This window comes from Natronoarchaeum philippinense, assembly GCF_900215575.1.
In the GTDB taxonomy this organism is placed as follows: domain Archaea; phylum Halobacteriota; class Halobacteria; order Halobacteriales; family Natronoarchaeaceae; genus Natronoarchaeum; species Natronoarchaeum philippinense.
The window spans coordinates 1-52,952 of sequence record NZ_OBEJ01000002.1; the positions used below are offsets into that span (position 1 = coordinate 1).

General features: G+C 66.0%; 68 protein-coding genes and 1 pseudogene (1 of these 69 running past the window's edge). 34 read left to right on the forward strand and 35 right to left on the reverse strand.

The window, feature by feature from the left end; translation table 11 throughout:
- Together rpl10e and CRO01_RS06615 are read left to right on the forward strand one after the other, a co-directional pair.
- Window positions 1-85: pseudogene (gene rpl10e / locus CRO01_RS17105) on the forward strand (50S ribosomal protein L16); the annotation flags it as partial.
- A 105-nt stretch (window positions 86-190) separates the two neighbouring features.
- Window positions 191-1,066: an ATP-grasp domain-containing protein gene (locus tag CRO01_RS06615; RefSeq protein ID WP_097008362.1), complete on the forward strand. Its 876-nt coding sequence runs from the start codon at window positions 191-193 to the stop codon at window positions 1,064-1,066.
- Between the two features lie 15 nt (window positions 1,067-1,081).
- Here the strand turns inward: CRO01_RS06615 and CRO01_RS06620 are convergent, their stop codons facing one another.
- Both CRO01_RS06620 and CRO01_RS06625 read right to left on the reverse strand, forming a co-directional pair.
- Window positions 1,082-1,471 (reverse strand): Hsp20/alpha crystallin family protein, encoded by a 390-nt coding sequence (locus CRO01_RS06620; RefSeq protein ID WP_097008363.1) that lies wholly within the window; start codon window positions 1,469-1,471, stop codon window positions 1,082-1,084.
- A gap of 106 nt (window positions 1,472-1,577) precedes the next feature.
- Entirely contained in the window at window positions 1,578-2,648 is a 1,071-nt protein-coding gene (locus CRO01_RS06625) for a type II glyceraldehyde-3-phosphate dehydrogenase (RefSeq protein ID WP_097008364.1), read from the reverse strand.
- Window positions 2,649-3,030: 382 nt separating this feature from the next.
- Here CRO01_RS06625 and gap point away from each other — a divergent pair, with 382 nt between their 5' ends.
- From gap to CRO01_RS06650, 5 genes are all read left to right on the forward strand, one after another.
- Entirely contained in the window at window positions 3,031-4,071 is a 1,041-nt protein-coding gene (gene gap / locus CRO01_RS06630; protein ID WP_097008365.1) for a type I glyceraldehyde-3-phosphate dehydrogenase, read from the forward strand.
- A 53-nt stretch (window positions 4,072-4,124) separates the two neighbouring features.
- Window positions 4,125-5,339: a phosphoglycerate kinase gene (locus tag CRO01_RS06635; RefSeq protein WP_097008366.1), complete on the forward strand. Its 1,215-nt coding sequence runs from the start codon at window positions 4,125-4,127 to the stop codon at window positions 5,337-5,339.
- A 78-nt stretch (window positions 5,340-5,417) separates the two neighbouring features.
- The gene (gene mntA / locus CRO01_RS06640; RefSeq protein WP_097008367.1) at window positions 5,418-5,846 is read left to right on the forward strand and encodes a type VII toxin-antitoxin system MntA family adenylyltransferase antitoxin; all 429 of its coding nucleotides are present in this window, start codon (window positions 5,418-5,420) and stop codon (window positions 5,844-5,846) included.
- 1 nt (window position 5,847) lies between these two features.
- A complete protein-coding gene (hepT, locus tag CRO01_RS06645) occupies window positions 5,848-6,249 on the forward strand; it encodes a type VII toxin-antitoxin system HepT family RNase toxin (protein ID WP_097008368.1) in 402 nt (133 codons plus the stop codon).
- Window positions 6,250-6,439: 190 nt separating this feature from the next.
- Window positions 6,440-8,716 (forward strand): PAS domain S-box protein, encoded by a 2,277-nt coding sequence (locus CRO01_RS06650; RefSeq protein ID WP_097008369.1) that lies wholly within the window; start codon window positions 6,440-6,442, stop codon window positions 8,714-8,716.
- Window positions 8,717-8,722: 6 nt separating this feature from the next.
- On the opposite strand, the gene CRO01_RS06655 is transcribed toward CRO01_RS06650, so the two are convergent.
- On the reverse strand, window positions 8,723-9,121 hold the full coding sequence (locus CRO01_RS06655; protein WP_097008370.1) for a hypothetical protein: 399 nt from the start codon (window positions 9,119-9,121) through the stop codon (window positions 8,723-8,725).
- A gap of 417 nt (window positions 9,122-9,538) precedes the next feature.
- Here CRO01_RS06655 and CRO01_RS06660 point away from each other — a divergent pair, with 417 nt between their 5' ends.
- The 4 genes from CRO01_RS06660 to CRO01_RS06675 all read left to right on the forward strand — a co-directional run bounded on the left by CRO01_RS06660 (window position 9,539) and on the right by CRO01_RS06675 (window position 11,996).
- Window positions 9,539-10,492, forward strand: coding sequence for an aminopeptidase (locus CRO01_RS06660; RefSeq protein ID WP_097008371.1), 954 nt, complete (start codon window positions 9,539-9,541; stop codon window positions 10,490-10,492).
- A gap of 119 nt (window positions 10,493-10,611) precedes the next feature.
- Window positions 10,612-10,785 carry a DUF5786 family protein gene (locus CRO01_RS06665; RefSeq protein WP_097008372.1) on the forward strand — a complete coding sequence of 58 codons (174 nt, stop codon included), beginning with the start codon at window positions 10,612-10,614 and terminating at the stop codon, window positions 10,783-10,785.
- Window positions 10,782-11,378 carry an endonuclease dU gene (locus CRO01_RS06670; protein ID WP_097008373.1) on the forward strand — a complete coding sequence of 199 codons (597 nt, stop codon included), beginning with the start codon at window positions 10,782-10,784 and terminating at the stop codon, window positions 11,376-11,378. Before CRO01_RS06665 ends, CRO01_RS06670 begins: the two co-directional genes overlap by 4 nt.
- A gap of 24 nt (window positions 11,379-11,402) precedes the next feature.
- A complete protein-coding gene (locus tag CRO01_RS06675; protein WP_097008374.1) occupies window positions 11,403-11,996 on the forward strand; it encodes a uracil-DNA glycosylase in 594 nt (197 codons plus the stop codon).
- Here CRO01_RS06675 and CRO01_RS16575 read toward each other — a convergent pair.
- Window positions 11,993-12,154, reverse strand: a complete 162-nt coding sequence (locus tag CRO01_RS16575) for a DUF7331 family protein (protein WP_179747420.1) — start codon at window positions 12,152-12,154, stop codon at window positions 11,993-11,995. The two genes, CRO01_RS06675 and CRO01_RS16575, sit on opposite strands and share 4 nt — an antisense overlap.
- Before the next feature lie 136 nt (window positions 12,155-12,290).
- On the opposite strand from CRO01_RS16575, the gene hisH reads away from it, so the two are divergent.
- Entirely contained in the window at window positions 12,291-12,956 is a 666-nt protein-coding gene (hisH, locus tag CRO01_RS06680; protein ID WP_097008375.1) for an imidazole glycerol phosphate synthase subunit HisH, read from the forward strand.
- A gap of 351 nt (window positions 12,957-13,307) precedes the next feature.
- Here the strand turns inward: hisH and CRO01_RS06685 are convergent, their stop codons facing one another.
- Together CRO01_RS06685 and CRO01_RS06690 are read right to left on the reverse strand one after the other, a co-directional pair.
- On the reverse strand, window positions 13,308-13,538 hold the full coding sequence (locus CRO01_RS06685; protein WP_097008376.1) for an Lrp/AsnC family transcriptional regulator: 231 nt from the start codon (window positions 13,536-13,538) through the stop codon (window positions 13,308-13,310).
- A 2-nt stretch (window positions 13,539-13,540) separates the two neighbouring features.
- Window positions 13,541-14,230, reverse strand: coding sequence for a potassium channel family protein (locus tag CRO01_RS06690; protein WP_097008377.1), 690 nt, complete (start codon window positions 14,228-14,230; stop codon window positions 13,541-13,543).
- 193 nt (window positions 14,231-14,423) lie between these two features.
- On the opposite strand from CRO01_RS06690, the gene CRO01_RS06695 reads away from it, so the two are divergent.
- The gene (locus CRO01_RS06695; protein WP_097008378.1) at window positions 14,424-14,654 is read left to right on the forward strand and encodes an Lrp/AsnC ligand binding domain-containing protein; all 231 of its coding nucleotides are present in this window, start codon (window positions 14,424-14,426) and stop codon (window positions 14,652-14,654) included.
- Between the two features lie 42 nt (window positions 14,655-14,696).
- Here CRO01_RS06695 and CRO01_RS06700 read toward each other — a convergent pair whose 3' ends face one another.
- Together CRO01_RS06700 and CRO01_RS06705 are read right to left on the reverse strand one after the other, a co-directional pair.
- Window positions 14,697-15,221, reverse strand: a complete 525-nt coding sequence (locus CRO01_RS06700; protein WP_097008379.1) for a DUF5813 family protein — start codon at window positions 15,219-15,221, stop codon at window positions 14,697-14,699.
- An 81-nt stretch (window positions 15,222-15,302) separates the two neighbouring features.
- Entirely contained in the window at window positions 15,303-15,686 is a 384-nt protein-coding gene (locus tag CRO01_RS06705; RefSeq protein WP_097008380.1) for a DUF7522 family protein, read from the reverse strand.
- A gap of 141 nt (window positions 15,687-15,827) precedes the next feature.
- On the opposite strand from CRO01_RS06705, the gene sppA reads away from it, so the two are divergent.
- From sppA to CRO01_RS06720, 3 genes are all read left to right on the forward strand, one after another.
- Entirely contained in the window at window positions 15,828-16,832 is a 1,005-nt protein-coding gene (gene sppA / locus CRO01_RS06710; protein ID WP_097009141.1) for a signal peptide peptidase SppA, read from the forward strand.
- 93 nt (window positions 16,833-16,925) lie between these two features.
- On the forward strand, window positions 16,926-18,140 hold the full coding sequence (locus CRO01_RS06715) for a DUF373 family protein (protein ID WP_097008381.1): 1,215 nt from the start codon (window positions 16,926-16,928) through the stop codon (window positions 18,138-18,140).
- A gap of 48 nt (window positions 18,141-18,188) precedes the next feature.
- Window positions 18,189-18,929, forward strand: a complete 741-nt coding sequence (locus CRO01_RS06720) for a diphthine--ammonia ligase (RefSeq protein WP_097008382.1) — start codon at window positions 18,189-18,191, stop codon at window positions 18,927-18,929.
- A gap of 24 nt (window positions 18,930-18,953) precedes the next feature.
- Here CRO01_RS06720 and CRO01_RS06725 read toward each other — a convergent pair whose 3' ends face one another.
- The 10 genes from CRO01_RS06725 to CRO01_RS06770 form a co-directional block, all read right to left on the reverse strand.
- Window positions 18,954-19,295, reverse strand: a complete 342-nt coding sequence (locus CRO01_RS06725; protein ID WP_097008383.1) for a hypothetical protein — start codon at window positions 19,293-19,295, stop codon at window positions 18,954-18,956.
- A gap of 15 nt (window positions 19,296-19,310) precedes the next feature.
- Window positions 19,311-20,111, reverse strand: coding sequence for a helix-turn-helix transcriptional regulator (locus CRO01_RS06730; RefSeq protein WP_097008384.1), 801 nt, complete (start codon window positions 20,109-20,111; stop codon window positions 19,311-19,313).
- Window positions 20,112-20,175: 64 nt separating this feature from the next.
- Window positions 20,176-21,144, reverse strand: a complete 969-nt coding sequence (locus CRO01_RS06735; RefSeq protein ID WP_097008385.1) for a sugar phosphate nucleotidyltransferase — start codon at window positions 21,142-21,144, stop codon at window positions 20,176-20,178.
- 48 nt (window positions 21,145-21,192) lie between these two features.
- Window positions 21,193-22,548 carry an MATE family efflux transporter gene (locus tag CRO01_RS06740; protein WP_097009142.1) on the reverse strand — a complete coding sequence of 452 codons (1,356 nt, stop codon included), beginning with the start codon at window positions 22,546-22,548 and terminating at the stop codon, window positions 21,193-21,195.
- Between the two features lie 235 nt (window positions 22,549-22,783).
- Window positions 22,784-24,031 carry a signal recognition particle-docking protein FtsY gene (gene ftsY / locus CRO01_RS06745; RefSeq protein WP_097008386.1) on the reverse strand — a complete coding sequence of 416 codons (1,248 nt, stop codon included), beginning with the start codon at window positions 24,029-24,031 and terminating at the stop codon, window positions 22,784-22,786.
- A gap of 3 nt (window positions 24,032-24,034) precedes the next feature.
- On the reverse strand, window positions 24,035-24,499 hold the full coding sequence (gene pfdA / locus CRO01_RS06750) for a prefoldin subunit alpha (protein ID WP_097008387.1): 465 nt from the start codon (window positions 24,497-24,499) through the stop codon (window positions 24,035-24,037).
- Window positions 24,496-24,669: a 50S ribosomal protein L18Ae gene (gene rpl18a, locus CRO01_RS06755; RefSeq protein WP_097009143.1), complete on the reverse strand. Its 174-nt coding sequence runs from the start codon at window positions 24,667-24,669 to the stop codon at window positions 24,496-24,498. Before rpl18a ends, pfdA begins: the two co-directional genes overlap by 4 nt.
- 117 nt (window positions 24,670-24,786) lie before the next feature.
- Window positions 24,787-25,452, reverse strand: coding sequence for a translation initiation factor IF-6 (locus tag CRO01_RS06760; RefSeq protein ID WP_097008388.1), 666 nt, complete (start codon window positions 25,450-25,452; stop codon window positions 24,787-24,789).
- A gap of 2 nt (window positions 25,453-25,454) precedes the next feature.
- Window positions 25,455-25,733, reverse strand: coding sequence for a 50S ribosomal protein L31e (locus CRO01_RS06765; protein WP_097008389.1), 279 nt, complete (start codon window positions 25,731-25,733; stop codon window positions 25,455-25,457).
- A complete protein-coding gene (locus CRO01_RS06770) occupies window positions 25,733-25,885 on the reverse strand; it encodes a 50S ribosomal protein L39e (RefSeq protein WP_097008390.1) in 153 nt (50 codons plus the stop codon). Before CRO01_RS06770 ends, CRO01_RS06765 begins: the two co-directional genes overlap by 1 nt.
- A gap of 161 nt (window positions 25,886-26,046) precedes the next feature.
- Between CRO01_RS06770 and CRO01_RS06775 the strand changes: the two genes are divergently transcribed.
- Complete coding sequence (locus tag CRO01_RS06775) at window positions 26,047-26,778, forward strand: class I SAM-dependent methyltransferase (RefSeq protein ID WP_097008391.1); 732 nt, start codon at window positions 26,047-26,049, stop codon at window positions 26,776-26,778.
- 104 nt (window positions 26,779-26,882) lie between these two features.
- A complete protein-coding gene (locus CRO01_RS06780) occupies window positions 26,883-27,494 on the forward strand; it encodes an MBL fold metallo-hydrolase (RefSeq protein ID WP_097008392.1) in 612 nt (203 codons plus the stop codon).
- A gap of 16 nt (window positions 27,495-27,510) precedes the next feature.
- Here the strand turns inward: CRO01_RS06780 and CRO01_RS06785 are convergent, their stop codons facing one another.
- The 5 genes from CRO01_RS06785 to CRO01_RS06805 all read right to left on the reverse strand — a co-directional run bounded on the left by CRO01_RS06785 (window position 27,511) and on the right by CRO01_RS06805 (window position 30,100).
- A complete protein-coding gene (locus tag CRO01_RS06785) occupies window positions 27,511-27,951 on the reverse strand; it encodes a hypothetical protein (protein ID WP_097009144.1) in 441 nt (146 codons plus the stop codon).
- A gap of 147 nt (window positions 27,952-28,098) precedes the next feature.
- Window positions 28,099-28,341, reverse strand: a complete 243-nt coding sequence (locus CRO01_RS06790) for a hypothetical protein (protein WP_097008393.1) — start codon at window positions 28,339-28,341, stop codon at window positions 28,099-28,101.
- A gap of 16 nt (window positions 28,342-28,357) precedes the next feature.
- On the reverse strand, window positions 28,358-28,846 hold the full coding sequence (locus CRO01_RS06795) for a DUF7112 family protein (RefSeq protein ID WP_097008394.1): 489 nt from the start codon (window positions 28,844-28,846) through the stop codon (window positions 28,358-28,360).
- Window positions 28,847-28,872: 26 nt separating this feature from the next.
- A complete protein-coding gene (locus CRO01_RS06800; RefSeq protein ID WP_097008395.1) occupies window positions 28,873-29,550 on the reverse strand; it encodes a hypothetical protein in 678 nt (225 codons plus the stop codon).
- A gap of 151 nt (window positions 29,551-29,701) precedes the next feature.
- Window positions 29,702-30,100 (reverse strand): 30S ribosomal protein S6e, encoded by a 399-nt coding sequence (locus tag CRO01_RS06805; protein ID WP_097008396.1) that lies wholly within the window; start codon window positions 30,098-30,100, stop codon window positions 29,702-29,704.
- Window positions 30,101-30,214: 114 nt separating this feature from the next.
- Between CRO01_RS06805 and CRO01_RS06810 the strand changes: the two genes are divergently transcribed.
- The 8 genes from CRO01_RS06810 to npdG all read left to right on the forward strand — a co-directional run bounded on the left by CRO01_RS06810 (window position 30,215) and on the right by npdG (window position 38,292).
- Entirely contained in the window at window positions 30,215-31,459 is a 1,245-nt protein-coding gene (locus CRO01_RS06810) for an MBL fold metallo-hydrolase (protein ID WP_097008397.1), read from the forward strand.
- Between the two features lie 133 nt (window positions 31,460-31,592).
- On the forward strand, window positions 31,593-33,119 hold the full coding sequence (locus CRO01_RS06815) for an aldehyde dehydrogenase family protein (protein WP_097008398.1): 1,527 nt from the start codon (window positions 31,593-31,595) through the stop codon (window positions 33,117-33,119).
- A 4-nt stretch (window positions 33,120-33,123) separates the two neighbouring features.
- Window positions 33,124-33,480 (forward strand): hypothetical protein, encoded by a 357-nt coding sequence (locus CRO01_RS06820; RefSeq protein WP_097008399.1) that lies wholly within the window; start codon window positions 33,124-33,126, stop codon window positions 33,478-33,480.
- A 192-nt stretch (window positions 33,481-33,672) separates the two neighbouring features.
- Window positions 33,673-34,485 (forward strand): AAC(3) family N-acetyltransferase, encoded by an 813-nt coding sequence (locus CRO01_RS06825; protein WP_179747421.1) that lies wholly within the window; start codon window positions 33,673-33,675, stop codon window positions 34,483-34,485.
- 216 nt (window positions 34,486-34,701) lie between these two features.
- A complete protein-coding gene (locus tag CRO01_RS06830) occupies window positions 34,702-36,204 on the forward strand; it encodes an MATE family efflux transporter (protein WP_097008401.1) in 1,503 nt (500 codons plus the stop codon).
- 39 nt (window positions 36,205-36,243) lie between these two features.
- A complete protein-coding gene (locus CRO01_RS06835) occupies window positions 36,244-36,549 on the forward strand; it encodes a cupin domain-containing protein (protein ID WP_097008402.1) in 306 nt (101 codons plus the stop codon).
- A gap of 87 nt (window positions 36,550-36,636) precedes the next feature.
- Window positions 36,637-37,524, forward strand: coding sequence for a TIGR01548 family HAD-type hydrolase (locus CRO01_RS06840; RefSeq protein WP_097008403.1), 888 nt, complete (start codon window positions 36,637-36,639; stop codon window positions 37,522-37,524).
- A gap of 99 nt (window positions 37,525-37,623) precedes the next feature.
- Window positions 37,624-38,292, forward strand: a complete 669-nt coding sequence (npdG, locus tag CRO01_RS06845) for an NADPH-dependent F420 reductase (RefSeq protein WP_097008404.1) — start codon at window positions 37,624-37,626, stop codon at window positions 38,290-38,292.
- Between the two features lie 59 nt (window positions 38,293-38,351).
- Here npdG and CRO01_RS06850 read toward each other — a convergent pair whose 3' ends face one another.
- Window positions 38,352-38,621: a thioredoxin family protein gene (locus CRO01_RS06850; RefSeq protein ID WP_097008405.1), complete on the reverse strand. Its 270-nt coding sequence runs from the start codon at window positions 38,619-38,621 to the stop codon at window positions 38,352-38,354.
- Window positions 38,622-38,757: 136 nt separating this feature from the next.
- Between CRO01_RS06850 and CRO01_RS06855 the strand changes: the two genes are divergently transcribed.
- The 4 genes from CRO01_RS06855 to hisE all read left to right on the forward strand — a co-directional run bounded on the left by CRO01_RS06855 (window position 38,758) and on the right by hisE (window position 40,573).
- Complete coding sequence (locus CRO01_RS06855; protein ID WP_097008406.1) at window positions 38,758-38,934, forward strand: preprotein translocase subunit Sec61beta; 177 nt, start codon at window positions 38,758-38,760, stop codon at window positions 38,932-38,934.
- A 168-nt stretch (window positions 38,935-39,102) separates the two neighbouring features.
- Window positions 39,103-39,702, forward strand: coding sequence for a pyridoxal 5'-phosphate synthase glutaminase subunit PdxT (pdxT, locus tag CRO01_RS06860; RefSeq protein WP_097008407.1), 600 nt, complete (start codon window positions 39,103-39,105; stop codon window positions 39,700-39,702).
- A gap of 67 nt (window positions 39,703-39,769) precedes the next feature.
- A complete protein-coding gene (locus tag CRO01_RS06865) occupies window positions 39,770-40,219 on the forward strand; it encodes a bifunctional nuclease family protein (RefSeq protein WP_097008408.1) in 450 nt (149 codons plus the stop codon).
- 45 nt (window positions 40,220-40,264) lie between these two features.
- The gene (gene hisE / locus CRO01_RS06870; RefSeq protein ID WP_097008409.1) at window positions 40,265-40,573 is read left to right on the forward strand and encodes a phosphoribosyl-ATP diphosphatase; all 309 of its coding nucleotides are present in this window, start codon (window positions 40,265-40,267) and stop codon (window positions 40,571-40,573) included.
- 45 nt (window positions 40,574-40,618) lie between these two features.
- On the opposite strand, the gene CRO01_RS06875 is transcribed toward hisE, so the two are convergent.
- Together CRO01_RS06875 and CRO01_RS06880 are read right to left on the reverse strand one after the other, a co-directional pair.
- Window positions 40,619-40,993: a DUF5518 domain-containing protein gene (locus tag CRO01_RS06875; RefSeq protein WP_097008410.1), complete on the reverse strand. Its 375-nt coding sequence runs from the start codon at window positions 40,991-40,993 to the stop codon at window positions 40,619-40,621.
- Window positions 40,994-41,064: 71 nt separating this feature from the next.
- Complete coding sequence (locus CRO01_RS06880) at window positions 41,065-41,325, reverse strand: hypothetical protein (protein WP_097008411.1); 261 nt, start codon at window positions 41,323-41,325, stop codon at window positions 41,065-41,067.
- A 137-nt stretch (window positions 41,326-41,462) separates the two neighbouring features.
- Here CRO01_RS06880 and CRO01_RS06885 point away from each other — a divergent pair, with 137 nt between their 5' ends.
- Window positions 41,463-42,455: an NOG1 family protein gene (locus tag CRO01_RS06885; protein ID WP_097008412.1), complete on the forward strand. Its 993-nt coding sequence runs from the start codon at window positions 41,463-41,465 to the stop codon at window positions 42,453-42,455.
- On the opposite strand, the gene CRO01_RS06890 is transcribed toward CRO01_RS06885, so the two are convergent.
- From CRO01_RS06890 to CRO01_RS06900, 3 genes are all read right to left on the reverse strand, one after another.
- A complete protein-coding gene (locus tag CRO01_RS06890; RefSeq protein ID WP_097008413.1) occupies window positions 42,425-43,822 on the reverse strand; it encodes a DUF389 domain-containing protein in 1,398 nt (465 codons plus the stop codon). The two genes, CRO01_RS06885 and CRO01_RS06890, sit on opposite strands and share 31 nt — an antisense overlap.
- 102 nt (window positions 43,823-43,924) lie before the next feature.
- Entirely contained in the window at window positions 43,925-45,295 is a 1,371-nt protein-coding gene (locus CRO01_RS06895; RefSeq protein WP_097008414.1) for a TIGR00341 family protein, read from the reverse strand.
- Window positions 45,296-45,371: 76 nt separating this feature from the next.
- Window positions 45,372-46,574 (reverse strand): aminotransferase class V-fold PLP-dependent enzyme, encoded by a 1,203-nt coding sequence (locus CRO01_RS06900; RefSeq protein ID WP_097008415.1) that lies wholly within the window; start codon window positions 46,572-46,574, stop codon window positions 45,372-45,374.
- 110 nt (window positions 46,575-46,684) lie between these two features.
- On the opposite strand from CRO01_RS06900, the gene CRO01_RS06905 reads away from it, so the two are divergent.
- The gene (locus CRO01_RS06905; RefSeq protein WP_097008416.1) at window positions 46,685-47,131 is read left to right on the forward strand and encodes a pyridoxamine 5'-phosphate oxidase family protein; all 447 of its coding nucleotides are present in this window, start codon (window positions 46,685-46,687) and stop codon (window positions 47,129-47,131) included.
- A gap of 47 nt (window positions 47,132-47,178) precedes the next feature.
- Here CRO01_RS06905 and CRO01_RS06910 read toward each other — a convergent pair whose 3' ends face one another.
- Entirely contained in the window at window positions 47,179-47,592 is a 414-nt protein-coding gene (locus CRO01_RS06910; protein WP_097008417.1) for a hypothetical protein, read from the reverse strand.
- 114 nt (window positions 47,593-47,706) lie between these two features.
- Here CRO01_RS06910 and engB point away from each other — a divergent pair, with 114 nt between their 5' ends.
- Entirely contained in the window at window positions 47,707-48,324 is a 618-nt protein-coding gene (engB, locus tag CRO01_RS06915) for a GTP-binding protein EngB (protein ID WP_097008418.1), read from the forward strand.
- Window positions 48,325-48,361: 37 nt separating this feature from the next.
- Here engB and CRO01_RS06920 read toward each other — a convergent pair whose 3' ends face one another.
- The 4 genes from CRO01_RS06920 to CRO01_RS06935 all read right to left on the reverse strand — a co-directional run bounded on the left by CRO01_RS06920 (window position 48,362) and on the right by CRO01_RS06935 (window position 51,587).
- Entirely contained in the window at window positions 48,362-48,556 is a 195-nt protein-coding gene (locus tag CRO01_RS06920; protein ID WP_097008419.1) for a helix-turn-helix transcriptional regulator, read from the reverse strand.
- Between the two features lie 2 nt (window positions 48,557-48,558).
- Complete coding sequence (locus CRO01_RS06925; RefSeq protein WP_097008420.1) at window positions 48,559-48,978, reverse strand: DUF2178 domain-containing protein; 420 nt, start codon at window positions 48,976-48,978, stop codon at window positions 48,559-48,561.
- Between the two features lie 70 nt (window positions 48,979-49,048).
- Entirely contained in the window at window positions 49,049-50,791 is a 1,743-nt protein-coding gene (locus tag CRO01_RS06930) for a hypothetical protein (protein ID WP_097008421.1), read from the reverse strand.
- Window positions 50,784-51,587 carry an ABC transporter ATP-binding protein gene (locus tag CRO01_RS06935; protein WP_097008422.1) on the reverse strand — a complete coding sequence of 268 codons (804 nt, stop codon included), beginning with the start codon at window positions 51,585-51,587 and terminating at the stop codon, window positions 50,784-50,786. Before CRO01_RS06935 ends, CRO01_RS06930 begins: the two co-directional genes overlap by 8 nt.
- A 309-nt stretch (window positions 51,588-51,896) precedes the next feature.
- On the opposite strand from CRO01_RS06935, the gene CRO01_RS06940 reads away from it, so the two are divergent.
- The gene (locus CRO01_RS06940) at window positions 51,897-52,208 is read left to right on the forward strand and encodes a hypothetical protein (RefSeq protein WP_097008423.1); all 312 of its coding nucleotides are present in this window, start codon (window positions 51,897-51,899) and stop codon (window positions 52,206-52,208) included.
- 414 nt (window positions 52,209-52,622) lie between these two features.
- Here CRO01_RS06940 and ribB read toward each other — a convergent pair whose 3' ends face one another.
- A protein-coding gene (ribB, locus tag CRO01_RS06945; RefSeq protein WP_097008424.1) for a 3,4-dihydroxy-2-butanone-4-phosphate synthase crosses the window boundary here: on the reverse strand, window positions 52,623-52,952 show its end. 375 nt of this gene lie beyond the right edge of the window; 330 of the gene's 705 nt are visible here — the last part of the coding sequence; the start codon falls outside the window, past its right edge; it ends in the stop codon at window positions 52,623-52,625.

Genomic DNA, 52,952 nt, shown 5'->3' on the forward strand with positions numbered 1-52,952 from the left:
GGAGGCCTTCCGGCGCTCGTACAACAAGCTCTCCCCGCCGTGTCGCATCGTCGTCGAGCGCGGCGAGGAGAAGCTCGTCTCCTGAGGCCGGGCCGGATTCGGTTCTGCGGATCTTTTCTCTCGCGCGTGACGCCACAGTCGAACACTCGTAGTACCCGTCTTTTTGCCCCTTCCGCACCGAGTGGGCGGTATGTTGACGCTCGCGGTCGCAAACCGCGCCGAGACGTTCGAGCGGATGGCCGATCCGCTGGCCGAACGCGGTATCGAGGTTCGTCACGTGCCGGTCTCCGAGCGCACGCTGTCGCTGACCGGCGAGCGCCCGTGGTCGCCCGACGAGTTCGACGTTGGCTTCGTCTACCCCGGCCGGATGATCGAGGGCGGGGCGGCCGAGGCGATGCTCGACGTGCCGTGGCTCAACGGCCGCGACGCCGTGCTGACCTCGCGGAACAAGGCCGGCGTGATCGCCCGTCTCGATCGGGCTGACGTACCTGTCCCCGAGACGACGCTGGTGTCGAACCCCGTCGACGAGGCCGATCTAATCGACGCCTTCGAGCGGTTCGACCCGCCCGTGGTCGTCAAGCCGACTTCGACGACTCGCGGCGTCGGCGTCGCCAAGGCGACCGATCTCGACTCGTTTCTCGGCGTCGTCGACTACCTCGATCTGGTCCACGACTTCCGGGCGACCGGCGACAAATCCTTTCTCGTCCAAGAGTACCTGCCCGACGCTCGGGACTACCGGGCGATGGTGTTAGACGGCGAGTTCGTCGGCGCCGTCGAGCGTCGCCTCCCCGAAGACGCGCTGGCTGCCGGCCAGTGGAAGCACAACGTCCACCGGGGCGCCGAGGCGACCGGCGTCGACCTGCCCGACGAGTGGCGGCGTCTGGCCGAGCGCGTCGCCGCCGAGGTGAACATTCCGTTCGTCGGCGTCGACCTGCTGGTCAGCGACGGGCGTGTCGTGGTGAGCGAGACGAACGCTCGACCGACGATCGACGCCGAAACGAAGTACGAACCCGGTTTCTACGATCAGCTGGCGGCGTCGATCAGAGACCGCGGAGAAATCGAGTGAGTCGAGCGACCGCGATCAGTCCAGGTCGATGTCGGCGGAGTCGTCGGCCTGATCGAACACGACTTCGAGGACGCCGTTGTTGTACGTCGCGCTGGCGGTGTGCTCGTCGACGCGGCTCGGCAGCGTGACCCGATCGTCGTAGGTGCGACGCTCGCTGGCGGCGCCGATCGTCAGCACCTTGCCGTCGCACTGCAGGTCGATGTCGTCTTTCTCGACGCCGGGAATGTCCGCGATCACGCGGACCTCCTCGTCGGTTTCGTGGACATCCACGTGCGTGTCAGTGCCGAAGCCGGCGTCGTCCTCGAAGCCGACATCGACGTTGCCTTGGCCGATAGCGTCGTTCATCATCCGCTCAATCTCCCGGAACAGATCGTCGAAGGGGTCGTCGCGGTCGTCGCGGTGCATGAACGTTGGTAGTCCCTACCGCGGCAAAAACCTTCTGTCGGCCCCGGAATTCGCCGCCGCCGTCGAATCGGCTCTCCGACGGTGACTGGGCCTCTCTCGGGCTGGATCAGCGATTCCGACCGCTCCCGTCGGCGGCGACGCCGGGTGCTTCGATACGGACGGCTTCGTCCGTGAGCCCCAGCGCGGCGTTCGTCCGGGCGACGCTCTCCTCGCGGTCGGCTAGGTCGAACATCGCCCGGAGCGCGTCGACGTTCTCGGGCACCACGTCGGCCTCTTGGTGGATCGCCTGAAAACAATAGAAGTCCCGTCCCTCGACGGTGATCGACTCCTCCCAGACACAGTTCTCCCAGATGTCTCCCCGCGGCCGTCCGGCGTCGCGGGCGTACTCGCGAAGCTCGCCGCAGCTCTCGATCCGCGAGCGTCGGGGGACGAGAAACACCCGCGATTCGGCGTCGAGCAGGTCCCGCACGTCGCGGACATCGGGCGCCGATTCGAGCGTGACGTTGACGCTGTGGACGTGCATCAGCGTCGCGGGCACCGTCAGCCCGAGCGTATCGATCGAGAGATCAGGGAAAACAGTCTGCACGTCCGGGCCGTGGTGAGAGGGAACTTCGACCGGGTTGGGAAGGATGTCGTTGATCGGTCCCCGTCCGGACTGGTCGGGGTCGCCGCCACGGCGCACCAGCGTCGCACGCGCCTTCTTGACGCCGTAGGTCTCCGAGAGCGGCGCGAGCAATCGTGAAAGCCCGGTCGTGTTACACGAGACGACTCGGACGTACTCGGCGTCCCGTGCGTCCTCGAAGTTCGACCGAGCGTTGAAACTCATCTCGGCCACGTCGGGGCTCTCGGCACCCTGAAACACCGCTGGCGTGTCGTGGGCTTCGTACAGCGATCGGTACTCGGCGCCAACGCCGCCGGGGGTCGCGTCGACGATCACGTCGCTGGCGTCGACGAGATCCTCGACGGTACCGGCGATGTCGAGGCCGGCCGCCCGAAACGCATCGACGGCGTCCTCGTCGGTCGCGTGCAGATCGTAGCCTGCAACACTGGCCCGCTCTGCGGCGAAGTCGGGGCCGGTCTTGGTTACGCCCTCGACGGTCATATCCGGTTGCGATCGCACCGCATCGGCGACGCGCTTGCCGATGGTACCGTAGCCGTTGACGCCCACGTGGAGCATGTGTGTGGGTGCGGTAGGCGCCGGGATAAATCTTCGTGTGGTTGATAGATCCTTACTCGAAATATAGTACCAAACGATAAATCAGTGCTATCGGTGTCTCAGGCACTGATTGACGCCGATAGACAAATTTTTTCGTTTGTTGATATTCGTGGTAGATGGCAGCATTCACCATGCCTCCCTGTACTGGCCGCTACCGCTGGATACATATCTATATTGATGTATTTCTCCGCCCGCTCCGTTTGTTTCTGCCCATTCCTCGTTTTTTGATGAATCGGGCGATCAGGCACCGTTTTGTAATTCTAAATTATTAATTGCAAGACGGATCTGACATCCGAATCGTCTTTAGGTAAATACTTTACTCGGAAGGTCGTATCCGACTCGTATGAGTGACTCCGCAGACGATACGCTCCGCGTAGGACTGAACGGGTTCGGTCGTATCGGGCGCAACGTGTTCCGCGCCTCCCTTGACGCCGAAGGCATCGAGGTCGTCGGCATCAACGACGTGATGGACGTCGACGATATGGCCTATCTCCTGAAGTACGACAGCGTCCACGGCCGCACCGAGGACGTCGAGATCGACGACGACGGCGACCTCGTCGTCGGCGATCGGACGGTCCCGATCCTCTCGGAGAAAGACCCCGCCGAACTGCCCTGGGACGATCTCGACGTCGATGTCGCCTTCGAGTGCACCGGCCTGTTCCGCAACTACGACGACGCGTACAAGCACGTCGAAGCCGGCGCCGAGAAGACCATCATCTCCGCGCCGCCGAAAGGCGAGAAGGAGGTCCTGACGATCGTCTACGGCGTCAACCACGACGAGTACGAGGGCCAAGACGTCGTCTCGAACGCCTCCTGTACCACGAACTCCGTCGCGCCCGTCGCCAAGGTGCTCGACGACGAGTTCGGCATCGAGTCGGGCGTCCTGACGACGACCCACGCCTACACCGGCACCCAGAGCCTCGTCGACGGCCCCAAGGCCAAGCGCCGCCGCGGCCGCGCCGCCGCCGAGAACATCGTCCCGACCTCGACGGGCGCCGCGCAGGCGACCACCGAGGTCCTGCCCCAGCTCGAAGGCAAACTCGACGGCATGGCGATGCGCGTGCCCGTTCCGGACGGCTCGATCACCGACCTTACGGTCGACCTCGAAGCCGACGCCTCCATCGAGGAGATCAACGCCGCGTTCGAGGACGCCGCCGAGGGCGACCTCGAAGGCGTCATGGGCTACACCGACGACGAGATCGTCTCGCGTGACGTGGTCGGCCAGCCCTACTCCTCGCTGATCGACGGCGACGCCACGATGAAAGTCGAGGACGGCCTCGTGAAGGTGCTCGCGTGGTACGACAACGAGTACGGCTTCTCGAACCGGATGCTCGACCTCGCGGCCTACGTCACCGAAGAGTCCGAACTCGAAGCCTCCGCCTGAGGCTCGGCCCCTCGAACCGATCGCGTACTCACTTTCGGCAGATTCCACCATTCATGTTCAACACCATCGACGACCTCGACTCCGAGCAGCGACTCCTGATGCGCGTCGACCTGAACGCGCCCGTCGACGACGGCGACGTGCAGGACAACCGCCGCTTTGCCCGCCACGCCGAGACGGTCGCGGAACTGACCGAGAACGACCACGCCGTCGCGCTGATGGCCCATCAGGGCCGTCCCGGCCGCGACACGTTCGTCACGCTCGAACAGCACGCCGACATCCTCGCCGACCATCTCGACCACCCCGTCGAGTACGTCCCCTCGACGTACGGCGAGGAGGCCCTCGACGCGACCGAGGACCTCGAATCCGGCGACGTGCTCATGCTGGAGAACGTCCGGATGACCGACGAGGAACTCGCCGACCTGACGCCCGAGGAACACGGCGAAACCGAGTTCGTCCAGACGCTGGCGCCGGAGTTCGACGCCTACGTCAACGACGGCTACTCGGTCGCCCACCGCGCCCACACCTCGATCGTCGGCTTCCCGCAGGTCATGGACAGCTACGCCGGCTCGGTGATGGAAGACGAGTACGAGTACAACACCTCCATCGAGCGCCGCGAGTTCGACGGCAAGGTGACGATGGCGCTCGGCGGCACGAAGGCCGAAGATGTCATCGCGGCGATGGAGAACTTAGACGAGAAGGTCGACCAGTTCCTGCTGGGCGGCATCGTCGGGCACCTGTTCCTCCGAGCGAAAGGCTACGAGATCGGCATCGACACGCCCGACGGCCCCGGCCTCTACGACGAGAGCTGGGAGGAAAATGAGGAGACGATCCGCGAGGTCATCGAGACCTACGGCGACCGCATCTCGCTGCCCGTCGATGTCGCCCGCGAGGGCGAGGACGGCGAACGGGTCACCGAGCGCGTCGAGAACGCCGACCACCCCGACGAGTACATGGACGTGGGCGAGGCCACCATCGACGAGTACCGACCGCACATCGAGGAGTCCGAGGCCGTCCTCGTCAAGGGCGCACTCGGCGTCTTCGAGATGGAGCAGTTCAGCTACGGCACCCGCGGCGTCCTCGAAGCCATCGCCGAGACCGACTGCTACGCGGTCGTCGGCGGCGGCGACACCTCCCGGGCCGTCGAGATGTACGACATCGGTGCCGAGCACTTCGATCACCTCTCGATCGCCGGCGGTGCGTACCTGCGCGCGCTGACGGGCGCGCCGCTGCCCGCCGTCGAGGCCTTGGAAGCCGCCGCCGAGCGGTAGACGTTCGCGGAGCCCCGTTCTCTCTTCCGGTTCGAGTGACCAGTACTACCAAGTAAATCGGAAGTGTAGTGTTCGACAATGCAGACGCGCGAAGACACCGATGTCGAGGACGTTGATCTTGGCGCCGTCACCGCGGCGGTCGATGGGTTTCCGGTGCGCGCTGCTGTCTTGTATGGGTCTGTGGCCCGCGGAGCCGCCACCGAACGAAGCGACATCGACCTCGCCGTCACGTTCGATCCCGATCTCTCTTCGAGCGCCAAAACGGAGGCTCGGCTTGGCCTGACCGAGCAGTTGTCGGTGGTCCTCGAAACTGACGCCGTCGATGTCGTTCCGCTCGAACGCGCGCCGCCGTCGCTCGTCACTGACGTGATCGACGAGGGAATCCTCGTGTACGGATCGGCGTCTTCGGTTACGAGTCTTCGTCCCGATTCGCCGTCCGACCGTGCCAGTGAGGACCCTCTCGAAGAGTTCGACGAGGTACTGACCGACATCGAGCGGGCCGTCTGAGATGGACTCCCGTACTGAGCGGCGTATTCTCCAGAAGGCCCAGTACGTGCGTGACGCCGTCGAAGTGCTCGCCGAGAAGCGAGATTCGCTAACACTGGCTGCGTACCGATCGAGCCGCTCCAATCGGACGATCGTCGAACGGGAGTTCGAGACCGCGATTCAGGCGTGTATCGACATCGCCAAGATGGTGCTTCGGACAGACGGCGCCGACGTACCGCCAACGAATGCGGCGGCCTTTCGACTCCTCGGTGACAGAGCTATCCTCGACGACGACACTGCCACGGGAATGGCACAGGCTGCTGGATTCCGAAATGTACTCGCACACCAGTATGGCGACGAGATCGACGACGAGGACTGTACAACGTCTTGCAATCCAAGCTTCCGTTGTTCCTCGAGTATCTGACTCAAATAAGGGATTATCTCGCCCGGTGAACGCTCTGGCCGGGGGCGTCTCGGTCCGAGGTGCACTGACGGGCGCGCCGCTGCCCGCCGTCGAGGCCCTGGAAGCCGCCGCCGAGCGATAGATCCGGAAGAGACGCCCCTGAACCCCAGACTGTAGCCGGATTCAAGTAGCTGGAAATCACTCTGTGGGTATGGACGCTTCGGGGGAACTCGCTGTTTTGTATGTCGATGCCGATCGTCGGCAGTCGGTGTCGACGCTTGCCGACGACGAACGCTTTGAGGTTTCGGCCACTGCCGATACAGCTGCGGCGACAGAGCGGATCGAAGCCAGAGCGGTCCACTGCGTCGTCACGTCGCCGTCGCTGGATGGCTGGCTGTCGTTCGCCGAACGGGCCTGTGAGAACGTTCCTGTCGTACTGGTTGGCGCCGAACCCGGTGACATCACCGAGGCGGGCGACGCCATCGCCGAGCACGTCAGAGCCGACGCCGTCGATCCGGTGGATGTACTCGCACGCCGGATCGAAAGTGCCGTCGTGCCGGCCACCCTGCCGGCCGGATCGAACGACCAGTTCTATCGGGACCTCGTCCACGAGGCGTCGGACGCCATTTTGGTCGTCGACGAGGCGAGCACGATCCGGTTCGTCAACGATACCGTCGAGGAGCTGTTCGGGTACGAGCCCGATCAACTCCGTGGCGAGCCCTTGACGACGCTAATCCCCCAGTCGCTGGAGGAGGACCACAACGAGGGGATGGACACGTACCTCGAAACGGGCGAGCGGACCATCGACTGGGATTACGTCGAGTTGCCGGGACGACACCGCGACGGCCGGGAGCTTACGCTCGCGATCTCGTTCGACGAGCACCGCAGAAACGGCGAGCGACTGTTCTCTGGAATCGTCCGGGACGTCACCGAGCGCAACGCCCGCGAGCGTCGGCTTCGGGAGTACAAGCGGCAGTTCGACGCCGTTTTCGGGGATCCGGACTCGTTTATCATTCTCCTCGACCCCGACGGGATTGTTCGGAAAGCGAACAAGGCCGCACTGGAGTTTGCCGGCACCGACTTCGCGCAGGTAAACGGCATGCCGTTCTGGAACACGGCTTGGTGGGACCATCCAAGCGCGCCCAGAGAGAAGCTCAAAGAGTGGATCGAGCGCGCCGCCGACGGCGAGTCGGTTCGCTACGAGTCCACACACCACGCCGCCGATGACGCGACGGTGACGATCGACGGGACGATCCGCCCCGTTACCAACGAAGATGGGCGCGTCGTCTCGCTGATCGCTCAGGGCAAGGACATTTCCGAACGCAATCGCATCCAACAGGAGCTACAGGCCAGCGAGCGATCGTTGCGGAAGCTCTACGAGATCACGTCCGATCCCGAGCTTACATTCGAGGAGAAGCTACGGCGCATCCTCGACGTGGGGCGCGAGCGTCTCGGCCTCTCGCTTGGCTTTATGACCCGGATCGAAGACGACACTCAGGAGATCGTGACGGTCGAGGGCGAGCACGAACTGCTGCGGGAGGGCGCCACCTCGCCGCTTTCGCAGGCCTACTGCGAAGCGACTGTCGAGTCAGACGAGGTTATTGGCGCCGCCGACGCCGCCGCGGCGGAGTGGGTCGACGGCGACACCTATGAGCGCTGGGGGCTGTCGTGTTATCTCGGCGGTAAGATCGAGGTTCACGGAGAGCTGTACGGCACGTTTTGCTTCGCCGACGACGCCACCCGCGAGAAACTCTTTTCGGACTCCGAGCGCACGTTCGTCGAGCTGCTCGCACAGTGGGCGAGTCAGGAACTCGAACGCAAGCGCCGGCAGGAACAACTCGAAGCCGCAAACGCGGAACTGGCGGCGACGAACCAACGGCTCGAACAGTTCGCCAGCGTCGTCAGCCACGATATCCGCAACCCCCTGACGGTCGCCATGGGCCACCTCGATGCCGCCCAAGAGCGTACCGACGACGAGCAACTCGACGAGGTCGAGCGGTCGCTTCGACGGATCGACAACCTGATCGACGACCTGCTGACGTTGGCCCGGCAGGGCGAGTCGGTCGGCGAGACCGAGACGGTTGCGCCCGACGCCGTTGCGCGGGACGCTTGGGAGACGGTCGATACTCCCGAGGCCGCGATCGAGGTTAGCGATCCGCCGACAGTGCAGGCCGACGAATCCCGACTGCGCCAACTGTTCGAGAACCTCTTTCGAAACGCGGTCGAACACGGCCCCGACGACGTGACCGTCCGGGTCGGTGGACTCGACGCTCGGCGGGGATTCTACGTCGAAGATGACGGGCCCGGAATCCCCGAGGGCGAGCGCGAGCAGGTGTTCGAGCAGGGCCACACGACCGCCCCCGACGGCACTGGCTTCGGCCTCGCCATCGTCGAACAGGTCGTCGACGCCCACGACTGGACAATCACACTCGGGGAGAGCGAGGCCGGCGGCGCGCGGTTCGAGATCGGCGTCGAGACGTCGGTCTGACTCCAGTCAGTCGTCGGCCGGCTGGAACCGGTCGCTGGACTGCGGGTCGATCACGAACTGCTCGACGCCGTCCTCGCTCCGAAGGCGAGCCAGCCAGCGCTTGAGATCGGCGCCAAACAGCGCGAGTCCCCGGACGACTCGTTGTCCGACTCCGCCGCCCGACAGCGGCGACCGCGGCGATCGAAGCGCGGCGATCAGCGTCCACATCGTGCAGGTGGCCGCGGCGCCAAGCGCCGAGAACGTCATCCCGAGGGTGAGGAAGGTCATCGAGTAGACGCCGCCGACGAGCATCGAGGGCAGGCTCGTGGCCAGTGGCACCCGCGCGCTGGTGTCCCGGATCGTCGGCGCTAAAAACAGCACCGACAGCGAACTACCGGCCATGAAGACGAAGTCCTGCCACATCACTCCCTGATCACTCCCGTTTCGAACTGAATGAGATCGTTCACACGCACCTATACCGGCGGTAGCTGGAAGTTTCGAGCGGCTATTTCGTTGGGGGCCGCCCCGTCTCGGGGGCTATTCTGATTCATATGCGAGAGCGAGACAGACTGTCACGCCGCCCGACTGCGTCGGGGTAATCTCGGGTTGTGCGCGCGACGCGATGACCGGTCGGCGAGCATCGACGGGCAGCGTGTGCGGACGAGCATCGCTCGACGCCGCCGATCGTCGAGCGGTGCTAGGCCTCACTTTCGAGCCAGTTCGGCGAGGATGGCCGAGCGTACTTCGGGAGAACGCCCACGGCGCCTGTGCAGCCGTCGGCGTCCTCGGCCGTTTTGCCGCCGTGGGGCAAAACCTAACCCGGTGCCCGCCATCGAATCGGGTATGGCAAACCTCCGCGACGCCGCCGAGACGGCGGTACGCCAGTGTCTCGATCTCTCGGCCGACGAGTCGTGCGTGATCGTCACCGACGACAAACGCGAGCCCATCGGCGAGGCGCTGTACGACGTGGCCAGCGAGATCGACGACGGCGCGACGATTCTCCGGTATCCCCCGGGCGACCAGCACGGCGAGGAGCCGCCCGCGCCGGTCGCCGCCGCGATGGCCGACGCCGACGCCTTTCTCGCACCGACGACGAAAAGCATCAGTCACACGCGCGCTCGGGGCGACGCCTGCGACGCCGGCGCCCGCGGCGCGACGCTGCCCGGCATCACCGAGAACGTGTTCACCGCCGGGTTGGACGCCGACTACGAGTCGATCGCCGCCGAGTCCGATCGGATGCTCGGCCTCGTCGACGACGCCGAGGAGATCCGGGTGACGACGCCGGCCGGCACCGACATCACCTTCGGCATCGGCGCCCGGGAGTGGCACACCGACACCGGGATGGTCCACGACGCGGGCGACTTCTCGAACCTGCCCGCCGGCGAGGTGTTCGTCAGTCCCGAGACGGCCGACGGCCGGTTCGTCGTCGACGGCACGATGCGACCCCACGGCCTGCTCGAGGACGGGCAGACGCTCAGTTTCGAGGTCGAGGACGGCTTCGTCACCGACATCTCCGACGACGAGATCCGCGAGCAGGTCGAGACCGCAGCCGAGGAAGTCGGTCGAGACGCGTACAACCTCGCGGAACTGGGCATCGGCACGAATCTCGCGGTCGAAGAACTCGTAGGATCGGTCCTGCTCGACGAGAAAGCCGGCGGGACGGTTCACATCGCCATCGGCGACGACGCCGGTATCGGCGGCGACACCGACGCTCCCTTGCATCTCGACGGCATCCTACGCGAGCCGACGGTCGAAGTCGACGGCGAGGAAATCGAACTGCCGACTGTCGGTCAGTAGCTTCGGCACCGTCCGGGACGCCGATGGGGCACCTGCGTCGGCGTCTCGAATCTATTCTTCGGGTGTCATCTCCCGATCTGCGTTGATTTTTTGTGCATCAAACGCGTATTCCTACCCGTATGGGATTCGGTAGCTACGACGAATCCGAACAGGAAAACCAAGATTTTGACGCTGATATCGACGGCGACAGCGTCGATTCGTCGGAAAACGACCACGACGGCGACGTAGAGTACGAGATCGACGCATCGAACGACGAACTTCTCGACCGGTTACAGGACATCAAAGAGGAGTGAAGCCCGGCACGCGGGCGCTCGGCGTCGCTGAATCGTACGACGGGTCGGACGAGGCGACCGACTCGACGCTCGCCGGCGCGGTCGTGCGCGCGGACCGCGTCGTCGACGGCGTCGGGTTCGAGCGCTGCACCGTCGGCGGCACGGACGCCACCGAGAGCGTCCGCGCACTGACCGACCGGCTCGCGCGCGAGGACGTTCGCTACGTTTTTCTTGCCGGCATCGCGCTGGCGTGGTACAACGTCGCCGATCTCCACGGCGTCTACGAGGTGGTCGAGCGACCGGTGCTGTCGGTGTCGTTCGAGGAGAGCACGGGACTGGATGACGCCATCGCCGCAGCGTTCGACGGCGCCGAGCGCGAGCGTCGGCTGGCGATCTACCGCGACCAGCCGCCGCGTCACCGCGTCGCCGTCGACGGCGACGACGTGTACGTCCGCTGGGTCGGCACCGACGAAGACACCGCTCGGCGGGTCGTACGCGAGTTCACGCCGGCGGGCGGTCGCCCCGAACCGCTCCGCGTAGCTCGGCTGGCCGCGCGGGCCGGCCACGAGTACCGGTGTGGCGACGGGTCGGGCCGGGAAACCCGAAAAGGGTAGTACCGCGAGCGCGCTCGACCGAGTATGGGCGAGATGGACGGGCTGTCGGTGACCGCCTGCGAGCGCTGTCCCGAACTCTGCGAGTCGCGCAGCCGCATCGTCAACGGCGTCGGACCCGACGACGCCGATCTCGTGTTCGTCGGCGAGGCGCCCGGCGCCACAGAAGACGAGCGCGGCGAGCCGTTCGTCGGCCGAAGCGGCGACGTGTTAGACGACGCGCTCCGGGACGCCGGACTCGCGCGGGCCGACATCCGCATCACCAACTGCGTGCGTTGTCGGCCGCCGGACAACCGCGACCCGACCGACGAGGAGCTCTCGAACTGTCGGGAGTATCTCGAACGGGAACTCGACTTGCTCGATCCCGAGGTGATCGTCACGCTTGGCAAAGTCCCCAGCGAACACCTGCTCGAACGCGATCTGGCGGTCACGAAGGTCGCCGGCAGCGTCGAGGAGACCCGGATCGCCGGGACGCCCCGTCGTGTGTTGGTCAGCGTCCACCCCGCCGCGACGCTGTACGATCCCGGCCAGCGCGAGACGTTCGCGGAGACCATCGCAACCGCTGCCGACCTCTCGGGCGTCGACACCGGCGACGGGCAGGCCCGCCTCGGGGACTTCTAGCCGACTTCGATCGCGTAGTCCGAGCGTATCCACGCGTCGCCGTCGTCGCGGTCGTAGACGACGACCGACCCGTCCTCGATCTCGAGCGCGCCGTACCGGGGCACGCCTCCGAACGTTCCGTCCTCGATCGCGTTTTCGTACCGATCCGATGAGAACATGCGTCAGTGCTAGCGCGTCGATGGGCATAAGCGCGCTACCAATCTGTCGTGGTTCTCCACGTGCTAGCTCGTCGCGCGGCCGGCGACTGTCACGCGAAGCGGAAGGAACTTCCCAGCGGTGGCCCTACGTCGGGGTATGAGCCAGCAGACCGAACCGGACGACGCCGCGGCGTCGGCGTCGATCGTCGTCGTCGACTACGGCCTCGGGAACCTCCGCAGCGTGACCCGCGGGCTCGAACGCGCCGGCGCGGACGTCGAGATCACCGACGATCCCGACGCGTTCGAGGCGGCCGACGGCATCGTCCTACCGGGCGTCGGCGCGTTCCGCGAAGGCGTCGAGAACGCCGGCCCCTACCGCGAGGCGCTCGACGACGCCGCCGAGCGCGGCCAGCCGCTCTTTGGCATCTGTCTGGGGATGCAGATGCTGCTGACCGACAGCGAGGAAGCCGACCACGCCGGCGAGGGCGAGGTGACGGGACTGGATCTGATCCCGGGCACGAACGTCCGCTTCGATCAGGGCCAGAAGGTGCCCCAGATGGGCTGGAACGAGCTGAACGTCGAGCGCGACCACCCGCTCGTCGACGGCGTCGACGGCGAGCACGCCTACTTCGTCCACTCGTACTACGCCGAGCCCGACGACGAGGACGCCGTCGTCGCCACGACCGACTACGGCGTCTCGTTCCCCAGCATCGTCGCCAACGAGGCCGGCAACGTGTTCGGCACTCAGTTCCACCCGGAGAAAAGCGGCGAGACGGGCCTGCAGATTCTTCGGAACTTCGTCGCAATCTGTGCCGAGGAGTGAGGTAATTCGACGGCAGCGCCGTCGGTTCACACCGAGCGAACGCAGTGAGCGAGGGGGCTTTTTCGCCCACGTTTTTCGAGGAGTGGTCGCCGGTGGCGACCCGACGAAGAAAAAGGTGGCTTCCGGAACTTCGTCGCAATCTGTGCCGAGGAGTGAGGTAATTCGACGGCAGCGCCGTCGGTTCACACCGAGCGAACGCAGTGAGCGAGGGGGCTTTTTCGCCCACGTTTTTCGAGGAGTGGTCGCCGGTGGCGACCCGACGAAGAAAAAGGTGGCTTCCGGAACTTCGTCGCAATCTGTGCCGAGGAGTGAGGAGCATTCGACGGCCACCGGAGCCAAAACGGCCGTCACTCAATCCATCGCGATGTAGGTTTGGGTGTCCTCGACGCCGTCGACGCCTTGGATCGCCGTCGCGGCGATGTCTTTGACTTCCGCGGGTGTCTCCACGTCGACCTTTGCGATGATGTCGACATCGCCGGCCACGATGCGGGCGTGTTCGACGCCGTCGATCGACTCGACATCGCTCCGAAGACGGTCGGCTTCGCCGGTGTTGGCCTTGATCATCACGTAGGCGATCACCATCGTCAGACACCCCCCGCTTGGGCCGCCGCGCGGCTGTTGTCACCGACCAGAATCTGTCGAACGTCGTCCAGCACGTCGAAGTCGGCGAGTACGATCAGCCGGTCGCCGGGCTCGATAGACTCGTCGGGCGAGGGAATCTCGACCGGGGCGTCGCGCTTGCCGAAGGCGAGTACCGTGGCGTCGGCGGGCAGTTGAAGCTCGCTGATGGTGTAGCCCGCCGTCGGCGCTTCGGGCGTGATCGTCAACTCGACGACCTGCAGGTGCTGTGCGATGTCGGCGATCGCGCGGATATCGCCGCCGAGCATCGCGTTTTTGGCGCCGATCGCGCCGAGGCGTTCGGGGTAGACGATCTCGTCGACCTCGCCGGCGTACTTGCGGTAGATGCCTTCGCGGTAGTCCTCGTCGATCCGAAGCACGGTCCGGCAGTCGTGGTGGTCGCCGATCAGGCAGGCGGCGAAGTTGACGTTGAGATCGCCCGACAGCGCTCCGACGGCGTCGGCATCTCCGACGCCCGCCTCTTCGAGCACCGCTTCGCGCGACCCGTCGCCCTCGATCACGTCATAGCCCTGCTCCCGGGCACGATCTGCTTTCGTCGGGTCCTGCTCGATGAGCGTCACCTCGTTGCCCTCCTCGTGCAGTACGCGGGCAGTCCGAAGCCCGACTCGTCCAGCACCTATGATAACAAACCGCATGTTCCTCCGTACGAGATAGACCTTCAATAACTTTGCCCTGCCTCCCTTCGAAATCGCCGTCGCTGACACGATCGGCTCCGACAGGCATCGACGACGAAACCCTCGAATCGCCGTGGAGAGGCGCCGAACAGACGACAGCGACGGTTTCACCGTGCAAAGATTTTTGTCGTGCCACAGTGTACCACACAGCAGGATGGTACACGCGTTTATAATGATCAAGACGGCCGCGGGGAAATCAGAAGAACTGCTCGGGTCGATCCGGGACCTCTCGCAGGTCGCCGAGGCCCACATCGTCGCGGGCGATTACGACATCATCGCCGAGGTCGACGTGGGTGAGGTGTACCAAGTGCTCGAAACGGCCTCCTCGGGCGTCCGCGGACTCGGTGGCGTCACGGACACGAAAACGTACGTCTCGCTGGACTAATACCAGAGTTCCTGCTCGGTGTGTCGCCGCCGGACGCCGACGCTACAGCGGCGTCCCACCGCGGTTCGTCTCGTCGCTGTCGGCGTTTTGCTGGGCGCGATTGAGCAGGCCGGCGACGGGCTCGCCGTACTCGTAGCCGGGGATGACGCCCTGTACGTACGTTCCCTCGACGTAGTCGACGATGGCTTTCGCGTCGTCGACGCCCTGTCGTGCGGTCCATGCTTGGACGCCAAAGCGTGCGACGACTTCCTCGTCGCTGCGCTCGATTTCGGGATCGAGTCTGTCGCTCGACTTGACGGCGTCGTAGGCGTCGTCGAGACGCCGTTCGAGCGTGTCGAACCAGCCGTCTTCGACCACGTCGGCGACGCGTTCGCCCTCGACGACGGCGTCGAGCGACGGCATCCCGACTTCGACCTCGAACGTGGCGTCGCGATCGCCGGGGGCCGCAGAGAGCGTCACTGTCGCCGAAAGCGGCGTCGTCGTACAGCGATACCCATCTCCCTCAGTCTCGAAGGCGCCGTGGCGCTCGACGGCGTCGTGGGCCGCCGCAGGTACGTCGTCGGTCATTGTCGAAAACACGAGTCGAGCAGTGTTGGGCGTTGCGTTTACGGGCCGTTGTGACACCGCTCCGGCCGGCCCCGTGGAGGGCTACTGCTGCTCGCGCAGCACTTCTTTGATCGAGGTAGCGACGTTCTCGAAGTCCTGCATCGTCAGCCCGTCGGTCGTGACGAACACGCCCTCGCGCTCGTCTGTCACCCGAACGAGGTAGCCGTTGTCGAACGCCCGAATCGTGTACTTGTAGGCGCCGAGTTCGGTTCCCTCGTAGGCGGCTTGGGCGGTCTTGAACCCGTACCACTCGTGGCCGATGAAGCTCGTCAGATCGGCATCTTGCTCTAGGTCGTTCCGGAGATACAGCTGGTCGTAGTCGTCGCGCGTGAAGTACGTCACCGACCGGAGGCTGTCGCCGATCGCGGTGCGGCTGACTGTCCTGATCTTCTCGGCCGCCTCTTCGGCGAGTAGTGAGTCCGACATTCTACATCGTCTTTGCAGTCAGTCCTACAAGAAACTGCCCCCGAAACGGGACAGGCCCGCCGATATCTCGACGCCGCCGCGCCGCCCGTTTTATGTCCAATCGTCCCCGAGACCACCGCATGCAACGACGAGGTGGATACGGTGAGTGACCGACTACGCGCGCTCGGAACGCTCGCGGCGGTGCTCGCGGGGGCGGTGATCGCCGCCGGAATCGGCTACGTTCTGTTCGTCGAGTTTCCGTTCGGACTGGCCGAACTGCTCGGAATCGTCCTGACGCTGATGCTCGCGCTCGTCGGAGCGCGGCTCGCCGGCAGCGCAGTCGGATCGCTGTTCCCGCAATACAACGTCGCTGAGGTCGCCGTCGAGGGGCCGATCACCCGCGACGGCGGCGGCGGGCCGTTGCCCAGCCAGCCCGGATCGACGCCGGCCGACGACATCGTCGAGCAGATCGAGCGCGCCGACGCCGACGACGCGGTCGACGCCTTGCTGGTCAAACTGAACACGCCCGGCGGCGAAGTCGTCCCGAGCGACGATATCAAGCTCGCTGCCGAATCGTTCGACGGCCCGACGATCGCCTACGCGCAGGACACCTGTGCCAGCGGCGGCTACTGGATCGCAAGCGGCTGTGACGAACTCTGGGCCCGCGACGCGACGATCGTCGGCTCGATCGGCGTGATCGGCTCGACGGTCAACGCCGCCGGGCTGGCCGAGAAAGTCGGACTCAGCTACGAGCGCTTCGCCGCCGGTGAGTACAAGGACGCCGGCGCGTCGCTGAAGGAACTCGACGACGACGAGCGTGCGTACCTGCAGGGGATCGTCGACGACCTCTACGACAACTTCGTCGAGCGCGTCGCCGACGGCCGGGATCTCGACGCCGAGGCGATCCGGGACACCGAGGCGCGAGTCTATCTCGGCGAGGACGCCGCCGAACTCGGGCTGGTCGACCACATTGGGCGCCGCGAGGATGTCGAGGACGAACTCGCAGACCGGCTCGGCGTCGAGTCTGTCACCGTCGAGCCGTTCGAGCCCGAGCGCGGCATCGCCGCGCGCGTGCGAGGCGGCGCCGAACGCGCCGCGTACGCCTTCGGCGCCGGCGTCGCCGGCACGGTAAGCGACGACCGCGAGATCGATCTTCGGCTTCGCTGAGCGGCTCCCAGCGCGGCGTCGACCGCGTGCGTGCCGTCGCGCCCGGTGAACCGAGAGGTGACTTTTTATCCCGCGGTCGACATGGTGTCAACAGTGACAACGCTGGTGCTCTGTGTCGACCGGACGAACGACGTCGGTCACAAGACCGGGCTGGAGACGCCCGTCGTGGGCTGGGAAGCCGTCCGTTCGCTCGTCGTCGATGTCGGGCTCTCGGATCCGGAGGATTCGAGCGTCAACTCGCTGCTGGAGACGCTCAAGGTCGCACGCGAGCTACGCGACGGCGATGACGACGCCGTCGTCGCCGTCGTCTCGGGCGCCAGCGATTCGATGGTCGGCGCCGACCGTGCCGTCGCCAGCCAACTCGACGAGCTGATCGACGAGCACGATCCCGATTCGGCCGTCGTCGTGATCGACAGCGCCGAGGACGAACGTCTGGTGCCGATCGTCGAGAGCCGGCTGCGCGTCGACTCGGTCGACCGGGTTGTCGTCCGGCAGGCTCGGGACATCGAATCGACGTACTACCTGCTGAAGCAGTTCCTCGCCGACGAGGAGCTGCGCCAGACGGTGTTGGTGCCGATCGGGCTGGCGCTGCTTGCCTTCCCAGCGCTGACGATTTTCACCGGCGTTGCCGAGGCGATGGCTATCATCACCGCCGTTATCGGCGTCTTCTTGCTGTACAAGGGGATCGGCATCGACGACGCCCTACGGCGGCTGGCGACCCAAGCGCGAGACTCACTGTACTCCGGGCAGGTGTCGGTCGTTACCTACGTGGTCGCCGCCGGGCTGACGCTGGTCGGCGTGTTCGCCGGCGCGCTCAGCGTCTCGGAGATCGCCAGTACTAGAGACGCGTTTCTCCCCGCGATGACGTTTGCGTACGACAGCATCCTCTGGCTGACGATGGCCGCGTTGGCGGCCTCGACCGGCCGCCTGATCGACGAGGTGATCGGGGGCGAGAGCGTCCGGCAGTCCTATCTCAATCTCCCCTTCGTCGTCGTCGGGATCGGGCTGGTCGTCCGCGGGTTCGCGGGCTATTTCCTCGAACGCGCGGGGCAGGTGCCGCCAGTCACCGTCCCCTCGATCGAGGCGGGCGCCGTCTCTGTCGAGGGGTTCACTCTCAGTCTGGGCAACCGGCTGGGCGCGTTCGTCGTGGGCGGTGTGCTGGTGAGCCTGATCGGCATTCGGATTGCGACCGCGATCGGCGGGTCGGCGATCGAGGACGGCGAAGCGCAGCCTCCATCGGCCACCGAGTCGGCGTCGGCTCGTCAGGATGCCGACGACGCCGGTCCGAAGGGCGATCCCGAATCGTAGCGACGGCGCTTCGACGCATCTATCCTCCGGCGACGACAATCGCCGGGCATGGCAGACGACGCCGGGCGCTGGGTCAGCCTCTTTTCGGGCGGGAAGGACTCCTCGTGGGCGCTGTACCGCGCGCTCGAAGACGGGCTCGATGTCGGGCGACTCCTCACGGTCCACCCCGAGGGAGACTCGTATATGTATCACGTTCCGGCGACCGACTTGGCGAGCCTCGCCGCCGAGAGCGTCGGCATTCCGCTCGTCGATGTCGAACCCGACGACTTCGAGGCCGAGGGCATCGCCGATTCGGGTGCGCAGGGCGACGCCGAAGTCGAGCCGCTCGAGGCCGCGCTGCGCGAGCTCGACGCCGAGCTCGACGCCGAGCTCGACGGCGGTATCGCCGGCGTCACCGCCGGCGCGGTCGAAAGCGAGTTCCAGACCAGCCGGATCGAAGCGCTCTGTGACCGCCTCGACATCGATCTGTTCGCGCCGCTATGGCAGCGCGATCCGCGAGCGCTCGCCGAGGAAATGCTCGACGCGGGGTTCGAGATCCGGATCATTCAGGTCGCCGCCGCCGGCCTCGACGAGTCGTGGCTCGGTCGCCGTCTCGACGCCGACGCGCTGGCAGACCTCGAAGCGCTCAACGAGGAGTACGGCGTCCACATCCTCGGCGAAGGCGGCGAGTTCGAGACGCTGGTGACCGACGCGCCGTACATGGACCGTCCGATCGAGTTGGAGTACGAGACCGAGTGGGACGGGACGCGTGGGAGTGTGCGGATCACGGACGCGCGACTGGGCGAGTAGCGACTGGAAGGTGCGCCCCGCGGGTCACTCCCGCAGGCGAATCGCTGCCGGCTCGTCGACCAGCTCGATATCCGGATCGCTACAGAGCCCCGAGAGACACGCGTCACAGAGGTACAGATCGATATTCCTCGAGGGCCGCCCATCCGGAGTGAAGCGAAGCGTGTATCGCATCGAGAGCGGCGTCGAGCCGCAGTTCGTACACGTCATCGTCCAGTCGGCCCCCGAGAGCAGCGACCGGGTATAGCGGTAGTTCGTCGAAGCCGGGCCGGCCTCGTTGCGATCCCCGTCTTCCTTGCGCTCATCATCGTCTGCAAGACCACCGGTCGTTATTATCTTACCCCGTGGGAAGTTGTGCAGCCCCTGCACAGGGCCGCCACTCGGTCAGAACTCCTCGAACGACATGGGCTGTGCCGTGGCACGATACTCCTCGTACACGTCCTCTGCCCAGCGTCTCACAGTCTGTGCCGAGCTTTCGAGAAGTGCGCGCGGGAACCCCTCGTCGTCTTCGACGCCGATCTGAACGCGCTCCTCGTCACCGAGTCCTAAATAGAACGGCAGGGCACCGTCGTGGACGAGGACCGTCAACTGCCCCGTCTCGAGTTGCGCCCGGAACAGGTCGGCGTACTCGCCTTGCGTGATCGTCTCACTGACCTCCGCGGAGACGACGATTTCGGCCTCGAACCCGTGTTCGGTGATCTGTTCGTGGACGACGCGCGTCCCCTCGATGTCGATCGCCGGGAGAAACCCCAGGAACCGATCCGTGGCGTAGAGGAACTCGGTCTGCGTTCTGCCGGCCGCATACGGGTCCGACGACGTGGCGGTCGTGATCGTCGAGTCCTGCAGTTCCGCGAGATCGAGGTCGAACTCCGAGTAGGGAAACCACTCGAGAAACGTCGAGAACTCGTCGGTCACACGGAGCGCGTCCGCGAGCTCCTCGAACTCTTCGGCGACGATCGTCCCGACCGTCGTCAATCGGTACACGCTGCCGTCCGTTTCGATCCAGCCGCGCTGTTCGAGCGCCGTGAGCGTGCGGGCGATCGTCGATCGGGACGCGTCGAGCCGAGTGCGCAAGGTGCGCTGATCGGCCGAACCGGAGTCCAGTAGCTGTTCGAGGACACGAACGCGAGCGTTCGATCGGGCGAGAAACGCGATCTGTTCGACGGGGTCTGCGTCGTCTGCCATTCGTAGTACCCCATCGGTGCGCGCCCGGCTACATATATTCCCCGGCGGTCGGTGCGCTGGCGCGTTACTTCCCGTTGGAAATCTGAGTGTGGGCGCCGATCAGCGCGCCCTGAAGGTTCAGGCCGTCCAGATCGGTGTCGCGGTCGATGATCGACGATCGGATGTCACAGTCCCGGAGCGTGGCGTCGGGGAACACGATCGACTGGTCGACGTCGGAGTCGAACACCTCGGCGTCGGGCATCACGTGGACGTTGTCGCCGAGCCGGGAGTTCTCGATCGTCGCCGACTCTGCGACGTGGGTGTCGCCGTCGAGGTACCACGCGATCGCTTCGAGGTAGCTCTCTGGCGTACCGATGTCGAACCACGCCTCCTCGAACGTAAAGGCGTGGACCGACCGGCGCTCTTGGAGCCACTGGATGAACCAGCCGGGCTCGTCGGGGTTGTTGCCCGAGTCGAGATACTCCGAAAGTAGGTCCAGCGCTTCGGCGGGGAAGCCATAACAGGCGATCGAGACCAGCGTGCTGTTTGGATCGTCGGGTTTTTCCTGAAAGTCGACGACTTCGTCGCCGTCGAGATCGACGAGTCCGTAGGACTTGGCTTTCTCCCGGGATCCAACGTCGTAGGCCGCGAGCGTGGGTGATCCTTTCTCCTCGAAGAAGTCGACGAACTCCGACACGTCGAAGCTGATGAGGTTGTCGCCGGCGATGACGACGGTATCCTCGTCGACGTTCTCGCGCTCGACGAGTTGAGCCAGCGCGCCAACGACGCCGAATTTCTCGTCTTCCTCGCTCGTCTCCTCGATCGTCAGCGTCGGCTTCTCGAAGGAACTTTCGGCGAGATGATCGCGGAAGTCCTCGGCGAAACGCTCGTTCGTCGAGACGAACACCTCCGAGATCCGGTCGTCGGCTTCGAGATCCGAGAAGATGCGGTCGATCACCGTCGTGTCGCCGATCGGGAGGAACATCTTGGGCCGATGCTTCGTGATCGGCCAGAGTCGAGTAGCGTAGCCGCCGGCCAAGACGATCGCCTTCATATCGGCATACTCGACCACCTCGACTAAGGCCTTTTTGCTCCCGTCGCGTCACTCCGCCGGCACGGCGTCGGCGTCCTCGACGATCGCTTGCTTCCACGTTCCGCGCGTGAACCACGCGACCGCCGCGATCGCGCCGACCACGTCGCCGATAACGACGGCCGTCCAGATGCCGGTCGTCCCCCAGTCGGCGACGAACACGAGGTAGTACGTCGCCGGGACGCGCGCGACCCAGAGGGTGACAACCGAGAACACCAGCGCCGTCTTCGTGTTGCCCGCGCCGCGGAACGCGCCGAGGATGACCTGCAACACGCCCATGAACACGAACATGGTGGCGACGAACCGGAGATACGTACTCCCGTAGGCGATCGTTTCGGCCGCGCCCTCGGTGTCGGCGGTCATGAACACGCTGACGATCGGTTCGGGGACCGCAAACGCCAGCAGTCCGGCGGCGGCCATCACGCCGGCGATCACAGTCGCCGCGATCCACGTGGCGCGTTCCGCGCGCTCTGGCTTCCCGGCGCCGAGATTCTTCCCGACGATCGTGTCCGTCGCCTGTCCCAGTCCCATCGCGGGCAGCAGCGCCAGCGAGATGAGCCGGTTGCCCAGCCCGTAGGCCGCGACGACCGCGGGCGGGAACGACACCACCATCGCGGTCAGCGTGACCATCGCCAGCGAACTCATCGACTGTTCGAGCGCCGTCGGGACGCCGATGCGCGTGATCTCACGGATATACTCCAATCGCGGGACGAGATCGTCCCGCGAAATATCGGGACCGACGCCGCTGCCGAGCAGCAGGTACAGCCCCAGCACCGTCGCCACCCCGCGCGAGAACACCGTGGCTACCGCAGCACCCTGAATCTCAAGCGCCGGGAACGGCCCGACGCCGAAGATCAGAAGCGGGTCGAGCACGAGGTTGAGCACCACGCTGACGATCATTACCCGCATCGGCGCGCGCGTGTTGCCGTAGCCGCGCATCAGCGAGACGAACACGAAAAAGCCGAAGATAAACGGCACGCCCAGCAGGAAGATGCGCATGTAGTCGGCTGCCAGCGGGACGATCTGGGCCTTCGTCTCGGGATCGGCGGGCAGCAGTCCGAGCAGGGGATCGGTCGCCACGTAGCCGACGACGCCGAGGACGATCGCCACGATCGTGACGAAAGAAATCGTCTGCCCGGCGACGAGGCTGTCTTTCCCGCTCTCGGCGCCGGTGTGCTGGGCGATCAGGATTGCACCCGCGGCGGTGAACCCGCCGCCGACGGAGATTAGCAGGAAGATCAGCGGAAACGCGAGGCTCAGCGCGCCGACGGCGTTTTCCGAGAACGCGCCCAGCCAGAACGTGTCGCCGACGTTGTACGCCACCTGCAACAGCTGGATGGCAACCAGTGGCCACGCCAGCCGAAACATCGGACGCAGAAGCTCCCCGCTGGTGAGCTCGCTCGCGTCGACATCGTCGCTCGTCGTTGGCACTTCCTAACGGATCCGATCATCTGTCTTCAATTTTCATACTCGACCGCCGTGTGCGATGGCATTTCATGCCGCTCGATTCGACACACGCGCCGCTCTGAGTCTGTTCGAGGAGGGCTACACCTATATCTCGACGAAGCAAGCACTCGGTGTTCCCGAAACCGCAAAAGCAGGATTACCCGTCGATGCCGAGCAGGCGGTCGACGAGATCCTCGGGCTCGAACTGCTCGATGTCGTCGTAGCCTTGGCCGGTCCCCAAAAAGAGGATCGGCTTGCCCGTCACGTGGGCGATCGAGATCGCAGCGCCGCCCTGGGCGTCGGCGTCGGCCTTCGTCAGGATGGCGCCGTCGATCTCGGCGGCGTCGTTGAACTGCTTGGCGCGCTGGACGGCGTCTTGGCCGGCGACGGCCTCGTCGACGAACAGCGTCATGTCGGGCTCGACCACGCGGTCGATCTTCGAGAGCTGTTCCATCAGGTCGTCGCTGGTGTGGAGCCGACCTGCCGTGTCGCCCAGCACGACATCCACGTCGTTGGCCTCGGCGTACTCGACGGCGTCGTAGATCACCGCGGCGGGGTCGCCGCCCTGCTCGTGGGTGATGATCTTCTTGTCGAGCGCGTCGGCGTGCTCCTCGATCTGCTCGTTGGCCCCGGCGCGGTAGGTGTCGCCGTTGGCCAGCACCGTCGAGAGCCCGCGCTCCTCGAAGTAGCGCGCGAGCTTGGCGATCGAAGTCGTCTTGCCGACGCCGTTGACTCCTGTGAAGACGATCGTCAGGGGCTTGTCGGCCTCTGCGACGCGCTCGTCGAAGTCGAACTGCCCGACGCTGATGACCTCCAGCAGGGCGTTTTTGAGCGCGCGCTGGACGACGCCGGTGGTCGACTTCGTGAAGCGGTGGGTCTCGCCGACCAACTCCTCGCGCAGCGTCGTCATGATCTCTTGGGCGACGCTGAACTCCACGTCGCTCTGGAGCAGCGCCATCTCTAACTCTTCGAGCGGCGCTTCGAGGTCTTCTTCCTCGATGACGGTCTGGCCCGTGGCGAACGACTTCGCGCGCTTCGCGAAGCCGGGACCGTCGTCGTCATCTTCCTCGACCGTGTCGGTGACCGCACCGGCGACATCGGCGCCGCCGCTCGGCGAGTCGGCGTCGGACGGCGACGCGGCTGCGCCGGCGTCAGAGTTCGCTTCGGCGTCGCTCCGCGTATCGGTGCCCTCAGGCTGGGCCGCCTCGGACCGGGACGCCGTGGCGTCGCCGCTTTGGGCGTCGGCAGCCGCATCCGACTGCGCGTCGGCAGCCGTCTCTGCATCTTCCTCGGCGACTGTCTCGGCCTCGTCGGCCTCGGCTTCCTCGTCGGCCGCCTTCTCCTCGGCGGACTCCTCGACGTCCTCCCGGAAGCTTCCGAGTTTCTCCTTCAGGCTATCGAACATGCGCTACTCTTCGTCGCCTTCCTGCTCCTGCATCTGCTGCATCTGCTGTTGCATCTGCTGTTGCTGGAGCTGCTGGGCCTTCTGTTCGAGCTGCTCGCTTTCGGCCTCGACCTCGCTGATCTCCTCGTTGACCTCCTCGATGCGGTCGTCGAGGGTCTCCTTTTTGCTCTCGAGCGTGTCGATGGCGTCGTTCTGGTTCTGCTCTGCGGCGTAGCCGCCGCCGAGACCGACGACGACCTCGTCGATGTCCTGAACCTCGGCGCGGACGTACGCGTCGCCGCCCAGCGGGACCTGCACCGTCGAGCCGGTCTCCAGCGTCTCGATTGCCTCGATGGCCTCGTCGACCTCGGACTGCTCGGCTTCGAGGGAGTCGACTTCCTCCTCGAGCCCTTCGATCTGCTCTTGGAGCTCTTGGAGCTGCTGGCTCATCTCCTGGAGTTGCTGCTGACCGCCGCCACCGCCCATCATTGTGCCACCTCGTCGATCTCGATCTGGCGGCGCTTGAGTCCGTGTCGGCTGCCGAAGTTCGACAGCACGTACTCGCGTGCGACGCTGTCGTTCTCCGCCTCGATCTCGGTCTGGAACGTTTCCCACCCGTCGCGGGCCTCGAACCGTCCACTAACCGTAAACTGGTTCATGCCATAGACTGCGTCGGGGAGTCGGAAGAATCTTCCCTTCCGCATCGGGCTGGCGCTCGACGGTTGGGGCGAGAAAAATCGCGGGAAAGCGGCGTCGTCGCGGTCGATCCGGCTCGATCAGTCGATATAACCCAGCGCGTCTTCGATCCGGCCGAGTTCGGGGCCGGTCGTGTCCTCGCCGACGACGTAGCCGTGGTCGTTGGCGATCAGCCCGGAACCGACCAGCGGTGCGCCGTAGTTGATCGTCCCGACGTCGGCGTGGACATCGAGCAGCTCTTCGAGGTAGTCGAGTTCGGGATCGGAGGTCTTGGGGTGACAGAGCACGCCTCTGTCGTTGGCGACCGCGGCAGTGCCGACGGTGCGCACGCCCGCAAGCTCGCCCTGTTCGACGGGCACTTCGAGCGCGGTCTCGACCGCGTCGAGCGCTTCCTCGGGCAGGTCGGGGTGGACGTACGCGCCGTAGTCGTTTGCGAGCACGACGTTGCCGGCGGCGTTGATCCGACCGGGAAGCTCGACGACGGGCACGTCGACAGCAGACTCGAGGCGGTCGCGCTCGCGGTCGGTGACGCGACTGCTGACGAGCAGGCCGTTCTCGTTGCCGGTGACGAGCGCGCCGACGGTCGACGAGCCCGCGACTGTCGTCGGCGTGACCGACACGCCGAGTTCGTCGCCCAGTTCCTCGATCAGGTCGTCGTCGGCGTCGGGGCGGACCAACAGCTGATCGTTGGTGGCGCGCGCGAAGACGCCGACGTACGCCGATCCGGTGAACGCGGCGCGGAGCAAAGTTACTCTGCGTGTTCGGCTTCGACGATTGCCTCGCCCTCTTCCTCGAAGCGGGCGGCGCGCACGCGGAGCTTGCTCGGCGGGTTCTTGCGGCTCTGGGACCAGAGCGCCTCGTTGATCGAGGGGTCCAGACGAACCTGCTCGCCCTCGACGGAGAAGTGCTTGGCGAGGTGCTCGCGCAGCAGCTTCATCGCCTTGTCGGCGCGCTCGTGGTTGGGGGCGGCCTTGGCGTCACGCAGGGGAACGGTCATGACCCGTTCCTCGAAGTCTCCGGCGCTCATTATTCGTCAGTGTTCTGTCGCCGCCAGTTGCGACGCTTGGGGTTGCGGGTGACTTCGCGGTCCGTCTTCAGCATGACCCATGCGGGAACGCGGCTGTTCTGGCGCTCCAGCTTGGAGAGGCGCTTCTTCTTGGCCTTCGATTTCTTACCCATAGTGGGCGCATCTACCCGACCGTAGCTTAAAATCTTGTTCCTTTGCGGGCGCGGTCGCCGCCGGCGTCCCGCCGCGCTCGCGGGGTCGGCCGCCGTCCTGATCGTTTCTTCCGCCCGCCGAATCGCTGAAGTGACCTCCCCGAGAACCCTCCTCCTCAGTCATGGATTCGTCCGCGCGCGAGCGCTCCGGTTCGTTCGGCCGCATGGTCGTCGACTACCACGAGGGCGACCTCGTCGAACAGCCACGTCATCGCCGCGACGACGGCGAGGAGAGCGAGGCGCCCTTGGAGTGGTATTTCACCGGCCCGGAAGCGTGGCCGGAGGTCGAACACGACGCGCTCGCGGACGTTCGTGGCCGGGTGCTCGACGCCGGCTGTGGAGTCGGCCGAACGGCGCTCTGGCTGCAGGATCGCGGGAACGATGTCGTGGGGATCGACCGCAGCCCCGGCGCCGTCGCGGTGGCGCGCGACCGCGGCGTCGAGCGCGCCGTCGTCGGCGACATGGGTGATCCCGCGCTGTTCGAAGACGCCTTCGACACCGTGCTGGTCGCCGGCCAGCAGATCGGCGTCGGCGGCGACCGGGAGGGTGTTCGGGATCTGCTCGACGCCTTTGCCGAACTCACCGGTCCTGACGGACGGCTGATCGCGGACGTTTCCGACCCAACCGCGGCGCCGGCCGAGTTCCGCGAGTACCTCGGCGATGTCTCGGATGGGACTGCAACGCGGACGTTCCGAACCGTCTACGACGGCGCGGTCGGTGAGCCGATCACCCTGTTCATGGTCTCGCCCGCCGCGCTCGATGCCATCGTCGCCGGCACGCCGTGGTCCGTCGAGACGCTGTACGGCGTCGACGACGAGGGCGGGCACTACTACTTCGTGCTGGAGAAGGCGTAGCCTGCTGGTCTTCGGCGTCAGTGCGACGCCGCCGCTCCGTGCGACGCCGATGGCCACTCGCCGGAACCCCACCGCTTTCGACGCTGGCGCCCGTCGACTCGCGCATGGAGGTCGTCACCGTCACCGAAGACGCCGACAGTTTCACCTGCAACGCCTATCTCGCGCTGGGCGAGCGCGACGTGCTGGTCGACGCCGGAGCGATGCCGGGCGTCGAGGACGTGGTCTCGGAGCACACCGACTCGCTGGACGCCGTCGTGCTCACCCACCAGCACGGCGACCACGTCCAAGAACTCGACGCCGTACTCGACGCGTTCGACGCCGACCTGTACGCCTACGCCGACCACCCGCGCCGAACCGATGAACTCGCTGACGGCGATACGGTGGCGATCGGCGACGAGTCCTTCGAGGTCGTCCACACGCCGGGCCACGCCGACGACCACGTCTCGCTGATCAGCGACTCGACGATCTTCAGCGGCGACGTGGTCGTCCACGACGACGGCGCCTTTGACTACGGGAGCTTCGGTCGGACCGACCGGCCCGGCCAGTCCCGCGAGGTAGAAATCGAGAGCATCGAGCGCATTCTGGATCGGCTACCAAGCTCGGTCGAGTACATGTACGCCGGTCACGGCGGCGAGTTCCACGGGGACGTGACGGACGTGATCGAGACGGCCTTGGAACGTGCCGAGAAGCGCGAGCCGAAATATCCCGAGGAGTAAGTAGCCCGCCGAGCCCTCACTCCATCGTGACGTGCTGGCAGTCTGCTTCCATGCGGAGGGTCGGACTTCCGTCCTGACCGCTGTCGATCCACAATTCGATCCCGGACGAGTTTGAGCCGTCGCAGGGGAGTCCGGGCTGTTCGAATCCCGGCCAGTCGCGCTCGAACCGGGTGCCGTCGACTGTCACGACGACTGTTTCGGGCTCGGCCGATTTGGGGAACGGCGCGTCCTCGTCGGCCTCGTTGCTGTCCGAGAGCGCGTAGTCCTTCTCGAAGACGGCGTCGCCACCGTCGTCTCGAACCGTGACGGTGACATCGTACGTCGCCTCGCGGTCGGACAGGTACACTGTTACCCAGTGGGCCAGCGTCGGCGACGAACTCCGGGCGGTACAGCCGGCAGCACCGAGGAGTGCTGCACCTGAGCCTGCAAGCAGTGATCGTCGATGAATGGAGGGCATCCTTTCGGAATCGTCAACCATCCTACCTAAGAGTTGCTATGAGACGTACATAACGGAACGTACCCGCTGGCACGAGCGGGCGGTGGCTGTGCTCCGAACGCAGTGGGGTGCGCCGAGAAGCGCGAGCCGAAATTTCCAGACGAGTAGTCACTCCTCGGACTCGTCGATCCCGTACTCCGCGGCGTCGTAGTAGCCATCGGTCAGCGAGAACACTATCAGCGCCCCGAAGCCGATGACTGCGGCGTAAAACGCGTCGAACTCGACCGGCCCGATGCTGAGCTGGTGGGTACCCGGACCGTGGAACGCGACGGTGTACACCAGCCCGACGACGCCGACGACGGGGTAGTGGTAGTGATGTAGTTTCGTCAGCCGGCGAAGTGTTCCGCTCATCCTGCGTGTGGTGCGCTCATCGGTCCTCCAGTTGCTTTGCGATCGACGCCAGACTGTCGTCGGGCGACTCGGTCGCGTCGTAGAACACGCGCTCGCCGGGCTCGCGGACGCCGTACTTGAACCCCTCCTCGATCACGTCGACGAGCACCGACTGGCCGAGTTCGAGCCCCGCCGAGTCGGTCCACTCGACGAGCCGGTTCGACGCCGAGCCCGGGTCGCGCGCGAACGACGGTGCGTCGTAGGCGCCCGGGATCGAGCGGTCGCCGGCGTACTCCTCGATCTTGGCGTAGCGCTCGTCCCCGTCGATCACGAGCCGGACGACCTCGCCCGCGGGGAACGCGTCGGCGTCCCGACGAGGCGACGCCGAGTCGGGGCTCGACGAGCTTTGCTCGTCGGCGTGCTCGTCGGGGAGTTCGATCGCCGGGCGTCGCGTCGCGCCGCGACGGGCCAGCGTTGCGCGGACGGTCGTGACCGAAGCGTGGTCGGAGGCGACGCGGTCTGCCATCGGCTCGTTCTCTGCGCTCCCGCCGTTTAAAATGTGCGTCGCCAGACCGCGAGTGCGCCGAGGCCGAGCGTCGCCATCGTCACGCCGAACGTCCCGAGCACGCCGGGCAGCAGCCATCCCCCGCCGAACGTCGGCGTCCACGAGACTGCCTCGGTCAGCGCCGGCGGCGGCGATCGAAGCCACCCGGGAACGGTCGGCCACTCGATCAGGCTGCCGTCGACCGCTCCGGACTCGCCGGCCGCCGGCGTCGAGCCGTTCGGCGGCGTCCCGTCGACAGTTCCCACCGGGACGCCGGCGGAGGCGTTCCGAAGGATCGCTTCGATCGACGGCGGTAGCTCGTCCGGTGGGTCCGCACTGTGTGTACCCCCATCGTCGCCATCGAGTGCTGCTGTTGCATTTCCACCGTCGAACACTGCTGTTCCGCTTCTACCGTCGATCTCTGTCACGACAGTCTCGGTCGCGCCATCGACTTCGACGACGGCGACGAGCACACGCTGGCCGTCGTCGAGAACGTGGACCGAGGCGTCGAGGACTCGCGGCTCGGCGCCGTCGCTGCTATCGCCCGCACTCACGTTGCCGTCTGCCGATGCGCCACTCCCGGCGACGACGCCGACCGACGCCGTCGCCACTCCGAGCGCGATGGCGACTGCGAGCACGAGTGCGGCGACTCGACTGGCCGCCGCGGAGCGACGCCGTTCCCCCACTGTCTCTCGGCGTCAGCCGACTCGCGTATTAGTATGCGCACCGTGAAACTCCGTATTCGACGCCTGATAGGGAGTAAACAGGCGCTACAAGCTGCCGCCTCGCCCGGTGCTATCGCTGGCGGGCGCAGTTTGCCGGAAAATGATTGGAGCGTTACTCCTCGTCGTCGCCGCCTTCGCCGAACAGGTCCTCGACGTCCTCGGAGCCGTGCTCTGCGATCTTGGCGTTGATCTGTGCGACGGCCTCGCTGACCTCGGCGCCGCGGACGGTGACGCGCTTGCGCTCGCCGTCGCGGGACGGCTCGTAGCCGACGCCGCCGGTCAGGAGCACTTCGCGCAGGTTCGGTCCGTCCACGTCGGCGCGCATCGGGCGCCCGGCGTCGTCGGAACCGCCGGTGAGTTCGAGCGTGTAGCCGTCGAGGCCGACGGCGGCGCCGTCGACGTCCTCGCCGAGCGAGCGGCCCATGAATCGGTTCGCGTCCTGTCCGTCTACGTCGCGCTGGTACGTCGCGCCCGTCTCGGGGTCTGCGACGACGACCTGAAAGCTTGCCATGCGAGAAAGGAAACGACCGCGACTCAAAAGCGTATTGAAACCGCGTTCGCCGCGTGAGGCTGTGCCGGCCGCTGATCGACGGCGTCAAACGGGACGAATCGCTATCTCTTGGCGATGGACCTTCGGTTTCTCGGCGGCGCCCGCGAGGTCGGCCGCAGCGCGATCCTCGTCAACGACTCGCTGTTGCTCGATTACGGCGTCCTGACGGGGAATCCGCCGCAGTACCCGGTGGGCGATGTCGATCCCGACGCCGTCGTCGCCTCCCACGGCCACCTCGACCACGTCGGCGCGGTCCCGTCGCTGCTGAGCGGCAGCGACCGACCGCCGATCCACTGGACGCCGCCGACGCGAGAGCTCGCGCTGACGCTCGCTCGGGACACGCTGAAACTCCACGGCGGGACGATGCAGTGTCCGTTTACCGAAACCGACGTGCGCCGGGTCACGCAGGTCTCTGAGACCCACGGCTACCGAGAGACGTTCGAGGCGGCCGGCCACGAGGTGACGTTTTTCAACGCCGGCCACATCCCCGGCTCGGCGCACGTGCTCGTCGACGACGGCGAGACGCGACTGTTCTACACGGCCGACTTTCACACCGAGGACCAGCGACTCGTTTCTGGAACTACTGCGCGGCCGGACGCCGATGTCGTGCTCTGTGAGAGCACCTATTCCGACGTGTCCCACGAGCCCCGGAGCGACATCGAGAGGCGATTCGCCGAGAGCGTCGAGACGACGCTCTGGGAGGGCGGCACGGTCGTCGTCCCGGCCTTCGCCATCGGCCGTACCCAAGAGATGCTGCTGGTCTGTGACGCCTACGACCTCGACTGCTACGTCGACGGGATGGGCAAAGAGGTGACGCGCATGCTCGGCAACTACCCCGAGTTCGTCCGGGGCGCCGACGCGCTGCAGGGCGCAACGTCCCACGCCCGGTTCGTCACGGGCCGCGACGGACAGCGCAAACGCATCGCCGACCAGAACACCGTGATCGTCACGACCAGCGGGATGCTCTCGGGCGGCCCGGCGATGACGTACATCCCCGAGATCAAGGGCCGACCGACCAACACGATCGCCCTGACTGGCTATCAAGTCGAGGGGACGCCCGGACGGGAACTCCTCGATTCGGGTCGCGCGGAGATCGACGGGCGCGTAATGCCGGTCAGCGCGCAGGTCGAGTGGTACGACTTCTCGGCCCACGCAGACCGAGACGGGATTCTCGACCTTCTCGACTCGTACCGAGACGCCCGGATTCTCGTGAACCACGGCGACCGCTGTGAGCAGTTCGCGGACGAGCTTCGAGAAGACGGCTACGTTGCGAGCGCGCCCGAGCTTGGCGACTGCATCTCGATTTCGCCGGGCGAATAGTCACCTCGTCCGGTTTCGGATCGTTGCAGTCTTGCTGTAACTGGTGTGGGTTACCAGTTTATACTGTCTGTTCAGTCGATAATATTCACCCGCACCCGACATTTATGATTAAATCTACAGTATCTCATATTGTATGTCAGTTGATGACGATACACAGTCTTCGACGGAGCGAAAATCCACAATCAAGCAGCGACACGAGCAGGCCGCAAGCGAGGTGCTCCCGGACCACCGGGAACTGTATATCGGAGGGGAGTGGGTCCAGAGCGCGTCCGGCGAGACGTTCGAGACCACCGATCCGACGACGGGCGAGACGCTCGCGGAAGTAGAGGCCGGCAACGCCGAGGACATCGACCGAGCCGTCGACGCCGCGTGGGAGGCCTACGAGGACATCTATAGCGACTATTCGGACGCCGATCGGCAGGCGATGCTGGAGGCGCTCGCCGACCGCGTCGAGGAGAACAAAGAGGACTTCGCCCGCCTCGAATCGCTCGACAACGGGAAGCCGATCGCAGAGGCCCGTATCGACATGGGGTTGGTCGCCGACCACTTCCGGTATTTCGCCGGGATCGCCCGCGCTCACGAGGGGCGAACTGTCGACACCGACGATAGCCGGCATCTCCAGACGCTCCGAGAGCCCTACGGCGTCGTCGGCCAGATCATCCCGTGGAACTTCCCGCTGTTGATGGCCGCGTGGAAACTCGGCCCGGCGCTGGCCGCCGGCAATACGGTCGTGCTCAAACCCGCCGAGGAGACGCCGCTGACCATCCTCAAACTGATGGAGGAAGCCGACGACGTGCTCCCCGAGGGCGTTGTCAACGTCGTCACCGGGTTCGGTCCCGACGCCGGCGAACCCCTCTCGAACCACGGCGACATCCGAAAGCTGGCCTTTACCGGCTCGACCGAGATCGGGAGCGAAGTGATGAAAAACGCCGCCGAGAACATCACCGACATCACCTTAGAGCTGGGCGGCAAGAGCCCGCTGGTCGTCTTCCCCGACGCGGATCTGGAGCAGGCCGTCCAGACGACGATCACCGCGATCTTCTTCAACACCGGCGAGTGTTGCTGTGCGGGCTCGCGGCTGTTCGTCCACGAGGAGATCAAAGACGAGTTCCTCGACGAACTCGCTGCGGCCGCCGAGGAGATGACCGTCGACGACCCGCTGCTCGAATCGACGGATCTCGGCCCGAAAGTGACCGCCGAACAGGTCGAGCGGACGATGGGCTACATCGAAGAGGCCGAAGAATCCGGTGCAGCCTTCGTCACCGGCGGAAGCCAGCCCGACGACGAGGCGCTCTCGGACGGCTGCTTCGTCGCCCCGACGCTGATCGACCAGATCGACCATGACAACCGGGCAGTGCAGGAAGAGATTTTCGGCCCCGTCCAAGAGGTGTTCTCGTGGAGCGACTACGACGAGATGATCGAGCTCGCAAACGATGTCGACTACGGACTCGCTGCGGGCATTCTCACGGAGGACCTCACCAAAGCACACCAGTGCGCGAAAGACATCGAGGCCGGCCAGATCTGGGTCAACACCTACAACGACTTCCCGGCCGGTCAGCCCTTCGGCGGCTACAAGCAGTCGGGAATCGGCCGCGAAACCGCACAGGAAGCCGTCGAGCACTACACGCAGACCAAATCGATCAACGTCAGTCTGGACTGAGCCCGTGACCATCCCGTTCCCGCCGGTCGACGGTGACTTCGGCGCTCGACAGGTCGCCATCTCCCCCGAGGGAACGGCGTACGTGGTGCCCTCGGGCATGCACGAGCGCCTCCGGGCGATGGTCGCTCCCGACCGGGAGGATCGGGATCCGAAGGTCGCGCTCGCGCTGTCAGGGTGGACCTGTCTTCAGTCAGACGGGATGACGGATCGGATCAACGTCGACGCTCCGGACGCGTTCGCCGACGAGACGCCGATCCGGCGGTTCGCGCAAGCCCACGACGCGGGATCGGTCGCCGTCGCTCGGCATCCCAGCGGGGAGGTGTGTCGGTCGAACGATCCGGCGGCATTCACCTTTGAGTGAGAGGCGCCACAGCGAGTCGAGACGTCTACCAACAGCCCTGTTCGTTTCGTCACAGCTAGTGTAGAAGCCGGACGTTAGCCGCCGCCCACGGCGTATAAGCGCACAATGACAAAGGCAATGGGTCAGGTACGCTCGGCCATGTTCGAACGTCGGCCGTCGCTAGAGCGTCCCGACGCTATCGACCCGGGGTCGATGGCAGCTCGTACGTATCGTGACGTACGAGTCGTCGGCAACAGAGCGGTGATGACGGCGCGGCGCCAACTCCGGTCGTCGGACGTCGACGCCGTTCCCGAGTCGGCACTGGACGCCGTCTTCGAGCAGTACGATGAGCACCCGACGGTGTTCGTCCACGTCGGGCTCAGCGATGTCAAATCGGCGTTCAACTGCGATCCATACGAGTTCCTTCGCGATAGGCTCGACGCGCACTTCGAGAACGTTCTCGTTCAGGGCTTTACCCCGTCGTTTCGCAACCCCGACGGCCGCGTGTATCACAAGAACTACTCGGTCCCGAAATACGGAACCTTTTCGACGCTGTTTCTGGACGACTGTGACTATCGGACCGACGACGCGACGAACTCGATTCTCGTCCGCGGGGACTACCGATTCGAGGACTGCGACCATCATGACACGTGGTCACCCGATGGTTGTTTCGGCGCGCTCGATCGGGACAACGTACTGATTCTTGACGTTGGCACGAACTGGATTCGGGCGGCGCAGATCCACTATCTCGAAGTGTTGCTCGACGTTCCCTACGTGACGACCACCGACTACGAGGGCATCATTTACTACGACGATTCGACCCACGAGTCCGTCACCCAGCGATCCCACGAGTACGAGCGCCCGATCACGTGGAACCGGGCGAAGATCAAAGACGACCTCCAGCAAGATGGCGTCCTCGAACATCACGAACTGAACGGACTGGATCTGTTCGCGTTCGAGGCGCGCGAACTGCGCCACGCACTGGCTCCCCGTATCGAAGACGATCCGCACTATCTCGTGACGTAAGGCCCGCCCGCAGTACGATTCGTCGCCTGCTACCTGCTCTCACGTACCGTCTCGTTTCCCAACGCTTTTGGCTGACTGGTTAGTCAGTGTAGTTACGGACTGACTGATGAGTCAGTTAGTCGGGACACGAACGATGAGGTCGCTACACGAAACTCTCACGGACGAGCCCGGGGCGCGTCGCTCGCGTAGCGACGCCGACGCGAGGGGTGGACGGCGGTGAGTCTGCTCGACCGGTTGGGTGCGTTGTTCAAGAGCCGCGAGGAGTTCGATCTCACCGACGGCGAGATCGGGAAGCCGCTGTTTTACTTGTCGCTGCCGATCGTCGTGACGAACCTCCTCCAGACCGCCTACAACCTCGCCGATACGTTCTGGCTGGGACGCTACAGCACGGACGCGCTGGCGGCGATCGGCTTCGCGTTCCCGATGGTGTTCCTGCTGATCGCGCTGGGAATGGGGCTGTCGGTCGCCGGAAGCGTGCTGGTCGCCCAGCATATCGGCGCCGAGGAACGAGAGCGCGCGGAATACGCCGCCTCGCAGACTATTACGTTCTCGCTGCTGGCCGCCGTTGTACTCGGTGTAGCCGGCTACTTCCTCGTCGACGTGTTCCTCGAACTGCTGGGCGCGTCGGCGGACGTGCTCCCGCTTGCGACCAGCTACATGGAGGTCATCTCGCTCGGCCTCGTCTTCATGTTCGGCTTTTTCGTCTTTATCGCGCTGATGCGCGGCTCAGGTGACACGATCACGCCGATGCTGGTGATGTTCGGCTCGGTCGTGCTCAACATCGTCCTCGACCCGTTCCTCATCTTCGGCTTCGAGGGGAACCCGCTGTTTACGATGCTGGGCCTCGGCGGCCTGCAGGCCGACCTGCTCGCGCTGACCGGCTACACGGGATCGGGTATCCAAGGCGCCGCCATCGCAACGGTGTTCTCCCGCGCGCTGGCGCTTGTCGTCGGGCTCGCGATCATGTTCAGCGGGCGCCGGGGTATCGAGATCAATCTCTCGCAGATGTGGCCTAACGTCGGGTACATTCCCAAACTGCTTCGCATCGGCGTCCCGGCGTCGATCGAAGGGACCGGCCGCGCGCTCTCGATCAACCTCCTGCTGGTGATCGTGGCGATGTTTTCGGACCCGGTGATCGCGGCCTACAGCATCGGGACGCGGGTGTTCTCGGTGATCTTCCTGCCGGCGATCGCGGTCGCCCGCGGCGTCGAGACGATGACCGGCCAGAACATCGGCGCCGGCAAGCCCGATCGGGCCGAGACGGCTGCCGGACTAGCCGCAAAGACGCTGTTTGGCATTCTGGCGGCCGTCGGCGTCCTCGTGTTCTTCGTGCCCGAGCCGATCATCTCGGTGTTCGTCGGCGCCGATCAGGCAAACGCCGATCGGGTCGTCGAAGTGGGCGCCCAGTTCCTCCGCTACGTCGCGCTCTCCTTTGGCTTCATCGGCGTCATGCGGGCCTACACGGGGAGCTTCCGCGGCGCCGGAAAGACGATGACCGCCGCCACCATCTCCGTGTTGATGCTCGGCGGAATCCGCCTGCCCGTCGCTTGGATCGGCGCGAATCTGATGGGGCCGTCTGGCATCTGGCTCGCCTTCGCGGTCTCGAACACCGTCGGCGCGCTCGTCGCGTACGCGTGGTACAAGCGCGGCGGCTGGCGCGACGCCGACGTTACCGACGACGGCGCCACTCCCGGCGCGGCGGCAGCGGGCGACGACTGAGTCGAAACCGATTCTATCCCGCAGGTCGAACCCCTGTTCGTGAAGCGCGCTTCGCTCGATTTCGACCGCTACTTCGAGGTCGTCCTCGAAACCGACGACGCCCAGGCCGCCGAGATGACAGTCGAACCGGGCCGCACCGTCGGCGGCCCCGACAACCGCCACCCCGACAGCGACCAGTGGCTGTTCGTCGCCGCGGGCACCGCACTCGTGACCGTCGAGGACGAAGAGAGCCGCGTCGCGGCCGGCGACCTGCTCTGCATCGAAGCCGGCGAAGGCCACGAGATCACCAACGACGGCGACGAGCCGTTCGAGACGGTCAACCTCTACGTTCCGCCCCGTTCCTGAGGGCAGTCCGTTCCTGCTGCGATCGCCGACCGTGATCGTCTGTCCGAACCCGACACGTCCTTAGTGCCGCCCCGCTTCGTGCCCGACATGAACGAGGAGCGAGCAGACGCCGCGGTCGACGCCGTCGTCCTCGACGTCGACGGCGTGCTGGTCGACGTTGCGGACTCGTACCGCCGGGCGATCGTCGAGTCGGTCGACGTAGTGTACGGCGAGACGATCCCGAAGGCGGCGATACAGCAGTTCAAGGACGCCGGCGGGTTCAACAACGACTGGGAGCTGACCGACGCGGCCGCGCTGTACGTGCTGGCCGCCCGCGAGGGGTACGACCGCGACATCGAGGCGTTCACCGACGCCATCGCCGACCGCGGCGGCGGGCTCGACGCCGCCGAAGCCGTGGTGCGGGACGCTCTCGACGCCGACGACTGGGGCGTCGTGGCAGAGCGCTGGACCCCCGACCGACTGCGCGACGTGTTCCAGCAACTCTACCTCGGCAGCGACCTCTACCGCGAACTGGAGGACAGAACGCCCGACGGCGACGCGTCTGGCTATATTAATGACGAGCCGGTGTTGCTCGACGACGCCACACGCGAGGCGCTCGTTTCGGAGTTCGATATCGGCGTCGTCACCGGCCGGCCCGCCGCGGAGGCCGACATCGCCCTCGACCGTGTCGGACTGGCGATTCCCGACGAACACCGGTTCACGATGGACGACTGGGAAGAGGGCAAGCCCCACCCGAAGGCGCTGACGACGCTGGCCGAGCGCTTCGACGCCGAGACGGTCGCGTTCGTCGGCGACACGCTCGACGACGTTCGGACGGCGGTCAACGCCGACGAGGCCGACCCCGACCGCGAGTATCTCGGCGTCGGCGTCCTGACCGGCGGGCTCACCGGCGATGCGGGACGGCAAAAGTACGAGGACGCCGGCGCGACGGCCGTTCTGCCCTCGATTAACGATCTGCCCGACTGGCTGGCGTAGCGCCGCTCCCGACGGGGACAGCCGACTCGGCGCCGAGCGGGCGACGCCAGTCGTTGCCGGTCACGGAACCCTTTTTGTGCGCTCGGCTAACTCACGAGTATGCGAATTGCACTACTCGGCGGAACCGGCGATATCGGGCAGGGGCTCGCGCTGCGATGGGCCTACGACACCAACCACGAGGTCCTGATCGGCTCCCGGGACCCCGAGAAGGCCCGAACGATGGCCGAGGAGTACGAGACCGAACTCGACAGCCGCGGCGTCGAGACCGCGATCAACGGCTTCGAGAACGCGATGGCGGCCGACCGCGCCGACGTGGTCGTGCTGGCGGTGCCGCCGTACCACGTCTCGGATACGGTCGAGTCGATTGCCGACCGACTCGACGACGACACCATCCTCGTCTCGCCCGCCGTCGGCATGAAAAGCGACGAGTCCGGGCTCCACTACCACAAACCCGGCGCCGGCAGCGTCGCCGCCGTCGCCGCTGAAGCCGCTCCCGACGACGTACCGGTGATCGGCGCGTTCCAGAACCTCTCGGCGGACCGGCTGGCGAATCTCGACGTTACCTTCGACATCGACACCCTCGTCGTGGGCGACGACGCCGACGCCAAAGAGACGGTGACGATGCTCGCCGAAGGGATCGAGGGGCTTCGCGCGCTGGACGCCGGCCCGCTCGACAACGCCGCCGAAGTCGAGAGCGTGACGCCGTTGGTGATCAACATCGCCCGGTACAACGACGGGATGCACGACGTTGGCGTCAAGTTCCGCTGACACGCGGCGCTATCGCTGACGGCGCTGTGTGTGAGAAAATCGGTTGCTACGAAACGAACTTAGGCGCCGGCCTGATCGAGCGCGCTCTCGATGTCGTCGCGCTGCGTGACGCCGACGAATCGCTCGACGATGCCGTCCTCGTTCTCGATGATCAGCGTCGGGAGCGAGCGAACCTGATACTCGTTTGCAACGTCCTGTTCCTCGTCGACGTTGACCTTCTCGATCTCGAAGCTGTCGCCGCGGTCCTTCTCGATCTCCTCGAGGATCGGATCTTGGGTCTTGCACGGCCCACACCAGTCAGCGTAGAAGTCCTTCAGCGTTACAGTCATGCTGCTATCGGTTACTGTTCCTCGTCGGTCGCGCATAAGGGTTTCCCACTCTTGTACTCACGACGCGAAAGCGACCTCTCGACGGGCCGAGCGATCGGTCGAAAGGTTTACCGCCCCGCGACCCGCACCGTCGCGTATGAGCAGCGGCCAGAACTCCGGCGGCCTGATGTCCAGTGCGGGACTGGTACGGTACTTCGACAACGAGGACCGCAACGCGATCAAGATGGACCCCAAGACGGTCGTCGTCTTTGCGGTACTGCTTGGCATCGCGGTGCAGGCGATGTCGGTCGCCCTGTACGGCATTCAGGTCTGAGGCATCGCGCCATTTTCTCTATCCCGCTCGACCGACCAGCGGCGGCGTCGTGACGCCGAAGCGGCATCACGGCGCCGCCCCGTCCTCGCCGTGATCCTGCCCCGATGATCACGATCTGACCGCCTCGATGACGCGGGGTTTTTGCGCGACTGGTCCCTACCCCGACCGATGACACTCACTGCAGGCGTCGTCGCCGTTCAGGGCGACGTCAGCGAACACGCCGCGGCGATCGAGCGCGCGGCCGACGCGGTCGGCGAGGACGTGGCGATCCGTGAGGTACGCGAGGCGGGCCTCGTGCCCGACTGTGACGTTCTCGCGCTGCCGGGCGGCGAGTCGACGACGATCTCCCGGCTGCTCGCCCAGTCGGGGATCGACGAAGAAATCCGGGAGCACGTCGCGGCGGGCAAGCCCGTGCTTGCGACCTGCGCGGGGCTGATCGTTGCCTCGACCGACGCTCGCGACGACCGGGTCGACACGCTCGACGTGCTCGACGTGTCCGTCGAACGCAACGCCTTCGGCCGCCAGAAGGACAGCTTCGAGGCCTCGCTCTCGGTCGATGGGCTCGACGAGCCGTACCCGGCGGTGTTCATCCGCGCGCCCGCTATCGACGAGGTCGACGACGGCGTCGAGGTGCTGGCGACCGTCGAGGGCCGGCCGGTCGCGGTCCGCGAGGGTCCAGTCGTCGGTCTTTCCTTCCATCCCGAACTGACGAACGACGACCGTCTCCACCGGCTTGCGCTGTTCGACGCGCTCGCGGCGGCCACGTGACGCCCGGACCGACCGCGGGCGGCGCCCGGAGCATGCACTTTTCTCTCTGGCGCCCGTGCCCCACGGTATGAAGGCGACTATCGACGCCGTCCGGGTCGCCGGCACCGAGCAGGGGCCGGTCGCCGTCGTCGTCCTAGCGGTCGAGGCCGAGAGCGACGTGTTGCCGATCTTCATCGGCTTCGAGGAAGCCGCCAGCATCGCTCGCGGACTGGATGCCGAGGACATCGGCCGGCCGCTGACCCACGACCTCCTGCTCGACGTAGTGGAGGAGTTGGGCGGGCGCGTGACTCGCGTCGTCGTCGGAGACGTTGCGGACGGCACGTACATCGCCGATCTTCACATCGACACCCCGCGAGGCAAAGCCGTCGTCGACGCCCGCCCCAGCGACTCGCTGGCGCTGGCGGCCCGCACCAACGCCGCCGTCGAGGTCGACCGGTCGGTGTTCGAGGCCGGCGCCCAGCCCGCCGCCGAGTTCGCCGATCTGGACGAAATTCAGGACGTTGCGGAACTCGCCTGAGTCGAGACCAGCCGCCTTTTTACCGGCCGACGCGTCCGTTCGGGCATGACCGACGACGCCGCCGATCCGGGCGCCGACGTGCTCGACGAACTGTTCGCCGTGATCGAGGAGCGCAAAGAGACCCTGCCGGAGGATTCCTACACGGCGTCGCTGTTCGACCACGAGAAAGGCGATAACGCCGTCTTAGAGAAGCTCGGCGAGGAGTCGACCGAGATCGTGCTGGCCGCGAAAGACGACGACCGCGAGGAGCTGGCCCACGAGAGCGCCGACTTCGTCTACCACCTGCTGGTCCTGCTGGCGATGAAAGACATGGATCTGGCAGACCTGCGAGCCGAACTCGCCGAGCGGCGGTAGGGACGCCGACGACGCGGCGGCGTCACGCCGCCGGGCGCTCACCAGCTACTCGCCCGCCACCGCCGCGCCGATCGCTCCGGCGAGGGCGCTTTCGAGGGCGACGATCATCGAGAACGCGACGACGGCGAGCCCGAGCGCCAGCCCGCCCAGCGACCCGATAGCGGCGCCGACGGGCCCGCCGACGAAGCCGACCACTGTCAGCCCGACGACCAACACGAGTGCGGCGACGATGCCGCCGAGACTCCCCGCCAGCAGGCCGTGCCACGCGCCCGAGCCGAGGCTTCCCCCGGCCATGTACCCGGCGACGAACCCGCCGACCAGCCCCGCCGTGAGCTGTCCGAGGCCGGGCACGACGACACCGACCGCACCCAGTACGGTGATCACGAGAAAGCCGACGATCGCCGCGCGCCAATTTGTCATGCAGGCCGGTACGTTGCCGATGGGGAAAACACTGTTCCGAGTATCTGTAGGAGCGACAGCGGCGTCACCGCTTACTGCCCGGTGAGTTGTCGCCCTCTGGCGATGACGTAGATCAGGACGATCCCGGCGCCGACCGCGAGCACGAACTGGGTGAGCAGGGTGAGAAGCACGCCTACGAGCCCACCCAAGGCCACAAAGCTGAGCACCATCGGAACGAGCGCGACCGCCGCGAAGAGCCCGACGAGCTTTGCGAGCGGGACGGCTTCCGCGACGATCTGGTCGGTGTCGAGCGTGTTCGTCGAGGGATCGACGAACGGAGGGCTTGCTGGCATCGCTCGTATAATTCCGCTCGGGCGACATATAGTGCAGGGATCAGCGGCATCCGGCGGCTTGTGAGGATCAGCGGCGTCCGGCGGCGTCCGAGCGCCGAAAGACGCTCTTTTTATAGCCAGCCACGCTAGATCGCGCTATGATTTTCGAGGATCTTCCGACGACGCCCACGTCGGAGGAGCTGATCGACAAAGCGTTCTCGCGGGCGGCGCGCTCGGGCCGGTCGAAGCAGGGCCGGGAGGCCCAGGAGTCGATGACACAGACTGCGACGAACATTCTCTCGGACAACCTCCAGAACGTCGTCACGGAGTGGCCGGACTTCGAGACCGTCGACCCGTTCTACCGCGAACTGGCCGACGCCATCGTCGACGCCAGCGACTACGGCGTCGACGCCGGCGGGATCGACGCCCTGCGCCAGAGCCTTTCGGAAGTAACGTGGGCCAGCCGTCAGACCCGCCAGATCGGCGAGGACGCCATGGCGAAGATGCGCAAGGCCGACGAGGACCTCGCACGGAAGCACCGCAAGCAGGCGTTCGCCCGGATGGCCGACGTGGTCGAGGACGTATCCGAAAACCTCCTGCTGATCAACGAGGCGCGAAACGACCTGCGCGACCTGCCCGACATCCGCCCCGACGAGCCGGCGATCGTCGTCGCGGGCTACCCCAACGTCGGCAAGTCCAGTTTCGTCAACGATGTCACGCGAGCGCGCAACGAGACCGCCGAGTACCCCTTCACGACTAGGGGGATCGGCGTCGGCCACTTCGAGCGCGATCACGCCCGCTACCAGATCGTCGACACGCCCGGTCTGCTCGACCGGCCGCCGGAGGACCGCAACGAGATCGAGTCACAGGCCGTCTCAGCGCTGGAACATCTCGCTGATTGCGTGCTGGTCGTGCTCGACGCCAGCATGGACTGTGGCTACCCGATCGAGGTCCAGCTCGAACTGCGCGACGCCATCGCCGAGCAGTTCGCGGACGTTCCGGTCATCACGGTCTGTAACAAGTCCGATCGCTCGACCGACGTGGAGGCCGACCACTACATGAGCGTCGAGACGGGCGAGAACGTCGAGGCCGTGCTCGACGCCGCCGTCGAGGCCGTCGACTACGAGCCCGAACTGCCCTTCGAGGGGTAGTCCGTCGCCAGCCGGGACTGCCGCTCGGCTGCGGTGGCTGCCCGGCCCGGACGCGCCGTCGCCGACTGATACTCGACGAACCGAACCCGGACAGCGACGCGCTCGCCGGTCCGGTCGGCGATCCGCGCCGCGATGTCCTCGTCGAGTCCCGAGTGGTTCCCCGAGCGCGCGTCGCTGACGACGACGGTGACGGTCTCGGGCGTGTCGACCGGCGCCGTCGAGGCGTACTGGCTCCGGACGGCGACGACGGTGAGATTCTCGCGGGTCGGATCCTCGACCGCGTCGACGGCCGCCTGATTGGCCGCGCGCTCGAACGCCATCTGGTCGGCAGTGACTGCGACCGTCCCGACGGCCGCCGCCGCGAACAGCGCACCGACGACGCCGACCGCGAGCAGTTGCCGACGGTCAGCGTTTGCGAGCACGCCGCCCGGCACCGACGCCAGCTCGGTCGTTTCGGCGTCGGGGCGATAGCCAAGCACCCACAGCGTCGCGGCGACGGCGGCGTCGATCGTCACCACCGTGAACGTCACCAGCGCGAGCGTCCCGATCCCGACCAGCGGCTCGCCCCACGCGAACCCGATGCCGGCCGCGGCCGCCGCCGGCAGCAGCGCCGCGGCGATCATCACGCCGATCAGCGACATCGGCCCCTTGGTCGTCACGCCGATGCCCGCGGCCGCGCCCGCCCCGAGCGCGACGGTCAGTGCGATGACGTTCGGCGCGAGGCGCACGCCGATCAGCTCGATCGAACTCACCGCCAGCACCGGCGGGGCAAGCGCCAGCCAGCGCAGCGCGAGGCTCAGCCCGAACGCGACCAGCACGGCGAGCGCCAGCCCGCCGGCCTGCAGGCGCAGGCTCGACAGCATCATGCGCCGATCCCCGAGCACTGCCCCGACGCTCGCGGTCAGCACCGGCCCGACGACCGGCGCGATCACCATCGACCCGACGACGATCGCCGGCGAGTCCGCGAGCAGCCCCACCGTTGCGATCAGCGCGCTCGCCACCATCAGCGCGTAGAACGACCGGCGGTCCTGACTGAGATCCATCGCCTTCGAGCGCAGTTCACGGCGCGGGAGCGGATCGTAATCGTCCGCGAACCGGTCTTCGAGCTCGCGCCACGTCGGCGTCGCCGCGGTCTGGCCGCTGGCGACGACAACGTAGCGATCGACGTCGACGCCGGCCTCGACGAGGGCTTCCAACGTCGGCCTGACGGCGTCGGTCGGTACCGGCGCCTGCACCAGTCGACAATCGCGGTCCCGTCCGGTCGGATCGTCGGCGTCGAGGACGGTGTAGGCAACGTCGCGGTCGTCGAGTGCGTCGAGCGCCGCTTGGCGCACGTCGGCCGACACGAGGACGTAGATGATTCGCACGAGTGAGCACCGGGTGTCCCGGGACAAGTGTGGCGCGACCGTTCGCCGTCGCTCGCTCGTTCCGTGCGTCGAAATGACGGCGTACCGCGAAGAAAGCTCGTCTTAGGCCGCGCCCGCTCTCGGCGCCACCGCCGGCCGACCCATCGACTGCGTCGACGGCTCGAACGCCTCGCCGTTCCCGCGCTGGTCGATGTCGACGTACCGGACCTGCACGGCGACGTCCCGCTCGGAGTTGTTCTCGATTGCGGCGTAGATCTCGTCCGTCACGGCCGATTGCGAGGTGGCGTCGCCGGTCTGCCCGACGGTGACGATCACCCGCTCTTGATGCCGGAACGGGAAGTCCTCAGTCATCTCGATCTGGACCGACAGCAGCTGGTACTGCTCGTACTCCGACTGGTCGAGCAGGTGTGTGAGATCGGTCTGGACCTCCGTCTCGAAGTTCGCGGTCTGGAAACCAGTGACCGAGGCACCGACCAGAAAGCTCGACAGTACGATCATCGCCACCGCGAACAGCCCGGCGTTGCGCAGCAGCTTGCGCTGGGCCGCGGCCTCCTCGAACCACTCGCCCGGCCGGTAGCCCATGTACCACAGCGTCACCAGCCCGGCGAGGTTGACCGACGTGATGTTGACGAGCACGAGCACGGCCGAGCCCAGCCCGGCCAGCGGCAGTCCCCACGCGAGCGCGATGCCGGCCGCCGCCGCCGGCGGGATCAGCGCCGCGGCGATCATGACGCCGACGAGCGCCGTCGAGACGCCGGTCGAGAGGCTCAACACGCCTGCGACGCCGGCCCCGAGCGCGATGATCAGGCTGAGCAGGTCGGGTGTGAGCCGCTCGTTGATCTCGCCGACGCTCGTGAGCATCAGATCCGGCGGCACCAGATGCGTCACTTTGAGTCCGAAGGCGAGCACCGCGGCGCCGGCGATCGCAAGCCCGATGCCGAGCGCCTGGTAGAGCAGCCCCTCGCGGACCAGATCGTCGTCGTTGATCACCGTCCCGACGCTGGCGCCCAGCGCCGGCCCGATCAGGGGCGCGATCACCATCGACCCGACGACGACCGCCGGCGAGTCGAGCAACAGCCCCGCCGTAGCGACGAAGGCGCTGATCAGCGTCAGCGTCACGTAGATCGGGAAGTTCGGCGTCATCTCCTCGGCCTCAGTGCGAAGCTCCTGTCTGGAGATGCGCTCTTCTTCCACGTCGTCGGTGGCGTAGCGCTCTTCGAGATCGTCGAACTTCCGCGAAACCACTGTCTCGGCGTCGACGACGACGGTGTAGGCGTCCTCGCTGACGCCGATGTCCTGTAGCGTGTCCAGCACCGGCTCGACGGCGTTGGCCGGTAGCGGGAAGTAGACGACGCCGGTGAACTCCCGGCCGCTGGTCTCGTCGGTGACGACGTAGTCGACGCCCTCGTCGTCGAGCGCGCCGAGGATCGTCTCGCGTTTGCCCGTCGGAATCGTCAACTGGACGAGTCGCACGTCCCTCCGGAGGTCCCCGACGGGCAAATAGGTCGGGGATCGGCAGACGGCGACGCAAGCAGCGCAGCGGCGTCGATCAGACCCGATCCCGAATGCGATCGAGGACGTACGCCACCTGCTCGTCGGGCAGGCACATCGGGTTGATGGTGAACTGCGCTTGATCGAGGGCGTCGGCGCCGACGAAGATCCGAGGATTCTCCTCGCGCAGGCCGCGGACGAGTTCGGCCGTGGTGACCGGCGCTTCGGCCTCGTCGACCGACACCGTCACCGTCGGCGCCACGTCGGTCGCGGACGCCGCTGCGAGGCTCGTCGAGAGCGCCGGCTCGTCGGCGAGTTCCTCGGCGATGCGCTCGGCGCGGTCGCGCCACTCGGCGGTCCGGGCCTCGTGGTCTTCCTCGACGAACAGTTCGAGCGCTCGAATCAGTCCCACCAATTCCCCCTTGCCGACTTTCATCCCGCGGCCGATCCCTTGGCGCGGGACACCCCCGAGAGCGTCGACATCGACCAGTTCCGCCGGCGGCACCCACGCGTCCGCGGCGGCGTGCATGTCCAACTGCTGGGCCGCGACCGACCGGATGAGGTCCTCGCGCCCGGCGAGGATGCCGGTGGTCTGCGGGCCGCGGATCGCCTTCCCGCCGCTGAAGGCGACGAGGTCGACGCCGAGGTCGATGAAGCGCTCTAAGTTCTCGACGGGCGGCAACTCGGCGGCGGCGTCGACGATCACCGGCACGTCGTTGTCGTGAGCGACCTCGACGACGGCCTCCAGCGGCGGCGTAGTGTACTCCTTTTGGACGTACGCGACCGCGGCGGTGTCGGCGCCGATGGCGGCCTCGATCTCCCAGCGCTCGGTGTTCTCCGCACCCGTCCCAAGGTACGCGTCGTTCGCGCCGACATCGACGAGTTCGGCACCGGCGACGCGGTAGGCGTGGTCGTAGCCCGTCCGGTGGGTTCGGGGAACGACGATTTCGTCGGCCAGCCCCTCCGTGTCGGGCAGCGACGCCATCGCGGCGGGGTCGTCGCCGGCGATACAGGCCGCCGCCGCGAGCGTCATGCAGGCGCTGGCGCCCGAGGCGACGTAGCCCGCCTGGGCGCCCGTGACATCCTGAATCAGCTCGGAAGCTCTGGCTTGCAGGTCGGAGATGCGAGCAAAGCCTTCCGCGGCGCGGCGCATCGCGTCGGCGGCTTCCGGCCGGATCAGGCTCCCGCCGATTCGGGTCTTCGTTCCGGTGGCGTTGATCACCTCCGGAACGTCGAGGTCGTCGTAGACAGAGTCGGTCATACCGGACGGTTGCGGGCGAGCACCTTGAGTCCACTCGTCGGCACCGGCCGCCCGGCCGCCGTCGCCAGCACGACAGTAGTTTCTTCGGGCGACCGATCGAACAGGCGTTCATGCGCGTCGTCGAGAACACGATGGATGTCCCGATCGAGAACGTGCTGGAGCGGCCGCTGTTTTGCTTCCTTGCTTCCGTCGACGACGGTCTCCCCCGCGTCTCGCCGCTGTGGTATCTCTGGGAGGACGGCGTCGTCTGGATCATGGCCGACCGCGAGAAGACCTACGTCGACCGCGTCGCGGCGACGCCGGAGGCCGCGCTCGCGGTCGTCGAGTTCCTGCCCGGCTCGGGCGTCGTCCGGCACGTCGGCTTTCGCGGCCGGGCGAGCGTCGAGCCGTTCGACCTCGACCGGACGAATCGGCTCCTCAAACGGTATCTCGGCCCCGATCCCGAGGCGTGGGACGACCGGTTTCTGCCGCCGTGGAGCGACCGCTGGTGTTTCGTCCGGTTCGACCCCGAGACCGTCGTCGCGCGCGACCAGAGCTACGATCTCGGGGCCGCGTAGCGACACGGCGGATATCGGCGTCGAACGCTGCGACGCCGATTCCCGGGTTAGAGTGTGTGAATCGTCGCCTGCTCGCCCAGTCTGACATCGTTGAACGTCTCGCGCTCGACCGTCGGTCCCGAGCAGTCGCCGTCGGGATCGCCCGGCGACTCGCAGATGTTGGCCGTGAGATCGTAGGGGCCGTGGTTCGCGTCGAGGTACGCTGCGGCCTCGCCATCGATTTGGATCGGGAGTTCGGTCGGCAGCGGGGCGTCTTCCTCGGGGAGGTCCGCGGACAGTTCGCCGTCGTCGAGGAGCCACGTCGCGACAGGCCCTTCGGCGTCGGTCCGCTCGGGATCGATTCGACCCCAGACCTGTTTGGTGACGACGACGCCACTGGTCTGGATGCCGAGCGCTTCGAGACAGCCAGCACTGGCGGCGAGGCCGGTCGTCGCGGCGGCGAGGAGGGTGCGGCGGCGCATACGCCACGGTGTTCGTGTCACCGGATAGGTGTTTCTCTCTTGGCCAGTGGGCGGCGACACAGCGTGTCGGCCCCGAACGCGACCCTTTTCCGCGGCGCCCGCCAACGACGCTCCATGTTCGAGAACCGCCCGAACTGTTCGGACGAGGTGATCCTCGTCGGGCGCTCTAACGTCGGGAAGTCGACGCTGATGCGCGAGCTGACGGGCCACAGCTTCGAGACCGGCGGCAAGCCGGGCGTGACCCGCTCGCCCAATCACTACGACTGGTCCGGCGACGACTTCATGATCACCGACCTGCCCGGCTTTGGCTTCATGTCCGGCGTCCCCGACGACGCTCGCGAGCAGATCAAGACCGACATCGTCCGGTACGTCGAGGACAACGCCGAGAACATTCTGGTCGGCATCCTCGTGCTCGACGGCAAATCGGCGGTCGACATCATCGATCGCCACTCCGGCGAGGACGAGATCCCCCACGACGTGGAGATGTTTCACTTCCTGCGGGACGTGGGCATCCCGACGGTGGTCGCGGTCAACAAGATGGACAAGGTCGACGACGAGGACGACCGGCTGAACGACATCTGTGACCGGTTGGGGTTGTACCCGCCGTGGAAGCAGTGGCAAGACACCATCGCCCCGATGACGGCCAAGCGCGGGTCGATCGGCTCGCTGGAAGACGCCGTTTGCGGGCACCTCGAAGACGCCAAGCGCGACGATCTGAAGAAGTTCTTCTAACTCCGGCGGCTCGTGGTGGACAGGTGTCCCGACCCCCTCACAACTCCGGGTCGAAGATGGCTTCGATCGGGCACTCGAAGTGCGCCGCGAGTTTGAACGCGAGTTCTAACGACGGATCGTAGCGGTTGCGTTCGATCGCGTTGATGGTCTGGCGAGTCACGCCGACCGCTTCGGCGAGGTCGCCCTGGCTGAGTCCCTCGGCTTCGCGTCGGCTGGAGAGATCGTTCTGCATGATTAGGTACGGCGCTTGGCGATGCCGAAACACACGCCGTACAGCAAGAACAGCGCTGAGAGCGTGAGCACGACGCCGGATACTGCTCCCGTTATCTCGACGTGGCCGCCGGCGTCGAGCACGTAGAGTGCCGGAATCCCGCTCAGTCCGAGCACCATCGTGATCATGATCGCCAGTCCGCTCGCGCGGTTGTGCAACTCGTAGTCGCGCTCGTCCTGGAGCGTCGCATCACTCACGACCGGTGCGAGAACGGTGATGCCGCCGCCGATCCACGCCCCGAGTAGGTAGATCACGGCTCCGATAAAGTACCGATCGAGCGCGATCCCGGCGAACAGTCCGAGCACCGCCACGCCGGTGATGCCGTACACGAGTCGCCGGTACGTCTGGCGTGTGAGTCCTGCGTTGGCTGTGGTTGGTGTCACGGTCGCTCCCTTGATGGTAAAGGATATTTTACACCCCGTGTTAAAATTGGCGTTCGCCAGATAGCCGTTTCTACTGCAATCGATAGGTTTCGAGGCGCCGAACCGCACGCCGGTAGGCGACCGGCAGCGCTGCGACGCCGCCGACGATGACGACCCAGCCGAGCGTCTCCAGCGTCCCGGCGCCGATCTCGCTCACGCCGGGCAGCCATCGCGGGAGAAGCACGGCACCGACCGTCCGAGCGGTCTCGTCGGCGGCGAACGCGACGGCGACCACGATCAGACTCAGGACGGTCGAAAAGAGGCTGTACGCGCGTTTGCTCGGCGGCACTGCGCGTCGGGAGCCGTCGAGATTGACGGCGTCGAACCGCGGGAAGACAGAGCCAATACCGGTCGCAACGAGCGCACTCGCGGCGACTGCGGTGACGCTGGCGACGCCGAGCGCGACGAGCACCGGCGGGGAACTGCCTGCCAGATATCCGGCCGCGAGTGCGACCCCCGCTGTCAGGGGCGCACCGACGAGCGCCGCCGCGACGATCGTTCCGTGCACAACGTGGCGTCCGTGCGCCGGAGCGGTCAGCAGCGTCGGAAGCGTTGCGCCCTGATTGCCCAGCGGGTTCAACGGCAACACGGCGCCGGACGCCCACGCGCCGTACCAGACGACGAACCACGGGACGTACCACGGCACCGTCCCGGTCGTCACGGCGCTTTCGACAAAGAGGATCGCGGCCAGCAGCGGCGGTGCGACGAACACGAACTGGAACGGCGACCGGACCGCACGACGCAGCGTCGTGCTGGCGATCCCGCGCGTCGCGGGCGCTCGGCAGACGACATCAAGTGCGGCGTCCAGCCGCGTATTCGGCGCTGTCGGCAGTGCTTCCTCGTCGCTTTCGCTCGCGTGGGGCGTATCGGCCAGCCACGCGTATCGAGCCGCCGGGACCGCGAGCACCGTCCCACCGATGACGACGATCGGCATCAGTCCGCACAAGAGGAGTACACCGGTCGCGTCGACGCCGGCGTTCGGCGTCGTTGCGAGGGCGAGGTGGCCGAACCACGCCATCGGCGGGGACTGCAAGACCGGCTCCAACCGCTCGACGATCGTCAGCAGCTCGCCGGTGACAGAGAGTGTGATATAGGCGAGGCCGAGACCGATTCCGAGAACGGTCACGAGCCGGCTGACGTTCTCCGACCGCCGGCCGAACCCCTTGAGCGTGAAGCCGATTGGATAGCCGATCGCCGCGGCCGTGGCCGGGATCCCGACCGCCGCGACGGCGATGCCGAGGATCGGGCTAAACGAATCGGTACCCGCGACGAGCCCCGCGCCGGCAGCCAGTCCGAGCCCGATCGTGTACACCGAGAATTTGGCAGCAGCCGCGAGCAACAGTCCGCCGACAACGTCGGCTGCCGGACGAATCGTCAGATACTGACCGTCGTTATCCAGGTCGCCGTTGCTTCCCAGCGCGTCGCCGACGAGCAGAATCGTCAGGAACAGCCAGAGGACGCTCGTCGCCGTCACGAGCCATGCCGGCATGACGCCGCCGGCGGCGAGCGACGCGCCGATCGCCCGCGCCGCGTCGAAGGTCTGGTAGAGCAAGAACACGCTCATGACGCCGACCAGAATCGTAAATAGGACCCAGAAGTCCTGATGTCTGACCCAGCGATACCCGCGAAGCAACTCGATCCGCGCGATCTCCAAGCTCTGCCCGAGCGACGGGACGGCGTCTCCGAGCGTACTGTTCCGTGCTGAGCCGTGGCTGTGCGGGCGCGCCGACGTGGGCGATGGGGAGTCCGAGAGGCCGGCCGAGTCCTCAGACATTCGTCTGGAACTCCTCCGTACCGGCGTCACTGGCCTCCTGCGATGCACGCTCGGCTGCTGTGGCGTCCCGCTCGTCGGTGACCTCCAGAAAGGCCGTTTCGAGGTCCCGCGATTCGTCTGCGCGGGCTTTGAGCTCCGCCGGGGGTGCCTCCGCGACGAGCGTGCCGTCGTTGATGACACCGATCGTGTCGGCGAGTTCGTCGACGATCGGAAGGATGTGCGTCGAGAGGAAGACGGTCATCTCCCGCGTGACGAGATCGGCGACGGTGTCACGGACGGTCCGTGCGGCACGCGGATCGAGGCCGCTCGTCGGCTCGTCAAGGAACACGACATCGGGGTCGTGAAACAGCGTTGCGATGATGCCGACCTTCTTGGTCATCCCCGTCGAGTACGATTCGATGCGTCTGTCGGCGTCAGCGAGGAGATTGAACCGATCGAGCAGCGTTTCGATCCGGTCGTCGGCCCGATCGTCGGGCATGCCGTGGAGGCGGGCGACGTGGCGGAGGTGTTCCCATGCGGTCAGTTCGTCGAAGACCGGCGGATCGGCCGGAAGATAGCCGATGCGCTGGGTCAATTGCGAACGGTTCGTGATCGGCACCCCGGCAATCTCCGCGGTTCCGGCCGTGGGTTCGGTGAGAGCCACCAGCATTCGCATCGTCGTCGTCTTGCCGGCGCCGTTCGGTCCGAGAAATCCGTAGATGGTTCCCTGGGGAATCGAGAGGGAGAGGTCGTCGACGGCGGTGTCCTCGCCGTATCGTTTCGTGAGCCCGTCGGCGGTGATCGCATACTCGGTCATGGATGGCCCTCGCTACCCGTAGCAGAACCGCTGGCGGCCGGGAACTCACTACTGGGGCCCGCTTCGTGGTGCTGGATCGTGTGGAGGTTGTCTGGCATGGGGTGTAAACTCCTCTTTACAGTAAAGCATGCTTTACACCCAATGTTAAATCCACCGGTCGCCCCACTGGTCCGGCTACGAAGCGATTTCGGCACGAAACGCACCAGTCGTGTTGCTCGTCGCTCTGGCCCGTGGATGCGGCGGGCAGTTCGTGCTACGTGAGGAAGATCATAGCAATCAATAAGTTATATCGGGTTGACATCATCTCCAATGATCGAGTGGTTCGGCGGCACAGCGCAGGTATTTCAGATTCTCCTTCCGCTGTTCGGTCTCTGCGTCGTGCTGCTTGCGCCAAAAATAACCGACACCAACCGTGCCCGGCGGTACGTTGCTCCAGCGTTCGGATGCTGGCTCGCTCTCCAACTTCTGATCGGCTTGGAAGAAGGCACGCTCGTTTCGTTTCCCGACCCATTCGGGTTCCTCGTTGCAGTGTTGCTGCTGCTCGGGTTCGTCGTACTGATGTTCCGCGGGCTCTTTGCCGCGTGGAAAACGCGAGAAGCGTCCGAGTTCCCGTCGCAATAGCGCCGTTGAAATCAGGTTAATTTGACCTCTCGTCGCTGGAACAGCTGTCAACTAGATGTGCATATTTATTAGCAATATTTATATGTAAACTAATTACTATATGCTAATATGGCATCTGAGTGGGACAGTTTTTGGACAGGGCTCAAAGAACGGCTACTGTTAATCACAGTACAAATGCTAGTTCTGATCGTTCTGGCTGGTGTTTTCGCATATATTGCTACAAATACTTAATTCATCAAAAGCGTCTGAATGCTGTATTACATCGGGCAATCATCTACTCAGAATCAGTCAGGAACGAGGTGTTGAACATATCCTCTGTACCGAACAATCGGCAGGACCAGTCCTGTGAATGGCTGCGGGTTTCAACGCAACCACCGTCACGCAAACCCCTGAAAAGAACGATACCCGGAGACCCTATCCCAGTTGTTCGACCAGCGCCTCGCCCTCGACGAACGGAACGTCGTTCCGGGCGGCGTACTCTCGTGCGGCGGCGGTCGAGAGCGCGTCGCCGGTCCCGTCGTCTAACATCTCGCAGACCACGACCGCCGGGGGCTGGTCGGCGGCGTCGGCCAGCGCGAGCCCGAGTTCGGTGTGGCCTTGGCGCTCGTCGAGCAGGCCGTCGGCGGCCCGGAGCACGTGGACGTGGCCCGGCGCGCGGAACTCGTCGGCGAACGTCTCGGCGTCGACGGCGTCGCCGTCGGTCGCGCTCGCGGCGAACGCGCCCAACTCCGAGATGGTCAGCGC

Excerpts from the sequence above, each read along its gene's own strand:
- pfdA (WP_097008387.1), bottom strand. The coding sequence starts at position 24,499 with ATGATGGGCGGTGGCGGCGGTCAGCAGCAACTCCAGGAGATGAGCCAG.
- CRO01_RS06815 (WP_097008398.1), top strand. The coding sequence starts at position 31,593 with ATGTCAGTTGATGACGATACACAGTCTTCGACGGAGCGAAAATCCACA.
- npdG (WP_097008404.1), top strand. The coding sequence starts at position 37,624 with ATGCGAATTGCACTACTCGGCGGAACCGGCGATATCGGGCAGGGGCTC.
- CRO01_RS06705 (WP_097008380.1), bottom strand. The coding sequence starts at position 15,686 with ATGTCGGACTCACTACTCGCCGAAGAGGCGGCCGAGAAGATCAGGACA.
- CRO01_RS06900 (WP_097008415.1), bottom strand. The coding sequence starts at position 46,574 with ATGACCGACTCTGTCTACGACGACCTCGACGTTCCGGAGGTGATCAAC.
- CRO01_RS06790 (WP_097008393.1), bottom strand. The coding sequence starts at position 28,341 with ATGAGCGGAACACTTCGCCGGCTGACGAAACTACATCACTACCACTAC.
- CRO01_RS06770 (WP_097008390.1), bottom strand. The coding sequence starts at position 25,885 with ATGGGTAAGAAATCGAAGGCCAAGAAGAAGCGCCTCTCCAAGCTGGAG.
- CRO01_RS06795 (WP_097008394.1), bottom strand. The coding sequence starts at position 28,846 with ATGGCAGACCGCGTCGCCTCCGACCACGCTTCGGTCACGACCGTCCGC.
- CRO01_RS06930 (WP_097008421.1), bottom strand. The coding sequence starts at position 50,791 with ATGTCTGAGGACTCGGCCGGCCTCTCGGACTCCCCATCGCCCACGTCG.
- CRO01_RS06920 (WP_097008419.1), bottom strand. The coding sequence starts at position 48,556 with ATGCAGAACGATCTCTCCAGCCGACGCGAAGCCGAGGGACTCAGCCAG.
- hepT (WP_097008368.1), top strand. The coding sequence starts at position 5,848 with ATGGACTCCCGTACTGAGCGGCGTATTCTCCAGAAGGCCCAGTACGTG.
- pdxT (WP_097008407.1), top strand. The coding sequence starts at position 39,103 with ATGACACTCACTGCAGGCGTCGTCGCCGTTCAGGGCGACGTCAGCGAA.
- CRO01_RS06880 (WP_097008411.1), bottom strand. The coding sequence starts at position 41,325 with ATGCCAGCAAGCCCTCCGTTCGTCGATCCCTCGACGAACACGCTCGAC.
- CRO01_RS06660 (WP_097008371.1), top strand. The coding sequence starts at position 9,539 with ATGGCAAACCTCCGCGACGCCGCCGAGACGGCGGTACGCCAGTGTCTC.
- CRO01_RS06910 (WP_097008417.1), bottom strand. The coding sequence starts at position 47,592 with ATGCGCCGCCGCACCCTCCTCGCCGCCGCGACGACCGGCCTCGCCGCC.
- CRO01_RS06730 (WP_097008384.1), bottom strand. The coding sequence starts at position 20,111 with ATGGCAGACGACGCAGACCCCGTCGAACAGATCGCGTTTCTCGCCCGA.
- CRO01_RS06810 (WP_097008397.1), top strand. The coding sequence starts at position 30,215 with ATGGACCTTCGGTTTCTCGGCGGCGCCCGCGAGGTCGGCCGCAGCGCG.
- CRO01_RS16575 (WP_179747420.1), bottom strand. The coding sequence starts at position 12,154 with ATGTTCTCATCGGATCGGTACGAAAACGCGATCGAGGACGGAACGTTC.
- CRO01_RS06775 (WP_097008391.1), top strand. The coding sequence starts at position 26,047 with ATGGATTCGTCCGCGCGCGAGCGCTCCGGTTCGTTCGGCCGCATGGTC.
- CRO01_RS06850 (WP_097008405.1), bottom strand. The coding sequence starts at position 38,621 with ATGACTGTAACGCTGAAGGACTTCTACGCTGACTGGTGTGGGCCGTGC.
- CRO01_RS06825 (WP_179747421.1), top strand. The coding sequence starts at position 33,673 with ATGGCAGCTCGTACGTATCGTGACGTACGAGTCGTCGGCAACAGAGCG.
- CRO01_RS06780 (WP_097008392.1), top strand. The coding sequence starts at position 26,883 with ATGGAGGTCGTCACCGTCACCGAAGACGCCGACAGTTTCACCTGCAAC.
- CRO01_RS06805 (WP_097008396.1), bottom strand. The coding sequence starts at position 30,100 with ATGGCAAGCTTTCAGGTCGTCGTCGCAGACCCCGAGACGGGCGCGACG.
- CRO01_RS06740 (WP_097009142.1), bottom strand. The coding sequence starts at position 22,548 with ATGTTTCGGCTGGCGTGGCCACTGGTTGCCATCCAGCTGTTGCAGGTG.
- CRO01_RS06720 (WP_097008382.1), top strand. The coding sequence starts at position 18,189 with ATGGCAGACGACGCCGGGCGCTGGGTCAGCCTCTTTTCGGGCGGGAAG.
- CRO01_RS06675 (WP_097008374.1), top strand. The coding sequence starts at position 11,403 with ATGGGCGAGATGGACGGGCTGTCGGTGACCGCCTGCGAGCGCTGTCCC.
- CRO01_RS06685 (WP_097008376.1), bottom strand. The coding sequence starts at position 13,538 with ATGGTGATCGCCTACGTGATGATCAAGGCCAACACCGGCGAAGCCGAC.
- CRO01_RS06840 (WP_097008403.1), top strand. The coding sequence starts at position 36,637 with ATGAACGAGGAGCGAGCAGACGCCGCGGTCGACGCCGTCGTCCTCGAC.
- CRO01_RS06635 (WP_097008366.1), top strand. The coding sequence starts at position 4,125 with ATGTTCAACACCATCGACGACCTCGACTCCGAGCAGCGACTCCTGATG.
- CRO01_RS06905 (WP_097008416.1), top strand. The coding sequence starts at position 46,685 with ATGCGCGTCGTCGAGAACACGATGGATGTCCCGATCGAGAACGTGCTG.
- CRO01_RS06935 (WP_097008422.1), bottom strand. The coding sequence starts at position 51,587 with ATGACCGAGTATGCGATCACCGCCGACGGGCTCACGAAACGATACGGC.
- CRO01_RS06700 (WP_097008379.1), bottom strand. The coding sequence starts at position 15,221 with ATGACCGACGACGTACCTGCGGCGGCCCACGACGCCGTCGAGCGCCAC.
- CRO01_RS06735 (WP_097008385.1), bottom strand. The coding sequence starts at position 21,144 with ATGAAGGCGATCGTCTTGGCCGGCGGCTACGCTACTCGACTCTGGCCG.
- ftsY (WP_097008386.1), bottom strand. The coding sequence starts at position 24,031 with ATGTTCGATAGCCTGAAGGAGAAACTCGGAAGCTTCCGGGAGGACGTC.
- CRO01_RS06865 (WP_097008408.1), top strand. The coding sequence starts at position 39,770 with ATGAAGGCGACTATCGACGCCGTCCGGGTCGCCGGCACCGAGCAGGGG.
- rpl18a (WP_097009143.1), bottom strand. The coding sequence starts at position 24,669 with ATGAACCAGTTTACGGTTAGTGGACGGTTCGAGGCCCGCGACGGGTGG.
- CRO01_RS06665 (WP_097008372.1), top strand. The coding sequence starts at position 10,612 with ATGGGATTCGGTAGCTACGACGAATCCGAACAGGAAAACCAAGATTTT.
- CRO01_RS06620 (WP_097008363.1), bottom strand. The coding sequence starts at position 1,471 with ATGCACCGCGACGACCGCGACGACCCCTTCGACGATCTGTTCCGGGAG.
- CRO01_RS06940 (WP_097008423.1), top strand. The coding sequence starts at position 51,897 with ATGATCGAGTGGTTCGGCGGCACAGCGCAGGTATTTCAGATTCTCCTT.
- CRO01_RS06765 (WP_097008389.1), bottom strand. The coding sequence starts at position 25,733 with ATGAGCGCCGGAGACTTCGAGGAACGGGTCATGACCGTTCCCCTGCGT.
- CRO01_RS06885 (WP_097008412.1), top strand. The coding sequence starts at position 41,463 with ATGATTTTCGAGGATCTTCCGACGACGCCCACGTCGGAGGAGCTGATC.
- hisE (WP_097008409.1), top strand. The coding sequence starts at position 40,265 with ATGACCGACGACGCCGCCGATCCGGGCGCCGACGTGCTCGACGAACTG.
- CRO01_RS06695 (WP_097008378.1), top strand. The coding sequence starts at position 14,424 with ATGGTACACGCGTTTATAATGATCAAGACGGCCGCGGGGAAATCAGAA.
- CRO01_RS06690 (WP_097008377.1), bottom strand. The coding sequence starts at position 14,230 with ATGCGGTTTGTTATCATAGGTGCTGGACGAGTCGGGCTTCGGACTGCC.
- engB (WP_097008418.1), top strand. The coding sequence starts at position 47,707 with ATGTTCGAGAACCGCCCGAACTGTTCGGACGAGGTGATCCTCGTCGGG.
- CRO01_RS06625 (WP_097008364.1), bottom strand. The coding sequence starts at position 2,648 with ATGCTCCACGTGGGCGTCAACGGCTACGGTACCATCGGCAAGCGCGTC.
- CRO01_RS06650 (WP_097008369.1), top strand. The coding sequence starts at position 6,440 with ATGGACGCTTCGGGGGAACTCGCTGTTTTGTATGTCGATGCCGATCGT.
- CRO01_RS06785 (WP_097009144.1), bottom strand. The coding sequence starts at position 27,951 with ATGCCCTCCATTCATCGACGATCACTGCTTGCAGGCTCAGGTGCAGCA.
- mntA (WP_097008367.1), top strand. The coding sequence starts at position 5,418 with ATGCAGACGCGCGAAGACACCGATGTCGAGGACGTTGATCTTGGCGCC.
- CRO01_RS06615 (WP_097008362.1), top strand. The coding sequence starts at position 191 with ATGTTGACGCTCGCGGTCGCAAACCGCGCCGAGACGTTCGAGCGGATG.
- gap (WP_097008365.1), top strand. The coding sequence starts at position 3,031 with ATGAGTGACTCCGCAGACGATACGCTCCGCGTAGGACTGAACGGGTTC.
- CRO01_RS06875 (WP_097008410.1), bottom strand. The coding sequence starts at position 40,993 with ATGACAAATTGGCGCGCGGCGATCGTCGGCTTTCTCGTGATCACCGTA.
- hisH (WP_097008375.1), top strand. The coding sequence starts at position 12,291 with ATGAGCCAGCAGACCGAACCGGACGACGCCGCGGCGTCGGCGTCGATC.
- CRO01_RS06855 (WP_097008406.1), top strand. The coding sequence starts at position 38,758 with ATGAGCAGCGGCCAGAACTCCGGCGGCCTGATGTCCAGTGCGGGACTG.